This is a genomic window from Deinococcus metallilatus (assembly GCF_004758605.1).
Lineage (GTDB): Bacteria > Deinococcota > Deinococci > Deinococcales > Deinococcaceae > Deinococcus > Deinococcus metallilatus.
Genome location: NZ_CP038512.1, coordinates 2,557,851 through 2,611,609 on the forward strand (window position 1 = coordinate 2,557,851; position 53,759 = coordinate 2,611,609).

Here is a 53,759-nt window from a genome sequence, read left to right on the forward strand (position 1 = left end):
CCCGGCACGTCGATCAGGGTGCCCGCCGTCACGCACTTGCCCATCGAAGGCCGGGCCGCCAGAACGTTCAAACTCCCCTTCTGCAAGCCCGAAATCTGCTCGTCGAGGTCGCGGAAGCCGCTGCTCACGCCGTCGGGGATGCCCTTGTTCTGGTGCAGCAGGGTGATGTACTCGAAGGTGTCGTGGACCACCTCGCCCATCGCCTGGAAGGCCTCGCCCTTCTTCTTCTGCTCGGCCACCTCGAAGATCATCTTCTCGGCGCGGTCGAGCAGGTCTTCCAGCGGCAGTTGCCCGTCGTAGGCGAGCTGCATCGCCCTCCCCGACGCGCTGATGAGCTGGCGCAGCGTGTGCTTTTCCTGCACGATGCGCGCGTAGTGTTCGGCGTAGGCGGCGGTCGGCACCTGATCCGACAGGCCGATCAGGTAGGTTAGACCGCCCACCTCGTCGAGCTGCCCCTGCACGCGCAGATGCTCGCTGAGGGTCACCAGGTCCACGGGTTCGCCGCGTTCCTGAAGGGCGCGCATGCCGCTGAAAATCTTGCGGTGGCCTTCGCGGTAGAACATCTCGGGGGCCAGCGTGTCGCCCAGGCCGGTCAGCGTGTCGTTGTCGAGCAGGATGCTCCCCAGAACGCTGATCTCGGCGTCGTTGCTGTGCGGGGGAACGCGCGGTGTCAGTTCCATGCAGGGCCTTTCGCGCACGCGGCAGGAAAGCGCCGCCCGAACAAGTCGGGGCGCGCCGCGCGTGCAGAGGGTGAAGTGGAGTGGGGGCCAGTGATGAAGACGGGTCGCCCCATTCGCCCAGGGGAAACCGGGCCGAACTGCCGCGCATCATACCACTGCCGCCTGTCAGGAGGCTGACAGGTGACGGGGGGGGTAGCCCCCTGCGGGGGATCAGTCGTCCAGCACGTCCGCGCCCAGTTTTCGCAGGTCGCTGTCAAAGCTCGCCACCGGCAGGGCCAGCGTCCGGCCCAGAGCCGCAAGGTAGGCATCGGCGAAATCCACGCTCTGTTCCTTCAGCAGCCGCAGGGCCTCCGTCACCGCCTGTTCTTCCAGCGCGCCCACCCCCGGTAGGGCCAGCACTTTCAGCAGGCCGCCTGCTATTTCTGCACGGGGCAGCTTGTAAAAGGACTTCAGGGCGTAAAAGCACTCCGCGAGAATGGCGGGCGGAATGATGAGCTGGACTTCCCCACCCGCCGCACGATCAAACAGGGCGGAGGCGCGGGCAGTCAGGTCCGGGTGGTCCTCCAGCACGAAACGCAGAATGACATTGGCATCAATCACGACTCTCAAAGGCCATACTTCCTTGCCACCGCTTCCTCAACGGCGGCGCGTTCTTCAGCGCGAGTGGTGCCGGGCCGGGCCGCGTGTTTGAAAATCCCGCGCACGTCCTCCACCTTCGGCGTACGTTCCACCGACGCCGTAAAGCCGTTTTCCGTGAGGCTCAGAATCAGCCGATCCCCGGCTTGCAGATGCAATGCCTCGCGAATCTCGGCGGGAATCGTGACCTGTCCCTTACTCGTCAGTGTGGCGCGTTTCATCGGGCCTCCTGCCTTACAAGCCAGCACTGCCTTACCTTCAAGGAAGAAGCTGCCACCAGTCTTCTACCAGCAGGTCGGGGACGCGCGTGAACTCGGCAGTGTTGTGCGTGACGAGTGTCAGGTGGCGGGCGAGAGCCACACCCGCGAGTTGAAGGTCAAACGGCCCAATGGGTTTGCCAATGGCAGCGAGGTGGGCACGGAGGCGGGCCGTATGAGCAGCGTCGTGTGCATCGTAGGGCAATACGTGAAGATCACCGAGCAGCGCCGCCCAGACCTCACCGAATTTCTCGCGGGCGGCAGGCTTCCGCTCGAAGCCATACTCGATTTCCATCATCGTGACCGTACTGACGGCCAACCACGCAGGGGGCATCCGCTGAAAGCGCGACATGACCTGCGGATGCCGCTTAAAAAAGTCGCTGACGGTATTCGTATCCAGCAGGTAACGCATCAGAACAGGTCCCGCTCTGGCGCGGGCAGAACATCATTGCGGTCCACCTCGAACGCCTCGGGGTCATACTCGCCGCCCTGCATAAATCGCTGAACATCCCCGCTCCACTCGGTCCGTTCGCCATACGACAGGGGCACGAGCTTGGCCGCCGGTTTGCCGTTACGGGCGATTACCACCACTTCGCCGCCCTCGACAGCATCAACGAGTTTGCTGAACTGGTTCTTGGCGTCGTACAGGTTCACCGTCTGCATGATTCACCTCTTCTGGCCTAGTCTAGCCTAACCAGGAAGGTGAACTGTGAGGCTCCGGCATATTCCCCCAATACCCCCGCCGCCTGCCCATACCGTAAGAGTCCTGTTAGGCATTCCTGAATACCGTGATGCCAGCAAGGACGGGAGATACCCGCACCTGCCAGCGCTATAAGCGGCCCGAGGGACCTTCTCCCGATTCCTTTAACCCGACGGCCACCGAGGAGAGAACATGAAGAACGGAACCCAGGGCTTTACCCTCATCGAGCTGCTGATCGTGATTGCGATTATCGGGATTCTGGCGGCGGTTTTGATTCCGAACCTGCTGAACGCGCGCAAGGCGGCGAACAACAGCGCTGCTCAGAGCATTGCACGGAACGCAGTGACGCAAGCGGAATCTCTCCGCGCCAACAGTCAGCCGCTCTCCGGTACCACTGCGGCGACTGCGGTGAATTGCGCTACTGCTCCTGGTACCGGAGCCACGGCTGCTGGTCTGGGCATGACCCTTCCCCCGTCGGTTACGTCCTGCAAGGTTTACTCTGATGCCAACGCCAGTCACGCTTTGACGCAGAGCAGCAACGGCCAGTACTACTACTTCGATGGCCAAGCCCTGCAAGGTCCTGCGGCCACCGCACCGACCACTTGGTAAACGCCATATAACAACAGGGCGCAGTCTCAATGGCTGCGTCCTTCGCTATGTACAACCCTCGAGTAGCTCACGGGTGAGACATAGGTCATGTTTCCCACGTACTCCCGCTCCCCTTGTCGCAGAGGGTGAACTCTTCCCCAGAGACGACCCCCTTTGCTCCTACCAACACCCGCAGTAAGAATTCTGTGAGTGATTTTTCTCCATTTTATGTGTAGTACTCTGACGAAGCGAGGAGATGAGGTCGGTCTTATGGATCGTCTACCTATCAGGGAAGAGATGCCGGTGTTCCGCTTCCCAGAAAAGCCTCTCTCACTAGCACTATGAGTACCGGTTTTCGTTGTGAGAACCAGCTTCACAAAGGAGTGTTTTATGCGTAAAGTTGCTTCCCTGCTGGCCGCCCTCATCCTCTCTAGCCCTGTCCTTGCCATTAACTCCACCCAAACTGATTATGATCACGCAAGCGCTGACGTGATAGCCAGTGGTAGCATCGGTGATGGCGTGAGCTTTACTATTGACGAGAGCCAGGTTACCCTGCCTGTCGGTCAGATGAAGCCCGGCGCGACTTACACCGTCAACATTCCCGTTCAGAACACGAGTGCCAACAGCATTGACGCCACTGCCACCGCCACCACCACCGACGGTGCTACTTATGTTGCTAACGTTGACGGCACGGGGACCAGCTCGGCAACTATCGGCGCTGGGGCCACCGGGAACCTGATCTTCAGGGTAACCCTCAGCAGCAATGCCAACGTGCCCGCTGGTGCCACTGTGACCATCAAGTTCACAGTGAACGGCACCTTCACTCCTGCTTCCTGAGAGCCGCAGGGGGTCGCGGGACATAATTTCATAACAGGCCCAGCTTGAGCAGGACGAGTATAGCTCGTCCTGCTCTCATAGGAAGTCATGAAAAAAATCTTACTGTTACTCCTTAGCCTTCTCGGAGATGCGAGCGCACAAATCATAGCGCCCGGAGTCAAAATTACCGTAACGCCAGGACAGCCCCTCAAGTACGAAGTTGCTCAGAAGATTCTTGTGCAACCCAATCGCCTGGAAACTCGCCTTCCAAGCGGATACACGGTCGGAACGCTAGTTATTACGCTCTTCAGCGAGGTGAATGCAGAAGTCCTATTGAAATTCAGTGACCCACGCTTGGCGATGCGAGGGAGTACCGACTCTCCCTTGAGTCTTGCCGCCTACAGCCCCCAAAGCGTGACGCTCATAGCCAACGGAGCGCATAGCGGCACCATCACTATCAGCAATACCGAAGGGAAGGTGCTGGCGCAGGTCCCTTATACCGTTGCACCCACTAAAACAGTGAATCAGAGTGTCTCCCTCAACTACTCTCCTACGACAGACTGGGGGAGTGCCACATACAGTATCAGCGGCGTCCCACAGTCCATCCTCGACCCCCGCTGGAATATCAACTTCAACGTGAACGTCAGGCCCAATACTGGAAAAGTGGGCGGCAGTGTTGGCATAAGCATCAACTGGTAATCCTGCTCGGTTGCGATGGATGCCTTGCAGCAGACGGTGCGGATCGGGGCCTGAACCAGCCAAGTCAAATTACCCCCAGCCGCTTCTCTTCCTCGTACACTCTTTCCAGCACGAACTCCTTGAGGAGTGTCTGGTAGGAGGTACCTTTCAGCTCTGCGAGGTGGCACAATCTCCGTTCCAGATCGGTGCCGAGGCGGATGCTGGTGGGGCGGGACTTGCGGGGGCGGGTGGGGAGCAAAAGGTCAGTGTTGGTGTGTTCTCGGCTGAGCAGGTGTTCGGCCAGGGAGTGCGTGCCCCAAAACTCCGCCTCCTCGGCTTCGCTGGTAAAGGCGGGAATCTGGCTCATATCGGTAATGATGGTGAACTCACTCATGGGGGTCATCTCCGGTAAGCGCGGCGCTCGCTCGCATTGGCTTCACGGGCGGTGACGACCCGAAAAAGGTCGCCGCGCCGGGTGAGGATGATGGTCAGGAGACGGCCCCCTCGGTCTTCCCGGTCACGGCCTGACGGCGTTCACCGTTCTGGGCGCGGTAAGCCGGAGTAGCCACGCGGTTGAGTACGGTGGCGGCCTCTTCCGCTTCTTCAGGGTCAACACTAGGCCACGCGACATCGTCAATGCTGACAGCATCCCAGTCGAACCTTACAGCCTACCCTTAACACTTTTGTAGCTATAAACATCTCCAAGTACAGAAGAAGCGGAAGGCTGGAGCGGCCTCCTCTACCCCCTCTCTCCCCGCGCTACCCTCTCCCCATGACCTCCTCCGCCCTCAAAGAATGGGATACCCAGTGTCAGGCGCTCACCTCGGGCGAGACGGCCCTCCTGATCCGCAAGGGCGGCATCATGGAGACGCACGCCGGTTTCGAGGTCGAACACCGCGAATTCCTCCTCTACCCGACCTTCCTGCACCAGAACCCCGCCGAGCTGCGGCCGGACTTTCTGCCGCTGCTGCGCGACGATCCCCAGCCGGGCCGCCTCGTGCTTCCGGCGCTGGCGGAGGTCGTGGCAGTCCATAAGGTCGAGTCGCTGGAACAGGCACTGGCGCTGGAGCCGTACCAGGCGCTGACGGCGGGGGCCATCGAGCGGCGCTTTCACTACCGGGGCCGCCCCTGGGTCCACGCGCTGCTGCTGCGGGTACGCCCACTGCGGGAACCACTGGTGCTGACGGAAACGCCGGAAATGCTCGGCTGCGTGAGCTGGGTGCCGCTGCCGGATGTGGCGCCAGACGCGGGGGCGCCCGTGCTGGATGAGACGGAGCTGGCGCGCCTCCGGGCAGGAGTGGAGGCGGCAGTCAGCCGTTAGCTTTCCCAAGGGCTGACGGCTGACCGCCCAAAAGAAGAAGGAGGCCCGTAAGCCTCCTCCGTCTCGCCGCCGCGCTTACTGCGGGTTGATGGCGTCGAGGTCGTAGTTGTTCAGGATGGTGGTCTGGATGTCGGGCGTGCCGTTGTAGATGTTCCAGCCGTACTTGGTGCCGCTGAAGAACTGGTTGTCGCGCCCAGCGTACACCAGCAATTTGCCGTTGTCGCGGCTGAGGACCACGTCCCCGGTGTTGAAGCGGCCGTCATTGTTGGCGTCGCGGAAGACGATCACGCGATAGGTGCCGTAGGGCACGTTGCGGGGCAGGGCCAGGGTGTAGCCGCCCGACAGGAACTTGTCGATCACCTGGGGTTCGGTCCCCACAGCGGTGTACTGGCCGTTGTTGTAGCCCACCACCGCCAGGCCGAGGTTCTGGTTGGGGCTGAAGCCGCGCAACTGCCCCGACACGGCGGCGCTGCGGGTGCCGAAGATGCTGCACGAGCTGAGGGCGACGGTTCCGAGGGCGGCCACGGCAAGGATCTTTTTCATGGGATACCTCCTTGGTTACTCCATTCACCGTACCCAGGCAAGCGCGACCATCGCTACGGGGCAACCTTTCCCGCTGGACTCATGGTTTGCTCACGGAGGGGCAGTCGGGCCGGGGAAAGCTGACGCGGCCTTTAGGGGTTGGGGGCCAGGCGGGGGAGTGGGCGGCTATAGTGACGGTCATGCACCAACGCCCCTTTACTGCCCTGGCCGCCGTCTACGACGCGATCATGGCGGACGTGGAGTATGACCACTGGGCGGACTTCGTGTTGACCTACGCGCGTGACGGGGGGCTGGAGGTCCGTTCGGCGCTCGATCTGGCTTGCGGCACCGGAGGCTTCACGCTGGAACTGTGGCGGGCGGGCTTGTGGGTGCATGGCGTGGACGGCAGCCCGGAGATGCTGGAGGTGGCGCGCGAGCGCCTGCCCGCCGAGGTCACGTTGAGCGTGGGCGACCTGCGGACCTTCGAGCTGGGCGAGACGTTTGATCTGGTTACCTGCGTGTTCGACAGCCTGAACAACCTGCTGACTTCCGCGGGGCTGGGACTGGCTCTCGGGCGGATGCGCGCGCACCTGCGGCCCGGGGGCCTGCTCGCCTGCGACCTGAACACCCGGCTGGGCGTGCGGGAGCTGTGGGAGGAGAACGCCATCGAGGGGCTGGCCCAGACCGAGGACGGCCGCGAGGTGCATTACCACTGGTCGCACCAGTACGACGCCCAGGCCGACGTGGGCGTGGTGCAGGCCTTCTGCCGGGTGGAGGACGGCGCGGGCGGCTGGGAGGAATTCACCGAGGAACACCGCGAGCGCGGGTATGACCCGGCGGACCTCGAACCGCTGCTGACGGCGGCAGGCTTCGCGCGCTGGGAAATCGTGGAGTACCCCGACTATGCGCCGCCCTCGGCCGACACTCCCCGGGTCTGGGTGTTCGCATGGGCCTGAAGGTGCCCGTGCTGGGCGCGGGGGGCTGGGGCACGGCCCTGGCGGTGACGGCGACCCGGGCGGGCCGGGAGGCGGCGCTCTGGACACGGCGGGCCGACTTCGCCGCGCGGCTGGCTGCAGAGCGCGAGAACCGCGAGTATCTGCCGGGCGTGCCGCTGCCGGAGGAGGTGAGCGTGACGCCCGACCTGGGCCGGGCCGTGGCCGGAGCCAGCTTTGCCTTGATCGTCGTGCCGAGTGTGGGCGTGCCGGACCTGCTGGCCGCGTTGCCCCGCGAGCTGGGCGTGGTGCTGTGTGCCAAGGGCCTCGCGCCGGACGGGGGACGGCTGACCGATCTGGCGCGCGGGCTGGGCTTTGCGCGGGTGGCTGTCCTGAGCGGCCCCAACCACGCGGAGGAGATCGGCCGGGGCCTTCCCGCCGCGACGGTCGTGGCGAGCACGGACCCGGCGCTGGCAGGTGAGGTGCAGGCGGCCCTCCTCTCCCCTTCCCTGCGGGTGTACACCAGCAGCGACGTGGTCGGCGTGGAACTCGGCGGCGTGCTGAAAAACGTGATCGCGCTCGCGGCGGGCCTGGTGGACGGGTTGAACCTGGGCGACAACGCGAAGGCGGCGCTGATGACCCGTGGCCTGCGCGAGATGAGCCGGTATCTGGTTTCGCAGGGCGCGCACGAGGACACGGTGTACGGCCTGAGCGGTCTGGGCGATCTGGTGGCGACCGCGACCAGCCGACACAGCCGCAACCGCGCCGCCGGAGAAGCCATTGCCCGAGGCGACCGTTCCTTTATTGGGCCGCAGCAGGGCGGCAAGGTCGTGGAGGGCTTGCGGACGGCGGGGCTGCTGGACGCCTGGGCCAGCGCCCACGGCCATGACCTTCCCATCGTGCGGGCGGTGGCAAAGGTGGCGAGCGGCGAGTGGACGCCGGACGCAGGCGTCGTCAGTCTGATGGGCCGGGATGCGAAGGCCGAACTGGAGGGCTGAGGTGAGCCTGGCCGAACAGGCCGAAGCCTTCGCGCTGCCGTTTTACGCTGAGGCGCACCGGGCCTACCACAACGCGGCCCACGTGCGCGCCCTGCTCACAGCCCTCGACTCAAGCGGCGTGCTGACGCCCACGCTGGCGCTGGCCGCCTGGGGCCACGACCTGATCTACGATCCCCGGGCGCAGGACAACGAGGAATGCAGCGCGCAAGCGTTCGGGGCGTGGCTGAATTCGCATGGGGCAGACGGGGCGCTGGTTCAGGAAGTCACGGCCCTGATCCTCGCCACCCGCCACACGGCCCCGCCGCAGACCCGGGCGGAAGCCCTGCTGGTGGACGCCGACCTCAGCATCCTGGGCGCGGACGCGCTCACCTTCGCCGCCTACGAAGCCGCCATCCGCCAGGAATACGCCTTCGTCCCCGACGCCGAGTACCGTGAGGGGCGGGCACGGGTGTTGCGGGGCTTTCTGGAACGGGGGCGGATTTACGTGACGCCGGAGTTCGCGGGACTGGAGAAGCAGGCACGGGCAAACCTCGCGGCCGTTCTCGCCCGGTTGGCATAGAAAAAACCGCCCCACGGAGAGGCGGTCTGCTGGCTCTAGGCGTTCAGTCGGCAGCCGTGCCGTGCTGACCCGCCTGGACGTTTTCCTCGTTCTTCTCGCGTTCGAGTTTCGCCTTGATCTTCTTCAGGCGGAAGCTCTCCTCGCGTTCGCGCTGGTCGAGCACCCCGCGAATGAAGCGGATGTCGTCCTGAATGCCGGGGATCACGACCTGCTCCAGCGCGTTCACACGCCGGGAGGTCTTCTTGATCTCCTCACCGATGCGGCGCAGCTTCGTCTCGGTCGCGGCGACCTTCACGATGGCCTCCATCACGCCGCCGAAATCGGTCGCGGCCTGGATGGTGCGCGCCCCGACGTTGATCGGGCTGAAGCTGGCCTGCTGCGTGCGCTCGGGGACGTTGATGCGGGGCACCTTCACGCCGTAGATGCTCTCGATCTGCATATCGACGGCGTAATCGCCCGTCCCCGCCAGACTGAGGCTCTCCACCGCTTCCGGGCTGTCCCACGCTTTCGCGCCGAACAGGCTGGTGTAGGCCCCCTTGCTGACGCCCGCGAGCTGCTCGCGCGCGCTCAAAGCGTCCTTCACCAGCGCGAAGAACTCCCCGATCAGCGCGTCCCGCTTGCGCTTGAGGAGGTCCGCGCCGCCGGTCGCCGTCTTGAGGCTGGCCTTGCTGGCCAAAAGGGCGCTGCGGGTGGGACTGATCTGTCCTGCCATATGTTCACCTCCTTCGTCGGTGAAGCTTTCAGCGGTCAGCTTTCAGCAAGCAGCGGCTGATGCTTCAGCTTACCCTACTGACCACTGATAGCTGACGGCTTTAAATCCTGCTCCCCCGCCACATCTCGTCGATCTTCTCCCCGTAGTACTTGTCGATGCTGTCCTTCGACAGACGGGTGAGCTGGCTCTGCGGCAGCTTGGAGAGGATGCCCCAGGCGACGGTCAGGCTGTCGTCGATGCTGCGGTCCTGGTTGCCCTGGCCGATGAAGTAGTTCTCGAAGTCGTCGGCAAAACGCAGGTACAGCTTGTCCGTCTCGGTCAGCGCGTCCTCACCGGTGATGGCGACGAGCTTGCGCAGGTCCAGGCCGTTGGCGTAGGCGGCGAAGAGCTGGTCGGACACGTTCTTGTGGTCCGCGCGGGTCTTGCCCTTGCCGATGCCGTTGCCCTGGAGACGGGACAGCGAGGGCAGCGGGTTGATCGGCGGGAACACGCCCTTGGCGTTCAGGCCACGGTCCACCACGATCTGCCCTTCGGTGATGTAGCCGGTCAGGTCGGGGATGGGGTGGGTGATGTCGTCGTCGGGCATCGAGAGGATCGGAATCTGGGTGACCGAACCGGGCTTGTCCTGCACCACGCCCGCGCGCTCGTAGAGGGACGCCAGGTCGGTGTACATGTAGCCGGGGAAGCCGCGGCGACCAGGAATCTCCTCGCGCGCGCCGCCGATTTCACGCAGCGCCTCGCAGTAGTTCGTCATGTCGGTCAGGATCACCAGCACGTGGTAGCCGTGCTCGAACGCCAGGTACTCGGCGGTCGTCAGGGCCATGCGCGGCGTCAGCAGACGCTCGACGGCGGGGTCGTCGGCGCGGTTCAGGAACAGCACCGAGCGGGCCAGCGCGCCGGTGCGCTCGAACTCCTGGGTGAAGAACGAGACTTCGCGCTGGGTCAGGCCCATCGCGGCGAACACCACCGCGAAGTCGCCCTCGTGGCCGGGCACCTTCGCCTGACGAGCGATCTGCGCGGCGAGTTCGTTGTGGGGCAGACCCGAGCCGGAAAAGATCGGGAGCTTCTGCCCGCGGATCAGCGACGTGTTCACGTCAATGGTGCTGATGCCGGTCTGGATGAACTCCTCGGGCTTGGCCCGGGCGGCGGGGTTCATCGGCTCGCCGTTGATGCTGAGCCGCTTTTCCGCGACCACCTGCGGCAGCCCGTCGATGGGGCGGCCCAGGCCGTCGAAGCGGCGGCCGATCATTTCCTTGGAGACGCCCAGGCGGGCCACGTCCTCCACCAGGCTCACGCTGGCGGTGGCGAGGTCCAGCCCGCGCGTTTCCTCGAACACCTGGATGACGGCGTTCTGGTCGGACACGCTGATGACCTGCCCGCCGCGCGTCCGGCCGGTGCCGTCCTTGATGTCCACGATGGCCCCGTAGGCGAGGTCCGAGGCCGCGTTCACGAACAGCAGCGGTCCGGAGATGTACGCGACATCGTTGTATTCCTTCTTCAGGAGGCTGGTCACGCTCTTACTCCTTTGAACGTGGTGTCGAGTTCGTTCATCACGCTGTCACTGTAGGCCGCGAAGTCCGCCTCGGGCACGTAGCGCGCTCGGGAAAGCTTCTCGATCACGGGGTTCTGGATGATCTCGTCGATGGTGGCCCCATTTCGGAGCGCCGCTTCGGCCTCGTCGTAGAACTTCAGCATCATCTTCATCAGGCCGTAGTTCTTGGGCATCGAGGCGCTGGCGTCCACCGGGTCGAAGCCGTTCTGCTGGAGGAAGTCCTGGCGCAGCATCCGGCCCGCCTCGATCACCAGACGCTCCTGGTCCTGAAGCGCGTCGGGACCGACGAGCTGCACGACTTCCTGGAGGGAGGCTTCCTGCTGGAGGATGTTGCCGATGCGCTGGCGCAGCTCCGGGAAGTCCTGGCCGACGTTCTCGCGGTACCAGGAGTCCAGGATCGGCGTGAACAGGCTGTAGGAGCCGTTCCAGTTGATCGCCGGGAAGTGACGGCGCCGCGCCAGGCCCGCGTCCAGACGCCAGAAGGCCCCGGTGATGCGCAGGGTCGCCTGCGTGACGGGTTCGGACATGTCGCCGCCCGCCGGGCTGACCGCGCCGATCACGCTGACCGCGCCGTCCTCGCCCGCCAGGGTCTTGACGGCCCCCGCGCGCTCGTAGAACGCCGCCAGCTTGGCGCCCAGGTAGGGCGGGTAGCCTTCTTCGGCGGGCATCTCTTCCAGGCGGGAGGAGATCTCGCGGAGCGCCTCGGCCCAGCGGCTGGTGGAGTCGGCCATCAGCGAGACGCTGTAGCCCTGGTCGCGGAAGTATTCCGCCAGCGTGATGCCGGTGTACACCGAAGCTTCACGCGCCGCCACCGGCATGTTGGAGGTGTTGGCGATCAGGATGGTGCGGTGCATGAGGGGCCCGCCGGTCTTGGGGTCTTCCAGTTCCGGGAACTCCACCAGCACGTCGGTCATCTCGTTGCCGCGCTCGCCGCAGCCCACGTACACCACGATGTCGGCGTTGCCGTACTTCGCCACCGACTGCTGCGTCACGGTCTTGCCCGAGCCGAAGGGGCCGGGAATCGCCGCCGCGCCGCCCATCACCAGCGGGAACAGCACGTCGAGAATCCGCATCCCGGTGAGGAAGGGCAGGCTGGGGTCGAGCTTCTGGGCGACCGGACGCGGCGCGCGCACCGGCCAGTAGTGCGCCAGGCGCAGCTCGCTGCCGTCTTCGAGGCGCGCGATGGTGTCGTCGATGGTGTACTCGCCCGCCGGGGCAACCCAGGTCAGCTTGCCGCTCTTGTCGGGCGGCGTCAGAATCTTGTGGGTGAAGCTGAATTCCGGCACGGTGCCCAGGATGGCGCTGCCCGTGACGGTATCGCCCGCCTGCACCGTGGGGGTAAAGGCCCACTTCTTGGTGCGGTCGAGGCTCGACACCTCGATGCCGCGCGCGATGAAGTCGCCCGAAGCCTCGCGGATCTTGTCGAGGGGGCGCTGAATGCCGTCGTAGATGCCGTTGAGCATCCCCGGCCCCAGCTCCACGCTGAGCGGGAGGCCGGTGGTTTCGACCGGTTCACCCACGGTCAGGCCGCTGGTGTCCTCGTACACCTGCACGAAGGCGGTGTCGCCGTCAAGGCGGATGATCTCGCCCACCAGGCGTTCCTTGCCCACGCGCACGATGTCGTACATCTTCGCGCCGTACATCCCGTCCGCGATCACGGCCGGTCCGGCGATGTTCTGCACGACGCCCTGCTTGTTCTGCGTCATTGTGTCTCCTTCGGAGAGGTCCAAGAGTCTAAAAGTCGAGCGGTCAAACAGTCTAGATGATGCCCAGAACGGCGTTTGTGCCTTAGGCCGTTCGACGGTTTGACCGTTCGACCCTCAAAGCTTGATGTCGAACCCGATGGTGTCCCGCACCAGCTTGCCCATGTACGCCTTGGCGTCCACCGTGTCGGAGGAAAAAGCGTCGGCCAGGCTGGGGATCGGCAGCAGGATCGGGAGGTCACGGCCACGCATCACCCGGGCGACCGAGCCTGCCGGATCGGGGATCAGGCCCTGGTCCACGGCGATCAGGCCGTAGTTGCCCTCGGTGATCAGGCGTTCGAGGGCCTGCTCGGCCGCGCCGGGCGTGGTTTCGACGACTTCGGTGCCCGCGAGGCGGTAGCCGGTCGCGGTTTCGTGGTCGGTGAGCACGACGACCTTATACATCGGCGAGCTCCTTCCTGAGTTCGTCGGCGGGGAGGTTGTAGTACTTCCCGCGGCCGATGAGGCGCAGCTTGGCGATCTCCTGTTCCTTGCGGCGCAGGTAGTCGAGGACGACGCCCGCCCCCAGCGCGTCACTCATGGCGACGTTGCGGGAGGCCTCGTCGAGCAGACGCCGCGCGACGAATTCGGCGCTGGCGAGGTCCGGCGCTTCCAGGATGGCCTGGAGCTGGGGGTCCCCCACCGTGTTGTCGCCGCCCGCGATGCGCAGAAAGTCGCTTTCCGACACTTCCCGGCCGCCGGGGATGAAGTAACGGTTGGTGGCCGCCGTGCCGCGCAGTTGCCGCGCGATCAGCAGGTTCCGCACGTCGATCTCGCGCGTGAAGTAGCGCCGCACGTTCACGCCGCGCACGCTGGCGAGCACCGCGCGGTAGTACCCCTGGTCGAGGGCGACTTCGAGGTCGAGCAGGCTGCCCGCGCCCCCGCTGACGGCGGCGCGCAGCACCCCGCCGATCTTGCCGCCCGCCACCGCGAGCGTCTGCGCCAGTGAGGCCACGTCGGTCGCGCTGGCGGCGGCTTGCAGGACCGGCCAGGGGATGGTCCCGGCGGGCACCAGGCCCGCGAGGATCTCCTCGCTGCTGCGGCCCGCCAGGACGCCGCGCACCAGCGTCTTGATGTTCAGCACGTCGTAGCGCAGCAGCAGGGCTTCCACCTCGCGGGCGGGCTGGCCCACCGCGATGGAGCGCAGGTGCTGCACGCTCCGCAGGTAGTTGTGGCTGAGGGCGGCGTCGAGTTCCGCCAGACCGGCTTCCTGCGCGGTCGCTTCCCCGAGGTCCTCGCGCAGCGGCGTCTCCGACACGCTCCGCAGGTACTCGGCGTAGTTCGCCGCATTCGCGGCGTCCTCGATGACGCGGCCCGGCAGGAGGTCGGCGCGCAGCATCCGCACGCGCCCGTTGATGTAACCGTAAGCGTTGGTCAAGGCGGACTTCCTTTAGCTGTTCAGGAGGCGCGCGACCTCCGCCGTCAGGGCTTCGCGGCCGGATTGCAGGCGGCCGAGCAGCGTGTTCTGCACGCTGGTCTTGCCGCCGCGGCCCACCAGCCGCACACCCGTCTCGACGGCGGGGTTGGGGCGCACCTCCAGGTGCAGACCGAGGTGCGCCAGCGCGGCCTGGGCCGCCGCCACCTCGTCGGGGTGGACTTCCACCACTTCGGCGCTGGGGAGGGCGGCCTGCGCTTCCTGGATCAGGCGCGCGAGAATCTGCGGGTACTGCGGCGAGGCGGGCGCGGCGCGGAGCTGGGCTTCCGCCTCCTGAAAGGCGCGGGTCTGCGTCTGGTCGGCGGCGGCCAGCCGCTGGGCGTTCATTTCGAGGTCAGCGGCGCTGCGGGCGCGGGTCAGGCCCGCCTGGAGTTCCGCGTCGAGGCTGCGCTTCTGGCTTTCGAGCAGGGCGCTGGCACGTTCGCGCGCCGCCGCGAGGATGGCCGCGGCGCGTTCCTGCGCCCCCGCGCGGATGCGCGTGATCTCATCGCGCGTTTCATGTTCGAGGATGTCACCGAGGCTCATCAGGTCGCCTTACCGCAGGAGGAAGAAGCCGACGAAGCCGAAGATCACGAGCGTCTCGGGCAGCACGAACCAGATCAGCATCTGACCGAACTTCTCGGGGCGCTCCGCGACGACGCCCGCCGCGGCCGCACCGATGGGACCCTGCGCCAGGCCGGTGCCGACCGCGCCGAGGCCCAGCGCGAGGCCCGCGCCAATAGCGCGCAGGCCGACGGCCGTGGCGTCAGTCGCGCTGGCGGCGGCGTCCTGGGCGAACGCGACGGAAGCGAGGAGCAGGATGGGCAGGACTTTGAACAGGTTCTTCATAGGTTTCCTCCGGTGGTGCCGTGGTGATGGCTGAGATTTATTTGCGGACGCTCGCACGAGCGAAGGGGACGTAGCGGGGGCCGCTCTCCTGGTAGAACCCGGTGGGGTTCAGGAATTCCAGGTAGTGCAAACGGAGCGGCTGCATGATGTGACCGATCAGGGTCAGGGCCAGGAAGAAGCTGTGGACGAACAGGCCGATCAGGATGCCGAGAATCGGCCCGATGACCGGCAGGACGCCGCCCAGGCTCCAGCCCAGGTCGGTCGCCAGGTTCGCGAGAATCGCGGCGGCGACGCCCACGGCGAACAGACGGGTGAAGCTGATGATGTTCCCGCCCTGCGACAGCAGTTCGATGGGCAGGATCGGCACGTCCCTGATGATGCGGATGTAGCCGACGACGAACACCAGGAAGCCCGCGAGCATCACCAGCACCAGCGGGTTCCCGAAGTTGCCCAGCGCGCCGAAGTCTGCCCCGATCTTGGAGATGTAGGCCAGCAGGATCAGGCCGAGCAGCCCGCCCATGATGGCGACCGCTTCCCAGAAGTGGCCGGTCTGGCCGTGCTTGCGCGCGAGCTGCGCGCGCAGGCCCCAGGCCCAGAACAGGTAGATGATCCCCACCGCCAGGCAGATCAGCATGATCACGCTGGCGAAGCCCGCGTCGGTGCGGGGGAAGAGAATCGGGATCAGGCCGGTCGCGTGCTCGCCGCCCGCGCCGACCTGCACGCCGTAGATGCGCTGGATCAGCCCCGGGTTCAGGTAGAACACGTGCAGTTTCTCCAGCACGTTGCCGAAGAATTCACCGGTGAGGAAGCCCCACAGGATGGTCCACAGGCTCATGGTGCGGATCACGGTGGACACCTGCTGCAAGGTGGCCGGGTCGAGGCGGATACCCAGGAAGCCCAGGTCGAGGTCCTCACCCCGGCGGCCGCGCGCCTGCATCCACAGGGCCGCGAGCAGGAAGATCAGGCCGAAGCCGATGTCAGCGACCACGAAGCCGAAGAACAGTGGGAAGAACGCCGCGATCATCCAGGTCGGGTCGAAGGTGCCGTAACGCGGCGGCTCCGAGACGCCCAGCAGGAACTCGAAGTTGCGGGCGTAGGGGCTGTTGCGCAGCTTCACCGGGATGGTTTCCGCGTGGTGCTCGTCGGCGGGCTGGACCTCGTACACGACCTGGCCCTGCATCCCGTCCATCGCCGAACGGAAGGTGCCCATCGATTCGTCGGGCACGTAGCCCTGGAGGACAAAGCCGTACTTGCCGCGGGCGGTCTGCGCGCGGGCGTCGTCGATGGCGACGCGGTCCGCGAGAGCGTCGCGAATGGCGTACAGCCTGGCGCCGTGCGCGGCCGCGAGGCGGCGCTTCTCGGCCCGCACCTCGTTCAGGGCGGCCGGGTTCGCGCGCGCGATCCGCTCGAACTCCGCCTGCACTTCGCTGACGGGCAGCGCGTCGAAGCGGCCGGGCAGGCGCAGTTCGCCCACCCGGGCGCGCGACAGGGCGGCGCGGGCCTTCTCGCGGTCGGCCCGCAGCACCGCGACGGCGGCGGCGATGGTGTTCTGGTTCACCCGGTCACTGGCGAGGGCGGAGCGGTCCCCCAGGTCCTCGCGCAGCGCCGCTTCCACGGCGCTCAGCTCCTCGGGCGTCTGCACCGTAAAGGTCAGCAGCGCGAGGCGGCGGCTGGTGTCCACCCCACCTGCCAGGCGGGCCAGGACACGCACGACCTCACCGTACGAGGTCTGCGTGTCGAGGTCGGACTGGAGTTCGGTTTCCCGCGCGTTCAGCACGGAGGCGGGCTGCGCGACCTCCTCCACCCGCGCCGTCCACTCCCCTTCGGGGGGCAGGGGGGCGGGCGCGCCGCGCAGGGCGCCGAGTTCACCCAGGGTGCTCTCGACGCGGGCCAGGAGCCGCTCCGAGCTGCGGCGCTCGTCGGCGGCCAGGCCGCCCAGCGGTCCCGTCTCGAAGCCTGCCGCGCTCAGCGGAACGATGTGGAGCACCCCCGCCCGTTGCAGGGCGGCCATGATCTCGCGGCTGTCACGCTGACGGCCCGCGACGATCACCTGGTGCATCGGGCTGATCACGGCAGCACCGCCCGCAGGATGCCCTCGACGGCGGCGCCGAGCTTGCCCACGCTGCGGGCCTGCACGGCGCTCACCTCTTGCTGCGCGTTCGCGCGGGCCTCGCTCCGGATGCGCTCCGTCTGTTCGGCCAGCACCTGCTCGAACTCGCGGCGCATCTGCGTGGCCTGCGCCTGGGCCTCCTGCTGCATACGCGCGGCCTGCGCCTCGGCGGCCTCGATCTCGCGCTGCGCCTCCGCCCGCGCGGCCTCAAGCTGCGCGTCGAGGGCACGTTCGCGGGTCGCGAGTTCACTCAGGATTCGACTAGCGGCGTCCAAATCGCTCCTCCTTTCTCCAGCTCACACGGCTCCAGCTCACAGGTCCTCCGGCGTCCGGCTTCCGTGGTTCACGGCGCTCCACCCACAAGGAATGGAGCGCACAAGGGCATCAGCCCGGTTGTGGAATCACAAGCCTGACGAAGCTTTCTGTCAAGGCCCCGCAAATAGTACCATAAGGCCCGTTCAACATGAGGAGGGACAATAGCCCTCACAAGCACGGGAAAGAGCGTCAGGAGCGTCGCCTTCCGCGTCTTCTCTTTGGCCATGCCCATCCGTCACCTCCGCCGGGGAGGCACCCTCGCCCCGTTTCGGTCCCGTCCCCACGGGCATCATGCCGAGGGAGCAGGTGGTCTGTCGATGACTCCCGAGGTCATGGGCAGCGGACAGGAGGGGAGCTTCTCCCCGGGAGAAGCACGGCCGAGCGGCCAGTCGCCGCCCAGAAATACCGGAGCCCCCAGGCCGGTTTCGTTCTCGCTGTAGCCCTGCTCGCTGTGGGCGCTGAGGTCGATGCCGACGACCTCCTGGCTGGCGGGCACACGCAGGGGGGTGAACAGGCGGACGAGGCTCAGCAGGGCCAGGGACCCCAGGCCGGTGTAGGCGATACTGACCACCACGCCGACGATCTGGATGACGAGCTGTTCCCCCACCGGCTTGCCGCTGCCGGTCGTCCAGGCCAGCACGCCGGTCAGGAGGGCACCGACGATCCCGGCGACGCCATGACAGGCGAACACGTCGAGGGCGTCGTCCGCGCGCAGGCGGCGCTTGGACTGCACGGTCCAGAAGCTGGCGGTCGCGCCCAGCACGCCGACCACCAGGGCGGCCCAGGGACTGACAAAGGCGCAGGCGGGCGTGACGGCGACCAGGCCGACGACCAGCCCCGTGGCGGCCCCGACGGCGGTGGGCTTGCCGCTCCGGCGGCTTTCCCAGGCGAGCCAGGTGAGCAGGGCGGCCGCCGGGGCGACCAGGGTATTCAGAAAGGCGAGGCCCGCCGTCTGCCCGGCCCCCAGCGCGCTGCCCGCATTGAAGCCCAGCCAGCCGAACCACAGCAGGCCCGCCCCCAGCAGCACGAAGGGGACATTGTGCGGCACGTGGGCGGTCCGGGCATACCCCAGGCGTGGCCCGAGCACCAGCGCCGCGACCAGGGCACTGACCCCCGCCGCGATATGGATCACGGTGCCGCCCGCGAAATCCAGCGCCCCAAGCTGATAGAGCCAGCCGTCCGCGCTCCAGACCCAGTGGGCCAGCGGCGCATAGATCAGCAGGCTCCACAGGCCGCCGAAGCAGAGGAACGCCCCGAAGCGCATCCGCTCGACGACCGCGCCGCTGATCAGGGCGAGCGCGATGATCGCGAACATCGCCTGGAACGCCGCGAAGACGGAGGTGGGAATGGTGCCGGTCAGGCCGCCTTGCAGGCCAACCAGCCCCAGGTGGCCCAGGCCGCCCACCAGCGCGTTGCCACCCTCTCCAAAGGCGAGGGTGTACCCGGCGAGCATCCAGAGGACGCCGACCAGCCCCATCGAGACGACGCTCATCATCATGGTGTTCAGCACGCTCTGGGCGCGGGTCAGGCCGCCGTAGAAGAAGGCGAGGCCGGGCGTCATCAGCAGCACCAGGGCCGCCGACACCAGCATCCAGGCCGTGTCGCCCGTGTTCAGCTCCGGGCGGGCCGTCTGGGCGAACGCCGCGCCGCCGAGCAGCCCCAGCAGAGGAAGGATTTTCTTGAGCATGGCAGGCCTCCTCAGACCGGAAAGCCCGGCGTGAGCCTGGTTTCGGTGACGGGCGTGAGGGCGGCGGCATCTTCCTCGCCGGTGCGGATGCGGATCACGCGCTCCAGCGGCTGCACGAAAATCTTGCCGTCCCCGACCTCGCCGGTGCGCGCCCCCTGGCAGATGGCCCGGATGGCGACCTCCACGAACGGCTCACTGACGGCCATCCGGAACTCCACCTTGTCGCGGAACTCGATCATCACGCGGGTGCCCCGGTAGTGTTCGACGATCTCCTGCTCGCCGCCGTGCCCGGACACGCGGCTGAGCGTCAGCCCGCTGATCCCCGCCTGAAACAGCGCCTCCTTGACCTGCTGCACCCGCTCGGGGCGCACGACCGCCGTGATCAGTTTCATGCCGTCTCCTTTTTCGAGGACAACTTGCAGAGAACGGTCCCTGCCTGCCGCAAGAGTAGGCAGATTCGTACGGCATGTCAAAGGAATTTCTGCCAGATGTACATACCTTTGGAGACAAAGTGCATAATAGAGCGGAGATTCACCTCCTGTGAGTGCCGAAAAGTGCAGCCCGGAGCGCCAACGGCGGACATGAGACAAGGCAAAGGAGCCGGGGGAGAAGCTGCTCCAGCCTCTCCCCCGTCGTCAAGGACCGCAGTTCAGCGCAGGTAGGCCACCAGCAGGTCCACGCCCGCCCGCAGGTCCTTCGCGTGGACGGCCTCCACAATGGTGTGGATGTACCGCGTCGGCACGCTGAGGGTGACGCTGGGGACGCCTGCCCGGGTCTTCTGGATGGCCGCTCCGTCCGTCCCCCCCAGCGGCAGGACTTCGAGCTGATACGGGATGCCCTCGCGGTCGGCCAGGTCCACCAGTTCGTCGACCAGCCAGCGGGTCGAGATCATGGAGGAGTCGAAGACCTTGATGCCGATCCCGTCCCCCAGGCGCGTGACGGCCTCGTCCGGCCCCACGCCGGGCGTGTCCACCGCCAGCGTCACGTCCAGGCCGATGCCGAGCGTGGGTTCCACCCCGTAGGCCGCGACGACCGCCCCGCGCAGGCCCACCTCCTCCTGCACGCTGAAGACGGCCACCACGTCATGGCGGGGCGGGGTATCCGCGAGGCGGCGCAGCGCCTCCAGTTGCAGGAACACGCTGGCGCGGTCATCCATCGCCTTGCCGACGATCAGGTGGCCGACCTGGCGGGCCGTCTGATCGAGGGTCACCATGTCACCCACCCGCACGCGGCGCCGGACCTCCTCGGCATCCAGGCCGAGATCGACGAAGAATTCCTTGATCTCGGGCACCTTCTTGCGGTCTTCCGGCGTGGCGATGTGAACGGGCCTGCCCCCCGGCGTCAGCACGCCCGGCAGAGGGCCGCCGCGCGTCTGCACCGTCACGTTGCGCGCGAAGAGGTTGCGGGGGTCGAACCCGCCGAGCGCCTGCACCCGCACAAAGCCCTTGTCGTCGATAAAGCGCACCAGGAAGCCGATCTCGTCCATATGGGCGCTGAGCATGATGCGCTCGCGGCGGTGTTCCCCCCCACTGGCCTCGCCCTGGCCCTTCTTCAGCGCGATCACGTTCCCGAGCGCGTCCACGCGCACCTCGTCGGCCAGGCCTTCCAGTTCGCGCAGCACGAAGTCACGCACCGCGTCCTCGTTGCCGGGAACGCCGTTCAGGTCCGAGAGTTGGCGGAGCAGGTCCAGCCGCAGTTCAGTGGTGGTCACGTGGGCCAGCATACGCCGCACCCGCCGCCCCGGGTTCCGGCTGGGGCGCAGGTTCCGGCTTGGGGCGCAGGTCGGTGCCGTTGAAACGGGCCTGCCCCTCCGCCAGCCCGGCCTGCGCCCAGACCTCCACCGCGTCCGCGCCCAGCCGCACGAGTTCCGCGAGCGTGCCCACCTCCTCCGCGCGCCACCGGCTCAGCACCCAGTCGGCCGGGTCCCAGCCCGCCGGAGGACGCGAGATACCGATCTTCAGGCGGGGGAAGTCCGGCGTCCCCAGCACCCGGATGATGTCGCGCACGCCGTTCTGCCCGCCGTGCCGCCCTCCCAGGCGGAACTTCAGCAGGCCAAAGGGGCTGTCGAGGTCGTCCTGCACGACCAGCAGCGCGTCACCGCCCAGCTTGTAGAAGGCGAGGAGCGGCCCCACCGCCTTGCCCGAGGCGTTCATGAAGGTCTGGGGCTTGACCAGCAGCACCTTCGCGCCGGCCGCCGACCCGACGCGCACCTCGGCCACCTCCGCGTCCTTTTCCTTGCGCCACACGGCCCCCCAGCGGCGGGCGACCTCATCCACGACCAGCCAGCCGACGTTGTGGCGCGTCTGGGCGTACTGGCTGCCCGGGTTGCCCAGGCCCACGACCAGTTTCATCGGCTTCAGGCCTCCAGGCTGTCCAGCGTCTCGCGCCAGCGGGCCTCGGTTTCACGCACGCGGGCATCCCCCTGCGCGCGGGCGTACCCGGCGCGGAAGTTCGCGAAGCGGGTGTCCGAGTCGGCAAACAGCAACCCCAGCGCCTGCCGCACGTCCGAGACGTTCCGTTCGCTCAGCGTGGTGTCCTTGGCGTCCAGCACTTCGTCCAGCGTCGCCATCAGGCCCGAGAGGGGGCGCAGCCACTGGAAGGAGGGATCGTTCATGACCAGCGAGTACAGCGCGAAAGGCCCCCCCACCGGACCGTGCAGGAACTCGTACTCGCCCTTGGCGAAGTCGAGCAGCGCCGAGTGGAAGTGCCGCAGCGCCTGGGCGAGCGCCGTGAGCTTTTGCCGAACCGCCGCGTCTGAAGCCGTCATGGGGAGAGGGTAGCAGGGGAAAGGGCAGGTTTCAGGAGTGAGGGGTTAGGCGTTAGGGGTGAGAAGGTGTGGAGGCTTTCCAGTCCCCGCCCCCTGCCTGTTACCCTGACCCATGACCACCACCGACCTGCCGGAAGCGAACATTCCCGAGTTGGACGGCACCGTGAATCTCACGGACATCGAGGCACTGGGGAGAAGTCGGCTCGACCGCAACGCGCTGGAGTACTACGCGAGCGGCGCGAACGACGAGGTCACTCTGAGCGCCAACCGCGCGGGCTTCCGGGCCATCCGTCTGCGGCCCCGCGTGCTGGTGGACGTGTCGGACGTGGACGCCCGGACGGAGGTGCTGGGCCTGCCGCTGAGCTTCCCGGTGGGTATCGCGCCGAGCGCCTTTCACGGCCTCGCCCATACTGACGCGGAACTGGGCACCGCGCGGGCGGCGGCCTCGGCGGGCAGCCTCATGACCCTCAGCACCTTCAGCAACACGCCGATTGAAGAGGTGGCCCAGGCCGCCGCCGGGCGCTTCTGGTTTCAGCTCTACCTCTACACCGACCGGGAAGTGAGCGCCGAGGTCGTGCGCCGGGCGGAGGTCGCAGGTGCGCGGGCACTGGTGCTGACGGTGGACGCCCCCTTCCTGGGCCGCCGCGAGCCGAACGAACGCCACCGGTTCGCCCTGCCACCCCACCTGAGCGTGCCGAACGCCGGGAGCCGCGAGCAACTGCGCGCGATGGAATCCGAGGCCGGGTCGCAACTCGTGAACTACTTTCAGGGGCTGGTGGACAAGACCTTCACCTGGGCGGACCTCGCCTGGCTGCGTTCCATCACGGCGCTGCCCATCGTGCTGAAGGGGATTCTGACGGCGGAAGATGCCCTGCTGGCCGCCCACCACGGCGCTCATGTCTGGGTCAGCAACCACGGGGGAAGGCAACTCGACACCGCCGTGAGCAGCATCGAGGCGCTGCCCGAAGTGGTGGACGCCGTGCGGGGGCAGGTGGAGGTCTACCTCGACGGCGGCATCACGCGCGGGACGGACGTGCTCAAGGCCGTTGCCCTCGGCGCCCGCTGCGTCTTCCTGGGCCGGGCGGCGCTGTGGGGCCTGGCCGCCGGGGGTGAAGCGGGCGTGCGCCGCACCCTCGACCTTCTCCACGACGAGGTGCGGCTGGCGCTGGCGTTGTGCGGCAAGCAGAACATCGGCCAGGTGGGGCGGGATTTGGTGCGGGTGTGAATGGACCCGAAGTTCAGGCGGCCTCCGGCTCCTTCTTCCTCCCCCTTCTCGTCCGCAGCGCCTTTTCACTCTCCAGCATCCGCTTCAGCGCGGCCTCGGCGCGGGTCAGGCCCTCCAGCTCGGGTTCGGTCCGGTTGGCGCGCGGTTCATAGTCGTCCAGCACCTTGCCTTCCTGATAGCGGTCGAAGATCACCGGGCAGATGTAGCTGCTGCGCGTGACGGCGGGGGTGTTGCCCAGATCGTCGGCCACGAACTTCACGCACTCCACGATGGTCTTGCGGGCCTGGCGGTCCGACTCGGGCGCGCCCGCTTCGGCCAGGAACTCGGCGGCCAGCAGCGTGCCGCCCCAGGTGCGGAAATCCTTGGCGGTGAAGGGGCCGATCACCTCGCGCAGATAGCTGTTCAGGTCATGGGCACGGACGCGGGTACGGACCTCGTCGTCCATGCTCTGAAAGAGCCAGGGGCCGGGCAGTTCCAGCAGCCGCTCGATGTTGGTCGCCAGTGTGCGGTTGCGGACCGTCTTCTCCTGAAGGATGGAGTGCTTGCCCCGGAACTTGAAGGTGATGTCCTGCCCGCTCACCTTCACGTGCCGCTGCCGCAGGGTGGAGAGGCCGTAAGTCTTGTGCTCGCGGGCGTAGGCATCGCTGCCCACCCGGAAATGCGCGACGTGCAGCAGCCGGGACATGACCGCCAGCACCTTGCGGCGAGGCAGGCCCGAGAGGCGCAGGTCAGTGGCGGTCACGGTGCGGAGGGTCGGCAAGGCCCCCGCGAAGCGCGCCAGCCGTTGCCACTTCTTCAGCGCCCCCGCCTGCACGAAGTCGGAGTGATAGCGGTACTGGAGGCGCCCGGCGGCATCCCGTCCGAACGCCTGCAATTCCGCGTCCGGGTCGGGCGAGACGTACACGTCCGTGTAGGCGGGCGGCACCGCCAGCGACGCGATGCGGGCCAGGCCTTCCTCGTCGGTGTACTCCTCGCCGTCGGGCCAGAAGTAACGGAACTCGCCCAGTTTATTGCCCTCGCGGTGCAGGTACTCGTCGTGCAGAAGGTCGGTGCGGCCCGCCATCACGCCACCTCCGGCTCGGCGGGGAGTTGCCAGTCAATCGGCGTCTCGCCCGCCTCCTCCAGCGCCGCGTTGATCCGGCTGAAAGGCCGCGTGCCCAGGAACTTCGCCACGCTGAGCGGGCTGGGATGGGCCGACTCGATGATGACGTGGTGCGGATTCGTGACCAGTTTGGCCTTTTTACGGGCATAGGCGCCCCACAGCACGAACACCACCCGCGTGGGCTTCTCGTTCACGGCGCGGATGATCGCGTCAGTGAACTGTTCCCAGCCCTTCCCCGCGTGGCTGTTCGGTTCGCCCTGACGGACGGTCAGCACGGCATTGAGGAGCAACACGCCCTGCCGCGCCCAGGACACCAGGGAGCCGTGCCTGGGCGGCTTGAAGCCCACGTCCTCCTTCAGCTCCTTGTAGATGTTCTGGAGGCTGGGGGGCACCCGCACGCCGGGCCGCACGCTGAAGCTCAGGCCGTGCGCCTGCCCCGCCCCGTGATAGGGGTCCTGCCCCAGAATCAGCACCTTCACCTCGTCATAGGGCGTGAGGCGCAGGGCACTGAACATGTCCTGCGACGCGGGATACACCGGCCCGGCCTCCCGCTCGCGCATCACGAAGGCCCACAGGTCGCGGAAGTAGGGTTGGCTCGTTTCCCCTTTCAGCACCTCGTCCCACCCGCCGGGGAGGTGGACGGGCGGCGCGGTGCCTGGGTCGGGGGGCGGGTTGAACAGGGGGGCAGGGTCGGTCATGAGGTGGCCTCAGTCTCCCCCGGCCAGCCTGGAGGCACCCCGTCCCCTCAAGGAACGCTCAAGCAAGAGCGGGCCACCCGGTCACAGGCCGCCCGCCAGAAAGGACGGAACGCTTACACGCCCAGCCGCCCCGCCGAAGCCTTCAGAACGGGCGAGCCGTTCGCGCCGTCGAAAGCGTCGATCTCCTCAATGAAGCGGTCGAAGAGGTAGCGGCTGTCGTGCGGACCGGGGCTGGCCTCGGGGTGGTACTGCACCGAGAAGACCGGATACCGGCTGTGCGCCATGCCTTCCAGCGTCCCGTCGTTGAGGTTGACGTGGGTGGCGACAAAGGCCCCGTTCGGGATGGAGTCGATGTCCACCGCGTAGCCGTGGTTCTGCGAGGTGATCTCCACGTTCCCGGTCAGCAGGTTCTTGACCGGCTGGTTGCCGCCCCGGTGTCCGAACTTCATCTTGAAGGTCTGGCCGCCCGCCGCCAGCCCCAGAATCTGGTGCCCCAGGCAGATGCCGAAGGTGGGCAGCAGGCCCATCAGTTCCCAGGCGGTCTTGTGGGCGTACTCCAGGGGGGCGGGGTCGCCGGGGCCGTTCGACAGGAAGAGGCCGTGCGGCTGGAGCGCCATGATCTGCGCCGGGGTCGTGTGCGCCGGGACCACGATGGGTTCGATGCCCACCTCCGAGAGCCGCTCGATGATGGTGTGCTTGATTCCGAAGTCCATCAGCACGACGCGCTTGCCGTGCCGCAGCGTGGGGAAGGCGTAGGGCAGCGGCGTGGTGACCTCGCGGGTCATGTCGTGCCCGTCGATGTCCTGGTGGTCGCGGGCCCGCTGCACGTAGACCTGTTCCTCGGCGGGCGTGAACTCGCCGTAGGGGTCTTCGGGGTGCGTGTAGGACCGGTGGGCGATCACGCCCTTCACCACGCCGCCCGTGCGGAGGCGCCGCACCAGCGCCCGCGTGTCGATGCCCTGGATGCTCACCACGCCGTACTGCTGCATGAAGGCTTCCAGCGACTGCTGCGCGCGGTGGTTGGAGTACTCGCCGGAGAACTCGCGCGAGATGAACCCCCGCACATACGGCTTGTTGCTCTCCATGTCGTAGATCGCCACGCCGTAGTTGCCCACGTGCGGATAGGTGATCGTCACGATCTGCCCGTTGTACGAGGGATCGGTCATGATCTCCTGATAGCCGGTCATGGAGGTGTTGAACACGACCTCCCCCACCGTCTCGCCCCGGTGGCCGAAAGCGTAGCCGCGGTAGACCGTACCGTCTTCCAGCGCCAGGATCGCGCGTTCTTTCCGAATCATAGGAACCTCCATTCGCGCCTCACGGGACGCAGTTCATGGCGGAAGCTTTGGGCGGTCAGCCGTCAGCTTTCAGCCACAGAGCTTAGCAGGGTCAATGCCCGCCGATTGTCCGCGTCACACGGTCGGGCAGGCCACTTCACACCTCGCCCGGACATGCCAGGAGGCTTCACCCCAGCACCTTGAACATCGCGATCTCGTTGCAGTTCTCAAAGAAGGCGCAACGCTGGCACTCGCTCCAGACCTTCGGGTGGAGGTTCGTCTTGTCGATCCGCACGAAGCCGCACTTCTCGAAGAAGCCCTGCTGGTAGGTCCAGGCGAAGAGGGCGGGGAGGTCGATCTCCCGCGCCTCGCGTTCGCAGGCCTCGACAAGCTGTTTGCCCAGCCCGCGCCCCTGCATGTTGGGATGAATGGCGAGGCCCCGCACCTCCGCCAGGTCGGGGGCGAGCATATGCAGCCCGCAAACACCCGCCAACCCCCCCGGTTTCCCCTCGTGCGCCTGCGCGATCACGAGGTGGAAGTCCCGGATGGTTTCGGCCAGCAGCGCCTTGGAGCGCACCAGCATCAGCCCCCGCGCCGCCCAGTAGCCGATCAGCTCATGGACGGCGTCAATGTCGCTGAGTCGGGCCTTGCGGGTGGACAGCGGGGCCTGCGGGTGCAGGTCGGGGACGGCGATGGAGTCCAGCGACAGGAGGGTCATGGGGTACCCCCCTGCGCGATATGCGGGACGCGGGAAGCAGGGTGATCACAAACCGCGCACCGCGGCCTGCGTACCGCCTCCCCCCCTACGCCTGGCTGACCTTCTGGTCCAGGGGCCGCATCCAGGTCGTTCCACCGGGGCGCTCGCTGCGGGCACGGTACGCCTGAATCTGCGGGGCGTCGGGCAGTTCGCCCATCACCACGGCCAGGGGCACCTGCTGAAAGCCGAAATTGGCCCAGTCGCCGCCATTGCTGAACATGTAGATCGCCCGGTCGCCGCGTCCCTGGGCATATTCCACCGCGCTCATCACCAGGCGGCGGCCCAGGCCATGCCCCCGCGCTTCGGGCAGGATCGCCGCCCCGCGCAGCAGGGAGGCCCCCTCGCCATGTTCCAGGCCAATCGCGCCCACCGGATGCCCGCCCCGTTCCAGCACCCAGTAGGTCGTGCCGGGGGCCAGCGCCTCCTCGGTGTCCAGCCCGGCGTCGTGGAAGACGCGGGTGACGGTGTCCTTGTCCTGGGGACCAGCGAGGCGAATCTGAACGTTCGAATCGGTCATGGATGTGCCCTCCGGGTTCGGTCGCACGCAGGCCGCCCACGCGGGGGCCTGGCACGGCTGGATTTTGAGTGCGCGCAGCATAGCGCAACCCGGCCCCGGTGGAAGTCAGAAAGTCTTCAGCCACCGCCCACGCCCTCTCCCGGAACAGTGAGGTTCCGCTTCCAGGCCTGCTCCTCCGCGATCCAGCCCTTCAACACGCCGCTGCGGACCTGCGGAGCTTCGGGCAGCGCGGCGGCGATGGCCTCGGCGCTGGCGGGCACGAAGCCGAAGCGTCCCCAGTAATCCCCCGCCTCCTGGCTGAACAGGTACACGGTCCGGTCACCGCGCAGTGTGGCCTGCGTCAGCGCGCTCTGCACCAGGGCGCGGCCCAGGCCCTGCCCCCGCGCTTCGGGCACCACCGCTGTCGAGCGGATCAGCGAGGCTCCCTCGCCATGCTCCAGGCCGATGCAGCCGCCGGGCACGCCGTCGAGTTCGGCAATCCAGTAGGTGCAGCCCTGCGGCGTCACGCTGGAGGTATGCAGCCCGCAGCGCGTCAGCAGGTCGAGGATGAGGGGAAAATCGGCGGGCGCGGCCTGGCGCAGTTTGACATGCATGGTGTTGAGGGGCACGGGCGTGAGGGTCATCTCGGAGGCCTCCTTCAGGGGGCGGAGTTCAGGCGGGATCAGGTGGGGCGGACGTTGCGGTCCTGCATCGTCGCTCCGCCTCCCGCGCGGCCTCCTTCAGGAAGTGCCGCAGTCCTGCTCCCGCCGAAACGTCCGTGTTCCAGCGCGGGATGACGTGCAGGTGAACGTGCGGGCTGTATTTGTCAGGCCTGGGCTGCCCGCCCGCCGGGTAGACATTCCCGTCCACCGTGTACCCGTCCGGCTGCACCGCCCTCACCTCCGCGAGCAGGGCGTGGGTGGCGGCGGCCTCCTCGGGCGTGAGGTCGAAGACGGTCTGGCAGGGGCGTTCGGTGATGCTGATGCCGGAGTAGAGCGGACCCTCCGCGTACCGCGGTTGCCGCTGGCTGTAGACGCCGAGGTCGTTCTGAATCGTCCAGCCCTCCCCACTGAGGCGGCCCGCCGTATCCGGCACGAGTGGATTCTCGTCCGAATGCGCCAGCCAGCGCGCCCATTCCTCCCGCTTCGGCAAGAGCGCCCCGTCCAGGTCCACCGTCACCTTCACGAGAGCGCCGCCTTGGCCGCTTCAACCTGTTCGCGCACGCGCTCCGGGGCGGTGCCGCCGTAACTCTGGCGGGCTTTCACACTCTCCTCGACGGTGAGGGAGCGGGCGACCCCGGCATTCAGCAGGGGATGGGCCGACCTCAGTTCCTCATCGGTCAGGTCCCAGAGTTGCCGCCCCGTCCGGCTGGCGAGGCCCACCAGTCCACCGACGACCTCGTGCGCCTCGCGGAAGGGGACGCCCGAGCGGGCGAGGAAGTCGGCCAGGTCGGTGGCGGTAGAAAAGCCGCGCGCCGCCGCCGCTTTCGTTGCCCCCGCGTGCCACACCGTCTTCGGCAGCATGTCGGCATACAACCGCAGCACGACGGAGAGAGTGTCGTAGGAGTCGAACACGCCCTCCTTGTCCTCCTGAAGGTCCTTGTTGTAGGCCAGCGGCGTGCCCTTCACGACCGTCAGGAGGCCCATCAGGTTGCCAAAGACGCGCCCAGCCTTGCCACGCGCGAGTTCGGACACGTCAGGGTTTTTCTTCTGCGGCATGATCGAGCTGCCGGTCGTATGAGAATCGGGCAGCGTGAGGAAGCCGAACTCGAAGGTCGAGTAGAGAATCAGTTCTTCCGAGAGGCGCGAGAGGTGCGCGGCCAGGATCGCGCAGGCCGAGAGGAACTCCAGCGCGAAGTCCCGGCTCCCCACCCCGTCGAGGCTGTTGGCGGTGGGCCGCGCGAAGCCGAGGGCGGCGGCGGTGGCGTGACGGTCCAACGGCCAGGGCGTGCCCGCCAGCGCCGAACTCCCCAGCGGCGACTCGTCCATCCGTTCGGCGGCGTCGCGGAAGCGGCCCTCGTCGCGCTCCAGCATCGCGGCGTAGGCCATAAACCAGTGCGAGAGCAGGATGGGCTGCGCGACCTGAAGGTGCGTGTAGCCGGGCAGGATGATGGGTTCGCCGCCGTCGCTGGTCAGATGCTTCCCGGCCTCGCCTACCATGACGGCCCGCAGTGCCCGCGTCTTCTCCGCGAGGTCCAGCGCGGCCTCCTTGGTGAACAGGCGGAAGTCCACCGCCACCTGGTCATTCCGCGAGCGGGCCGTATGCAGCTTGCCCGCCACCGGCCCGATGCGGTCGCGCAGGGCGGCCTCGACGTTCATGTGAACGTCCTCGCGGTCCAGCCGCCACTCGAACTCGCCCGCGCGGATGTCGGCCAGGATGGCGCGGAGGCCCTCCTGAATCTGCCCCACCTCGTCCGGGGTCAGGATGCCCACCTGCCCCAGCATCGCCACGTGCGCGAGTGAGCCGCGAATGTCCTGCTCCGCCAGACGCTGGTCGAAGCCGACCGAGGCGTTGAACAGTTCGACCAGGCCGTCGGTGGCCTCAGCGAAGCGGCCGCCCCAGAGTTTCTTGTCCGATGTGGATTGGGTCATGGTTGCCGGTCCGTTTTCCTTCAGGTGATGCCCGAGAACAGCGTGATAAACAGCTTGACGACGAAGTAGCCCAGAATTGCGCCCCCCACCGCCAGCGCGCCCAGCAGCGTGCCGGTCCCCCGCATGACGTTCCGGCTGGTTTCCTGGCAAGCTTCCCGCGCGGGTTCAACTCCCAGCTTCCGCACATCCTCCACCGAGACGACCACATTGAAGCAGTCGGGAAACTCGACATAAGCCGTGTTGGGTGTGGCCTCGTTCAGAGCGGACACCGGGACCCGCTGAACAGCCAGCATGCCCACCCCGATCTGTGTTCTGGGCCGGTAGGCTCCTGCCGGTCCCTGAAGGGTCGGCGCGCAAGAGGATAGGGAAGCCAGGAGCAGCAGGGCCGACAGGGGCAGGACTTTTCTCTTCATGGTGTTCTCCCGCTCTCTTTTATCAGCACCGTCGGCGGGGGACTGCCCGGGTGGGCGTGGGCGTACACGGCAGCCGGGTCGACCCGGTAACCCAGGCGCTCGTAGAAGGGAAGAACGTCCAGGTTGTACTGGCTGACCGCCAGCAACAGGCGGGCGTAGCCGTCACGGGCGGCCACCTCCTCCACCGCCCGCACCAGTGCGGCGCCGATGCCCTGGCCGCGCACTTCGGGGCGGGTGGCGAGCTTGTTGAGGGTCAGTGTGTCCGGACCGTCGGGCCGCCAGCCCACGCAGCCCACGGCCTCCCCGTCCCGCCAGGCGAGAAAGCCGCCCCCCTGCCCCAGACTCCAGACCACGTCCTCCACGCGCGTGCGGCTCCAACTGCTGCGCGGGTCCATGCCCGCCGCCATCATCACGGCGTGGAAGGCGAGAGCATCGGCGGGGGTGGCGGGACGGATCACTGTGATGGCTCCAGCGTGAGACGCATTTCCGGGTTGCTCGCCTCCACGAAGCCCAGCCGTTCGTAAATCCGGCGGCCCAGCGGCGCCGCGTGCAGGCTCACACTCCGCAGGCCGCGCGCTTCGGCTTCCGCAAGGACCGCCCGCATCAACGCCTCTGCCAGCCCCCGGCGACGATGCTCCGGCGCCACGTACATGTTCATGACATACGCCTTAAGGAGTGCCGGGTCCTTCGCGCTCGGCATCTTCGGCTGGAACATCATCCCGACGCCAGCCACGATCTCGCCACCCGTTTCCACCAGACAGCCGACGTAGCCACCTGACGGAATCGCGCCGCGCAACCAGTCAGTCCAGAGCGCCTGTTGCGCTGCCGCCTCCGGCAGCGTCAGGTCACCCATGTCCACGAACATCTGCCCGCGTTGCCGGGCAACGGTCGCGGCGTCCGCGGTCGCAGCAGGGCGAATCGTGTACCCGGCGGGAAGCTCCATCGTCAGACCGTCTCGACTTCCTGCTTCCCCGCCTTCGCGTCCACCCGCGCCTGCACGCGCATCCGCAGGGCGTTGAGCTTGATAAAGGCCCCGGCGTCGTGCTGGTTGTAGTCGCCGCCCGCCTCGAAGGACACCAGGTCCTTGTCGTACAGGCTGCGCGGCGCCTTGCGGCCCACGACAATACAGTTGCCCTTGTAGAGCTTCAGGCGGGCGGTGCCGGTGACGGCCTGCGCCACGTGGTCGATGTAGACCTGCAAGGCCTCGCGTTCGGGGGCGAACCAGAAGCCGTTGTAGACCAGTTCGGCGTACTTGGGGGCCAGGGCGTCGCGCTGGTGCAGCACCTCGCGGTCGAGGGTCAGGCTCTCGACGGCGCGGCGGGCGTGGTAGAGCAGCGTGCCGCCGGGCGTCTCGTACACGCCGCGCGACTTCATGCCCACGAAGCGGTTTTCGACGAGGTCAATGCGGCCCACCCCGTTCCGCCCGCCGATCTCGTTCGCCTTTATCAGCAGCGCGGCGGGGGTCAGGCGCTCGCCATTGATCGCCACCGGGTCGCCGTTCTCGAACTCCACCTCCACGTATTCGGGCTGGTCGGGCGCCTCCTCGGGGCTGACGGTCAGCTTGAACATGTGGGCGGGCGGCTCGGCCCAGGGGTCTTCGAGGATGCCGCCCTCGTAGGAGATGTGCAGCATGTTCGCGTCGGTGGACCAGGGGTCCTTCTTGGTGGTGGGCACCGGGATGTCGTGCTCGCGGGCAAAGGCTTCGAGGTCCGCGCGGCCCTGGAAGTCCCAGTCGCGCCAGGGGGCAACGGTCACGATGTCGGGCTTGAGCGCATAGGCCGTCATCTCGAAACGCACCTGATCGTTCCCCTTGCCAGTCGCGCCGTGCGAGACGGCCACCGCGCCTTCCTTCTCCGCAATCTCCACCATCTTCTTGGCGATCAGGGGCCGGGCGATGGAGGTGCCCAGCAGGTAGTAGCCCTCGTACAGCGCGGCGGAGCGGAACATCGGGAACACGTAGTCGCGCACGAACTCCTCGCGCAGGTCCAGCGCATAGGCGGCGACAGCACCGGTGTTCAGCGCCTTGACGCGCGCCTCCTCCACCTCGTCGCCCTGCCCGAGGTCGGCGGTAAAGGCCACCACGTCGTAATCCTTCTCGGTCTGGAGCCACTTCAGGATGATGGAGGTATCGAGGCCGCCGCTGTACGCGAGGACGATCTTGTCTTTCTGGCCCTGTTGTTCGTTCGCCATGCTGCATTCTCTCCGGTTTCTGAGGGGAGGCCTGGGGACACACAGACACCCCGGCGTGACGTGCCCGGCCTGTCCGTATGGGGAAGGCCGGGGCGTCAGCGTCGGGGGGTCGGGGTCTGCATATACCTGTATGGTTATACGCCGGTGACGTATAGCTATGCAGAGGGTAACAGGCGGGGCGTGGAGGGTCAAGCCCAGGTCAACGCCCCCGGTCTGCTGCACCGGGGGCGGGGGGACGGGCGGAACCTCAGCGGATCTGGTAGTTCAGGCCGAGACGCACCCCCGCGCCCAGGCCGATCCCCGACCCCCCGTTCGAGATGGCGATGGTCGGACCGACGTTGCCTTCCACAAAGATGCTGACGGGGCCAGCGACGTTGTAGCCCAGGCCGCCCAGGACGTGGGGATACGCCGAAACCCCGGTGTACGACCCGACCGAGGCGCCCACGCCCAGGCCAAAGCCGTAGTAGGGGTTGAGGCCACCAAAATTCTGGCTTCCGGCATTGCGCAGGTAGGCCACCTCGCCGCCCAGACCGACCGAGCCCCCCCGGAACAGGTTGAGGGCGTTCAGGTTCAGGCCGTACCGCACCGCCGAATTCGCCGTCAGGTCCGTCTGGTAATGCAGACCCGCCGTGGTCCCGATATGACCACCCACCGAGTCGGCAGCAGCGGAGGAGACGGCCGTCAGGGCCAGGAGTCCGAGCAGGGTCTTCTTCATGCCCGGATCATAGGCAAAGGCCAGAGCAGAAGGAAGGTGACTTCCTTGACAAATTCTCTCCAGGTCTTTGACCGTTCATTCATGCTCGTCCATCAAACCGGGCGATGTTCCGCCTCCCGGTCAGCCTGGACAAAGCGGCCCAGCCGTTCCAGCGCCTGCTCCAGTTCCGCCTGGGATTTGCAGAAGGCGAGGCGAAACAGGCCCTTCAGGGCTGGCTCCCGCGCGGCGAAGGCCTCACCGGGAATCACGGCCACGCCCGCCCGTTCCACCAATGTCCCCGCCTCCCAGCCGGGGCGGCGGGCCATCAGGAAGTAGGTCCCGCCGGGACGGAAGACCTCCGCGCCCAGGTCGCGCAGGCCGCCTGCCAGCAGGTCCAGCCGCGCGGCGTACCCCTCCCGCAGCCCCTCGTAGAAGCCACTCTGCCGGGCGACGGGCAACGCCGCCGCGACCGCCGCTTGAAACGGCGTGGGCGCACAGAAGGAGGCCACCTGCCGCAGCCCCGTGAGATTCCCCACATAGCCGGGCGGGCAGGCCACCCACCCGACCCGCCAGCCCGTCGCCTCCAGCCGCTTCCCGGCGCTGCCGACGGTGAAGGTCCGCTCGGGCGCGAGCGTCCGCAGGCCCAGGGGCCGCTCCCCGAAGTACAGTTCGTCGTACACCTCGTCGGAGATCAGCCACAGGTCGTGCTGCCGGGCCAGGGCGGCCACGGCCTCCAGCTCCTCCCGCGTGAAGACGCGCCCGGTGGGATTGTGGGGGCTGTTGAGCAGCAGTGCCCGCGTGCGGGGCGTGACGGCGGCGCGCAGTTCGTCCAGGTCCAACGTCCAGCCGCCCTCCGCTGTCAGGCGCAGCGGGACCGTGACGGGTGTCGCCCCCGCCAGCCGCGCCTGGGGCAGATAGATGTCGAACACGGGTTCGAGCATCAGCACCTCGTCGCCGGGGCCGTAGAGGGCCTGGGCGAGGAGGCCCATCGCCTCCGTCGCACCGGTCGTCACCACCACGTCCACGCCGTCCACCCCCAGGTCCGCCCCCAGCGCGTCCCGCAGCGCGGGGAGGCCCGCCGGGGGCGCGTACTGGTCCAGGGTGCCCACCGCCTGCCGCGCCGCCTCCAGCAGAAAGGCGGGGGGCGAGTCGGAGGGGAAGCCCTGCCCCAGGTTGATCGCGCCATGCTGCGCGGCGAGGCGGCTCATGCGGGCAAACACACTCTCCTGGGAGGACCGGGCGCGCGGCAGCAGTTCGGGCATGGAGGCAGTCTGGACGCGAAAGGGGCGCGTTCAGGCGGGGCGGGTTAGGCAGGCCTCCATCCTCAGCCCGTCTCTTCCCCGCCGTCGGGGAGGACCGGAGGTAGTGGGGCCTCTGGCTTATCCTCTCCCCCGTGCCACCCTTCCTGCGCGGCCTCACGCTGGGCCTAACGCTCATCGTCGCCATCGGCCCGCAGAATGCCTTCGTGCTGCGGCAGGGGCTGGCGCGGCAGCACGCCCTGCTGGCGGCGCTGGCCTGCTCGCTCTCGGACACGTTGCTGGTCACGCTGGGGGTGCTGGGCGTCGGGGCCTTCCTCGCGCGGAACCCGGGCCTGACTGTTCTGGGGACGTTGGCCGGGGCGGCCTTTTTGCTGTGGTACGGGTGGCGGTCCTTTCGGGCGGCCAGGAAGCCAGGCACGTTAGACACGGCGGGTCAGAGTCAATCCAGGCCCCGCGCCGTGATCGCCACCGCCGCCGCCTTCAGCTTCCTGAATCCTCACGCCCTGCTCGATACGGTCGTGCTGATCGGCGGGGCCAGCGCGGGCCTGAGCGGGAGTGGACGCCGGGCCTTTCTCGCGGGAACAGTCCTGGCCTCTTGGTTCTGGTTCTTCTCGCTCTCGCTCGCCGGACGGCAGCTCGCACCGCTGATGCGCTCGCCCCGCGCGTGGCAGGTGCTGGACGTGCTGGTGGGGCTGATGATGTGGGCGGTGGCGGGGGGGCTGGTGCTGGGGCTGAGGCAGGGCTGAAGTTGTCCTGCCCGCCAGCCGCTCACGCACTCTGGCGCGTGTGGTCCACATAGCGGGCCGCCCAGATCAGCGCGGCATAAATGTCCTCGCGCTCCAGCTCCGGGTCATCGCGCAGAATCTCCTCCACTTCCACACCCGCGCCGAGTAGGTCCAGCACGTCACTAACCCGAATCCGCCCCCATCCCGCGAATGCACGGGCGTCCGCCACACTGCAAGGGGTTCACGGTGATGCCCTCAGGGAGGGTCATGGGGGAAGTGTACTGTGCGCCGAAATGCCGATGCCCGCCGCTTGCCACTGGTCTATGCTCCCTCCATGCGGACAACAGGAGGCCCAGACCGATACGCGCCTTGAAGGAGAGCGCGTATCATGGCAAAACACAGTTGGGAACGCGCCCGCTGGAAGCGGCGGGAAGCACGGCGGCGGCTGGAGGTCGGGGGATGGTGGACGGGGTGGTTTCCCCTCTTCGCCTCTGAGCAGGACAAAGAGGAATGGCAGCAGCGCGTCAGGTATGTCCAGAAACGCTTGGAGGGTTCTGTTCACGGCTGCATGAGCGAGGCCACACGCGTCAAGCGGCGTGGATGGCGGCGAGCCGGGCGGGAAATCTGCCGCCTGCATGTGCTGGGGGCACATGACGAGGCCGAGGCGCTGGACCCTCAGCCGCGCCGTCTGGGGGTGATGTGGGACATCTGGTAACTGCCTGATCTTCCACTCGTCTGCATAACCTTGCAACCTCCGGTCACGTTCCTCCCCAGCCCACGTGCTAGGCTCAGGACTCGGAATGCCTAAGCGTACCGACCTCCAGACGATCCTTATCCTCGGCAGCGGCCCCATCCAGATCGGGCAGGCGGCCGAGTTCGACTATTCGGGCACGCAGGCCCTCAAGGCGCTGAAAAAGGAGGGGTACCGCGTCGTGCTGGTCAACAGCAACCCGGCGACGATCATGACCGACCCCGACCTCGCCGATGCCACGTACCTTGAGCCGCTGACCCCGGAATTCGTGCGCCGCGTGATCGAGAAAGAACGGCCCGACGCCCTGCTCCCTACCCTGGGCGGCCAGACCGCGCTGAACCTGGCGATGGAACTCAACGCCAACGGCACGCTGCAAGAATTCGGCGTGGAACTGATCGGCGCGAACGCCGAGGCCATCCACAAGGGCGAGGACCGTGAAGCCTTCCAGGCTGCCATGAAGAAGATCGGCGTGGAGACGGCGCGCGGGAAGATGGTGCATTCGATGGAAGAAGCCGTCGAGTACCAGAAGGAAATTGGCCTCCCCATCGTCATCCGCCCCTCCTTCACCCTCGGCGGCACGGGTGGCGGCATCGCGCACACCTACGAGGACTTTCTGAACATCACGGAGGGCGGCCTGCGTGACAGTCCAGTGACCTCCGTGCTGCTCGAAGAATCCATTCTGGGCTGGAAGGAATACGAGCTGGAAGTGATGCGCGACCACGCGGACACGGTGGTCATCATCACCAGCATCGAGAACTTTGACCCGATGGGCGTGCATACCGGGGACTCCATCACGGTGGCCCCCGCGCAGACCCTCAGCGACGTGGAGTACCAGCGCCTGCGCGATCAGAGCCTCGCCATCATCCGCGAGATCGGGGTGGACACGGGCGGCAGCAACATCCAGTTCGCGGTGAACCCGGAAAACGGGCGCGTGATCGTCATCGAGATGAATCCGCGCGTCAGCCGCTCCTCGGCGCTGGCGAGCAAGGCGACCGGCTTTCCCATTGCCAAGATCGCGGCGTTGCTGGCCGTCGGCTACCACCTCGACGAGTTGCCCAACGACATCACGCGCAGCACACCTGCCTCGTTCGAGCCGAGCATCGACTACGTGGTGACGAAGATTCCGCGCTTCGCCTTCGAGAAGTTCCCCGGCACGCCCGATGCACTGGGCACCCAGATGCGCTCCGTGGGCGAGGTGATGGCGATTGGCCGCACCTTCAAGGAAAGTCTGCAAAAGGCGCTGCGGAGCATCGAGGCGGACGTGCGCGGGGCCTTTGCCGAGATGAGCGACGAGGAGTTGCGCGGCCTGCTGTACGGCAACCCCCGCCGCATCGAGGCCGTCATCGAGCTGCTGCGCCGGGGCGAGGGCGTGCCAACCCTCCACGACGCGACGAAGATCGACCGCTGGTTCCTGTCGCAGGTGCAGGAGATCGTGGACGCGGAGAAGGAACTCCTCGAACTCGGCCCCATCGCGGAGTGGAAATATGAAATCTGGCGCGAGGTCAAGCGCCTGGGCTTCAGCGACGCGCGCATCGGGGAGATCGTGGGCCTGCCGGAACTGGAAGTGCGTGCCCTCCGCAAGGCGGCGAAGGCCACGCCCGTCTACAAGACGGTGGACACCTGCGCCGCCGAGTTCGAGGCCTACACGCCTTACCACTACTCGACCTACGAGTGGGAGGACGAGGTGACGCCCACCGACAAGCCCAAAGCCGTGATCCTGGGCAGCGGCCCCAACCGCATCGGGCAGGGGGTGGAGTTCGACTACGCCACCGTTCACGCCGTGTGGGCGCTGCAAGAGGCCGGGTACGAGACGATCATGGTCAACTCGAACCCCGAGACGGTCAGCACCGACTACGACACCGCCGACCGCCTGTACTTCGAGCCGCTGACCTTTGAGGACGTGATGAACATCGTCGAACACGAGCAACCCGTGGGGGTCATCGTGCAGCTCGGCGGGCAGACGCCGCTGAAGCTGGCGAAGCGGCTGGCGGACGCGGGGGCACCGATCATCGGCACCTCGCCCGAGACGATCCACCAGGCGGAAGACCGCGCCTCCTTCAACGCGCTGTGCGAACGACTGGGCCTGCCCCAGCCGAAGGGCAAGGTGGCGGAGACGCCCGAGCAGGCCATGCAGCTCGCCGCCGAACTCGGCTTCCCGCTGATGGCCCGACCCTCCTACGTGCTGGGGGGCCGCGCCATGCGGACGGTGCGGAGCATGGAGGAACTGACCACCTATCTGGACGAGGTGTACGCCGCCGTCGAGGGGCAGCCCAGCATCCTGCTCGACCAGTTCCTGGAGGGGGCGCTGGAACTGGACGTGGACACCCTCTGCGACGGCGAAACGGCTGTGGTGGCGGGCATCATGGAACACGTGGAGGCCGCCGGGGTCCACAGTGGCGACAGCGCCTGCGTGCTGCCCCCGGTGACCCTTGCGCCCGACCTGCTCGCCCGCGTGAAGGCCGACACCGAACGCCTCGCGCTGGAACTGGGCGTGAAGGGCCTGATGAACGTGCAGTGGGCGGTGAAGGACGGAACCGCGTACATCCTCGAAGCGAACCCGCGTGCCAGCCGCACGGTGCCCTTTGTCTCCAAGGCCGTGAACCACCCGCTCGCCAAGAGTGCCGCGCGCATCGCCGTGGGGCAGACCTTGGGGCAGATCGGCTTCACCGAGACGCCCACGCCGGGCATGTACTCGGTGAAGGAGGTCCACCTCCCCTTCCTGAAGTTCAAGGGCGTCTCCCCCATCCTCGGCCCGGAGATGAAAAGCACGGGCGAGAGCATGGGCATCGACACCGACCCGTACCTCGCCTTCTACCGCGCGGAGCTGGGGGCCAAGAGCAACCTGCCACTGTCGGGCACGGCGCTGCTTCTCGGTGAAGGGCTGGACGACGTAGCCGCCACGCTGGAGGGCGCGGGCCTGAAGGTGATCCGCGAGCAGGAAGGTGACACACTGCCCGACCTCCTGATCGACGTGACTGGCTCGCCCCTTCTCCGCACGGCGCTGGAACGTGGCGTGCCGATTGTCAGCACCCGCGAAGGGGCGGAGTGGACGGCCAGGGCGATAGCAGCGGCGAAGGGGAGGGAGTTAGGGGTAAGAAGTTTGCAGGAGTGGGTGGAGAGCTAAAGTTTCGGGGCTTAATCAGCCCAGGGACACGAGTCATACTCGAGCAACCCATGCTCTTGAAATCACCTCCCCTTTTTTGCTGATCGTCGGGCTTGCCGATTGGGCTGGTTCGAGGCCGAGTTGGACCGGGCTACAATTTTTGCAATCTGCTTCGCTGATTCTGGATTTGCTTGCATTGCCGCCAATAGTTCCATTTGGTCTACTTCACCTCCAGCACCAGCCCTTGATGCAACGGCAAATAATTCGGGATTTTGCATGAATGCTGTAATTATCTCAAGCTCTTCCGATGTCTCCTCGGAGAAATCAAGAAATTTATGCTTTTTATACTTTGCAATCTCAAGAAAATGGTTATCAGGCTTATCCTGATTCTTCTCTACGAAAGCCATATATTCGCGCAGCTTCACCGAGAGATTTCTCAGGCCAGCCGTCGTGTCTTCATACTCAATGAATCTCAAATGCGAAATATCAAAAGGTACCATAGGGCCACTTCTATCCCTGATAATTATCGTGCCGATCCTGCTTGCGTGCCGCAATCCGAGTTCATAGAACACATTTGGATTCGGATACGTAACATCAGCTATTACAAAATCAGACGACATGATCCTTTCTACAATGTCTGAGCTAATCGACCCTGGCACCGCAACGTCATCAGCACGGATTACATCTATCCCAGGATAAGCCTTGAGAATAGCTTCTTTAATCAAGTTATCGTATCTAGACCTCAAATCAGCAGAAGTTACAATGCTCCCCGCGTGCACCTGCTCACCGATAGCCATAATGATAAAGCAAGTTTTTGGAGCTGTCGTCATAGGTAGATATCACCTTAAGTCCTAGATCTCACATTGCCTTATACGGATTCCGCTAAATTCCACAACAATTGGAAAAGCGCCGCTTGTTGCTCCATACCGCGGAACCCGTATTCTCTCCTACTCGCTCCGCTCGGATTTTCAGGTTTACAAGTAAACCTTTCAATCGGAGTCCATATTACATCTCCTCGCCCCAGCACAGGCCGCAGCTACAGACGGTGGGGTTGGGCGGGGTGGGGCGGCAGGGGCGGAGAGGTCAGAGAGCCAGATGCTCCCGCACCCTGGAGCCGAGTTCGAGTGACGCAACAAGGGCGAACTGCCTCAGCAATCCGCCCTCGCGCCCCTGCTGGCGCTCAACTGCCAGAGGTGGTCGTGTTCGTGCCGCCTGAGTGCGTCAACAGGACGACGGTCAGGCCGAGCATTTCCCAGACACGGACCTGGATGCGCTCACCATTTCGCTCGAAGGTCGAACCTATCCCCTGCATCGAGCTGGTCATGTTGTCGGTTTTTCCAGCCGTTCCAGTCATTCCAGCCGTGCCGGTCGTCCCCGTCCCGGCGGTACTCGTGTCCGTGGTTCCGCTGGTTCCTGCGGTGCCCGTTGTGCTGGTGGCCCCGGTCGTCCCAGTGGTTGCCGCCGTGCCTGTGGTTCCCGTTGTCGTATCGGTCGTTCCTGTGGTCCCGGCAGTTCCTGTCGTTCCAGAAGTGCCCGTCGTCCCAGTTCCAGCGGTACTCGTGTCCGTAGTTCCACTGGTTCCCGTCGTGCCTGTTCCAGTGGTGCCAGAGGTGCCGGTCGTTCCCGTCGTCCCGGTCGTTCCAGTCGTACCCGCTGTCCCAGAGGTCCCCGTCGTCCCGGTTCCCGCTGCGCTCGTGTCCGTGGTTCCGCCGGTTCCCGTCGTGCCTGTTCCAGTGGTGTTAGATGTGCCGGTCGTTCCTGCCGTACCGGTGGTCCCAGCCGTCCCCGTCCCGGCTGCACTCGTATCCGTCGTCCCGCCGGTCGTCGCGGTGCCCGAAGTATCGGTCGTTCCCGTCGTCCCGGTGGTTCCTGCCGTACCGGTCGTGCCGGTCGCCGCCGTGCTGGTATCGGTGGTCCCGCTGGTGCCCGCAGCGCCAGTGGTCGCGGTGCCCGCGGTTCCAGACGTGTCCGTGGCCGGGGCGGTGGCAGCCGCGCCGCTGGCCTCTGTCGACGGGGTGACGGCGGTGAATCCCGCGGCGGTGAGGGCCTGGGTGTACCTGGCGAGGGCATCCGGAACTGGGCCGCGGTAGATGATGGCGACCCCGCTAAAGGTTTTGACGCTTCTCAGGGGCGTGGCCCCCTCCAGATAGGGAAGCGTCAGGTCGCCGGAGGGCAGCGTGAGGGTCGTCTGCGCGGGGAGGGACTGGGCGGCGGAACCCGGAGTGGCCGTTGTGGCCGGTGTGCTCGTCTGGGCGGTTGCCATCCCCAGGCTGAGAAGCAGTGTGGTGGTCAGCAGTGCGCGGCGTGCAAGAGTCGTCATGCTCTAACCTCCCGGTCAGCGGTTTAGGGTGCCAATTGAGGGGTGCGGCGCCTTCACCCTCTCCAGGGGAGAGCGTAGGAGGTCTGGATGTGTAGGTCCCGTTACTCTGACTAGCATCCCTTGTTGCCGGACTCACCGCCTGTGGCCGCAGGCGGATCAGCCAACCGGAAGTACCTTCACTCTCCCCTCTCCAACCACGCCAGCGCGGCCTCCACGATCTCCTCCGGGACGGTGTGCGGCCCGGCAAACTCCAGGTATTCCACGTCGTACCCGGCCCGCCGGAGCTGGGGCACGATCACGCGGCTACAGCGGTCGATGGGCAGAACGCGGTCATATTCGCCGTGGGAGATGAAGATGCGGGGGGCGCCGACCTGCCGCGCAGGCGCCATGAACCCCGGCGAGAACGCCATCAGGTGCGTGAACAGGTCGCCGTTGCCCAGCCCCAGCGAGAGCGCGTAGGAGGCGCCGTCCGAGAACCCTTCCAGCACGACGCGCGTAGGATCAACGGGATACCGCTCGAAGACGAAGGCGAGGGCCTGATCGATAAAGGCCACGTCCGGGCCGTACCCCCCCCGGATGACGTCCCAGGTGGAGGACCGGGCTTCAGGGGCCAGCAGCAACAGGCCGTGGGTGTCGGCGTGGCTAAGGAGTGGCGCCAGCCCGTGCTGCGCGTTGCAGCCCGCGCCGTGCAGCATGACGATGAGGGGCATGGGCCGGATGGGACGGGTGTCTGGCACGTATAGCAGGCCATCCCGCTTCTTGCCGAACTCCAGGGACCGCAAGCCACGCTGAGCGGGCACCTGCTCCGGCTGGCCCCGCACTCGGCCGGGCCGCGCTGCCAGGCGGCCGGGGTCCTCCCCCCCCTGCCCTGGCCTGCTGGTCATGTTGCCGTCCCCCCGGTTGCGCCGCTCATTCAGGCATTGTGGGGCGTGTGCCGCGCGAATGCCGGTGACATCGGTGAAGGGCTGTTGAGCGATGGGACCGCGTTCCAGGCAGGTGAAGCGAGCTTGACGGCCCGCACACCTGCCCCGTCCGGCGGGCGCCTACCCTCGGGGCATGACGGACAACCGCAACGACAAACCCAACGAGGCCGAGCAGATGCAGGAAGGCTACATCGAGCAGCAGGAACGCTGGCAGGAGACGGGTATCACCGGCGCGGGCGGGGCGGGGCAGACGGGCACCCCCGGCAACCAGGAAGCGGGCGCGGCCATTCCCGACGAGGGCGACCAGGTGGCTCCGCCCCCGATTCCCGACGATCAGCACACGCCGGGGCGCTGAGCGCGGGCAGGCTCACTTCTCCAGCAACTCCCCTATGTTCTCGACCGTGCGCCAGTTGCGGACGGTCGCTGCCTGCTTCAGGGGCGTCAGGTTCAGCTTGCTCTGGCCCAGGCCGCCGGGGGTGTGGAGGTAGAGTTCGCGCCCCAGGCATACCCAGGTGTCCTCGCCGGAAGCACGGGCGCTCAGGGCGTCCAGCCGCTCAGCGGTGGGGACCTGATGCAGGAACGCCACATGAACTTTCGTCCCGTCCGCCGCGGCCTGCGCCGGGTAGGGGTTGCGGGGGGCCAGGGCGGACCATTCCGCCGCGCTCCGCAGCATCACGTCCACCGGAAAGCCGAACTCCAGCCGCAGAGCCTCCTCAATGGCCGCCTGGTCCACCTTCTCGGCCTGAAAGACGACGTTGCCGCTCTGAATGTATGTCTGGACCCCCCGGAAGCCCAGGCGCTCGAAGGTGGCCTTCAGGTCCTTCATCGGCACCTTGCGGTTGCCGCCGACATTGATGCCCCGCAACAGCGCGACGTGTTTCATGCCTGCATGGTGAGCGGCCAGATCAGGCCTGCTTTCCGAACAGCCCCAGGTATTCCCCGTAGCCCTGCGCGGCCAGGTCGTCCACCGGCACGAAGCGCAGCGCCGCCGAATTGATGCAGTAGCGCAGGCCGCCCGCCTCGGCGGGGCCGTCAGGGAAGACGTGGCCCAGGTGGGAGTCTGCCAGGCCCGAGCGCACCTCGGTGCGGGGGTAGCCGATCTTGTGGTCGGTGTTCTCGGTCAGGTTCACGCTGGGAATCGGGCGGGTGAAGCTGGGCCAGCCGCAGCCCGCGTCGTACTTGTCGAGCGAACTGAAGAGGGGTTCGCCGGACACCACGTCCACGTAGATGCCTTCTGCGTCGTGGTCCCAGTATTCCCCCGTGAAGGCGCGTTCGGTGCCCTCGCGCTGGGTCACGTGGTACTGCATCGGCGTAAGGGCCTGGCGCAGTTCCTCGTCGCTGGGCTTCTGGAAGGTGGCCTGGCGGTCGGGCTTGGTCATGGGAACCTCCGGTCAGGAGAGTGGACGGGCGGGTGGTGGGCCGGACAGCCTTCAAGATACGCTCAAGGCCGTTTCGTAACACTGCCCCCGGCCACCTCTGCGGGGGCGTGCCAGACTCGCCGCATGACTCTCTTTTCCCCCTCGGCTCCGGGCAAACTGCGCGTGGACATCTGGTCGGACATCGCCTGCCCGTGGTGTTACATCGGCAAGCGGCGGCTGGAACAGGCCCTCCAGGGCTTCCCCCAGCGCGATCAGGTGGAGGTGGTGTGGCATTCCTTCGAGCTGGACCCCTCGGCCCCGGTGCAGGGTCCGCTGTCCCTGCGCGACGGTCTGGCCCGCAAGTACCGGCGCACGCCCGAGCAGGCGCAGGAGATGCTGGACAGCATGACGCACACCGCCGCCGGGGAGGGGCTGGACTACCACTTCGAGCGCGCACAGCCGACAAATACCTTCCTGGCCCATCAACTGCTTCACCTCGCCGCAGAAAAGGGCCTGGGAGACGCGATGAAAGAACGCCTGCTGCGGGCCTACCTCTCCGAAGGCGAATTCCTGGGCGACCGGGAAACGCTGGTGCGCCTGGCCTCGGAAGTGGGCCTGGACGCGGCCGAGGTGCGCGCGGCACTGGAGAGCGGGAAGTACGCCCAGGCCGTGCGGCAGGACGAGGCGCAGGCGCAGGCCCTGGGCATCAGCGGCGTGCCCTTCTTCGTGCTGGGCGGCAAGTACGGCGTGAGCGGCGCCCAGTCACCGGACGTGCTGCGCGGGGCGCTGGAGCAGGTCTGGAAGGAAACGCATCCCGCGCCCCTGACCCTGCTGGGCCAGGACACCCCGGCCGAGGGCTGCGAGGACGGGCAGTGCGCGCTGCCCCAGCGGGACGCGGCGGACACGCGCGGCTGAAGGCGTCAGCGCCCGCCCAGCAGCCGCCGGACGAGCAGTTGCGCCAGGGCGAACAGGACCGCGAAGCCCAGCACGGGCAGCGGGTCCCGCACGCCGAACAGCGCCACGCCCGCCAGCAGCGCGACCAGCGCACTCACGGCCAAGCGCCCCTGTCCCGCGCGGCCACGTTGAAGCCACAACAGCAGCCCCAGTCCCACCAGACCCGCGCCGACCACCCCCAGGTCGAGCGGGTCATGCCGTTCCTGCCAGGCCACGACCAGCAGGGCCGCGGCCAGCAGCAGCGGCAGCACCAGGGCGGCGGGCTTCACTTAGTGGTCCCACACGTCGCAGCGGTGCTCCTGGCGGAAATCGGTGAGCTCGTGGATATTGCCGGGCTGGAAGGTCAGGACGTTGTTCTGGGCGGGCACGAAGGGCCGCCAGACGGGCAGGCCCGGCCCGTTGGGATTGCCGGTGCGCGCGAAGTTGGTCCAGTAGGTCCGCAGCGTGCGGGCGAGGTCGGCCTGGGCGGGGGTGAACTGGGCCGGGTCCGCGAAGTCCGTCAGCGGCGTGCCGAACACGCTGATGAGTTCGGCGGCGTGGAAGGCCCCGTAGCGGGGGACACTGGTGGTGGGCTTCAGCTCGCTGGGCGCCGCCTGGTCGCGGAACTCGTAGGCATAGACCGGCACCACGCGGGCGAGGTCGCGGGTGATGTCGTTCACCGGGCAGGCGAACAGCCCGTCGGTGACGACGGCGGCGGCGGTCAGGCCCACCGTCGGGTAATCGCGGGTGAGGTAGTTGGCCAGGACGCGCGGCGCGTTCCACCGTTCCAGCAGCGCCACCAGCCCCCAGTACTGCCACAGGGGCAGGTCCCTTCCGGCCCCGGCGATGGGCGCCACAAAGAGCGTGCCCTCATCGAGGTTGCTGCCGATCATGACGGGCACCCGGTTCACCTCCCCGCTCTGGAACACCTCATGGGGGGAACGCGGGAGTACCGCGTCGCCGTAGACGGGGGGCAGCGCGACGCTCCCGGGAGCACGGCGGCCGGGCACGGGCGTGGTCAGCAGGCGCTCGACCGGGACGCCCCGCAGGCAGGCGCCGCTCCCGTCGGGGCACCCCAGGTCGCGGGCATAGGCGGCCCCCGTGTTCAGCGCGTCGGGGAGGGCCGCGATGTTGATGCTGGGCGTGCAGGGGCCGCTCTGGAGAACCGCCTTGTCGAAGAGGCCCGCCGCGCCGGGCGAGGCGAGCTGCGCGCACAAGCTCATCCCACCGGCCGACTCCCCGAAGACAGTGACGTTCGCGGGGTCCCCCCCGAAGGCGGCGGCATTCGCCCGCACCCAGCGCAGCGCCGCCTGCTGATCGAGGAGGCCGTAGTTGCCGTCGGTGCGGCCTTCGAGCAGCCCCGGCGCGGCGAGGAAGCCCAGCGGTCCCAGGCGGTAGTTCACGGTGACGACCACCACCCCGCGCTCGCGCGCCAGCACCCGCCCGTCGTAGTCGCTGCCCGCCCCGCTGCGGAAGGAGCCGCCGTGAATCCAGACCATCACCGGGGCGCGCGCCGCATTCGCCGGTGCATAGACATTCAGGTAGAGGCAGTCCTCCGCCCCGCGCAGGCCGCCGCCCGCCAGGGGAGGCCGGGGCTGCACGCACACGTTGCCGGGCCGCGAGGCGTCGCGCTCGCCCACCCAGATGGGGGCCGGTTCCGGGGCCTTCCAGCGTCTTTCCCCGACCGGCGGCGCGGCATAGGGAATGCCCTGCCACACACGCACGCCGCCCGCCTCGCGGCCCACCAGCAGGCCGGAGGTGACCTGGGCACGGACGGGCAGACCGGGCGCGGCGGCGGGGGCGGCCTGGGTGGTGGGCGGCAGGGCAGGGGCCGGGGCGGTGGTGTCCTGGGCCGAGGCGACCGTGAACAGCGCGGCGGTCAGCAGGCTGAGCGTGCGGGTCATGGCCCCAGCGTAGGGGACACGGCGGCGCGTTTCATGGGGCCAGCTTCAGAACAGGTTGGGGGTCAGGCGGGGTTGGGCGTCAGGCCGGGCTGCGCGGCGGGGCCTTCGTCCCCCTCCGGGGTGGAGGCGGGGCCGTCCAGCGTGCCCCCCGCCAGGACCGTCTGCACGTCCTCGCCGGTCAGCGACTCGCGGGCCATCAGCGCGTCGGTCAGGCGGTGCAGGACATGCGCGTGCTCGGTCAGCAGGGCCGCCGCCCGCTCGTACTGCCCGTTCAGGATGCGGGCGAGTTCGGCGTCGATGCGCTCGGCGGTGTGGTCGCTGTAGACGCCCTGCTGCGGGCCGTAGCCCAGGTACCCGGCGCTCTCCTGCGCCAGCGCGAGCTGCCCCACCTCACTCATGCCCCACTCGGTCACCATCCGGCGGGCGAGGTTGGTCGCCTGCTGGAAGTCGTTCGCGGCCCCGGTCGTGACCTGTCCGGTGGCGACCTCCTCGGCGGCGTGCCCGGCCAGCGCCACACAGATGCGGTCGAGCAGCGCGGCGCGCGTGAGGTGCATGCGGTCCTCGGGCGTGTAGAGCGCCGAGCCCAGCGACCGCCCACGCGGCACGATGGTCAGCTTGTGGGCCTTGTCCGCATGGGGGAGCAACTGCGCGGCGAGGGCATGACCGACCTCGTGGTAGGCGGTGACCTTGCGGTCCGCTTCCCGGACCACCAGTGAGCGCCGTTCCGGTCCCATCAACACCCGGTCCCGCGCCTCCTCCACATCCCGCATCACGATCCGTGACCGTCCCGCCCGCGCCGCCCCCAGCGCCGCCTCATTCAACAGATTCTCCAGGTCCGCCCCCACCATCCCCGCCGTCCTCCGGGCGATCACCGCGAGGTCCACACTGGGATCGAGCGGTTTCTTGCGGGCATGAATGCGCAGGATCATCTCACGCCCCCGCACGTCGGGGGCGTCCACCACCACCTGACGGTCAAACCTTCCCGGACGCAGCAAAGCGGCGTCCAGCACATCGGGGCGGTTGGTGGCGGCCAGGATGATGACTTCCTGGCCGCTGGAGAAGCCGTCCATCTCGACCAGCAGTTGGTTGAGGGTCTGTTCGCGTTCGTCGTTGCCGCCTTGCAGGTTGACGCCACGCTTGCGGCCGACGGCGTCGATCTCGTCGATGAAGACGATGCAGGGCGCGCTTTTGCGCGCCTGCTCGAACAGGTCGCGCACCCGGGCGGCGCCCACCCCGACGAACATCTCGACGAAGTCACTGCCCGAGATGGAGAAGTAGGGGACTTTGGCTTCACCCGCGACGGCTTTGGCGAGCAGGGTTTTGCCGGAGCCGGGGGGGCCGACGAGGAGGACGCCGTGGGGGATGCGGGCGCCGAGCTGGTGGTAACGCTCGGGGTGGCGCAGGAAGTCGACGACTTCCTGCAAATCCTGCTTGGCCTCGTCACACCCGGCGACGTCCTGAAAGGTCAACTTGACCTGGCCCTCCGCGATCACCGCCGCCTTCGACTTCCCGAAGCTGCTGGCGGCATCGGTCCCCCCCCCGCCCCGGTTGCGGAACAGCAGCAGCAGCAGGCCGACGATCAGCAGCATGGTCAGCAGCCCGCTGAACAGCGTCAGCAGGCTCAGGCGGGCGGTGGGCGCGTAGGTGACGCTCACCCCGGCCGCCTGGAGCCGGTTCAGGGTGATGGCGGGGTCGGCGGCCAGCGTGCGGGTGTGGTAGGAGCTGCCGCTCTTCAGCGTGCCGGTGAGCAGCGCCGTGTTGTTCTGGAACTGCACGGTGGCGGTCTGGACCTGTCCGGCCCGCAGCGCGTCCGTGAAGTCGGTGAGGGACAGGTCACCCGTATGCCCGCGCGGACTGGCGGCATTGATCAGGAGCAGCAGCAACACCACGGCGGCGGCCAGGCCCCAGCCCCACATGGCGCGTTTCATCCCGCTCCACCCCCGGTGTTCCCCCCGCTTGTCGTCATGGCTCAGTTTATGTCGCCCGGCGTGCAGAACTCTGGAACCCGGGTAGCGATGTGGCCGGGCAAAAGCCCCGTTCTTGACCCAATCTTAAACTTGAGTCCTCTGCACTCAATTCTGTTGACTGTTAGAAACTGTGGGCTTATACTCTGGTCAGTTTCAGAACTGCTCCCCCACCGGGCGCAGCATCCCCCTCGCTCAAGGAGTCAAACATGCCGAAAGCCGTCGGAATCGACCTCGGAACCACCAACAGCGTGATCGCCGCCATGGAAGGTGGGCGCCCGGAAGTTATCGTCAACGCGGAAGGCGCGCGCACCACGCCCTCGGTCGTCGCCTACAAGGGTGACGAGCGTCTGGTGGGCCAGATTGCCCGCCGTCAGGCCGCGCTGAACCCGCTGGCCACCCTCTTCGATGTCAAACGCTTCATCGGTCGCCGCTGGGACGAGGTGAAAGAAGAGGCGGCCCGCGCCCCCTTCAAGGTCAAGGAAGGCCCCGGCGGGTCCGTCCGCATTGAGGTGAACGGCAAGGACCTCGCCCCCGAGCAGGTCAGCGCCGAGGTGCTCCGGAAGCTGGTGAACGACGCCAGCGCGAAACTCGGCCAGAAGATCACCGACGCCGTGATCACCGTCCCCGCCTACTTCGACAACTCGCAGCGCGAGGCCACCAAGCAGGCGGGCGAGATCGCGGGCCTGAACGTGCTGCGCGTGATCAACGAACCCACCGCCGCCGCGCTGGCCTACGGCCTGGAGCGCAAGGGCAACGAGACGGTGCTGGTCTTCGACCTGGGGGGCGGCACCTTCGACGTGACGATCCTCGAACTGGGTGAAGGCGTCTTTGAGGTGAAGTCCACCGCCGGTGACACCCACCTGGGCGGCGCGGACTTCGACCAGCGGATCGTGAACTGGCTGGCCGAGGAGTTCCAGAAGGAACACCACTTCGACCTCCGCAAGGACCCGCAGGCCCTCCAGCGTCTGATCGAGGCCGCCGAACGCGCCAAGATCGAGCTGAGCAACGCCACCGAGACGACCATCAGCCTCCCCTTCATCACCTTCGACCCGGAGACGCGCACCCCGCTGCACCTGGAGCGCACCCTGACCCGCGCCAAGTTCGAGGAACTGACCGCCGATCTGCTGCGCCGTGTGCGTCAGCCCATCGAGCAGGCGATGGCCGACGCGAAGGTGAGCGCCAAGGACATCGACGAGGTGATCCTGGTCGGCGGCTCCACCCGCATGCCCGCGGTCAAGCGCATCGTGAAGGAGATCACCGGCAAGGAGCCGAACGAGTCGGTCAACCCCGACGAGGCCGTGGCGCTGGGCGCCGCCGTGCAGGCGGGCATCATCGAGGGCGACACCAACCTGGGCGACATCGTGCTGGTGGACGTGACGCCGCTGACGCTGGGCGTGGAGGTCAAGGGCGGCATGGTCGCGCCGATGATCACCCGCAACACCACCATCCCCGCCAAGAAGACCGAGATCTACACCACCGCCGAGAACAACCAGCCGGGCGTGGAGATCGTGGTGCTGCAAGGCGAGCGTCCGATGGCCGCCGACAACAAGAGCCTGGGCCGCTTCAAGCTCGAAGGCATCCCGCCGATGCCCGCCGGTCGCCCGCAGATCGAGGTGACCTTCGACATCGACGCCAACGGCATCCTGCACGTGACCGCCAAGGAAAAGACCAGCGGCAAGGAAGCCAGCATCCGCATCGAGAACACCACCACCCTCGACAAGGGCGACGTGGACCGCATGGTGCGCGAGGCCGAGCAGAACGCCGAGGCCGACCGCCAGCGCCGCGAGAAGGTCGAGAAGCGCAACAACCTGGATAGCCTCCGTGTGCAGGCCCTGGGCCAGATCGAGGAAAACGCGAATGCGCCCCAGGACGCCAAGGACAGCCTGCGCGCCGCCGCCGAGCGGGCCGAGGAAGCCATCCGCAGCGACAACGACCAGCAGATCGCGGACGCCCAGCAGCGGCTGGAAGAGGCCCTCCGCACCTTCATGCCCGCCGCGCAGCAGGGCGGACAGGGCCAGGCGGATCAGGGCGGCCAGCCCCAGGCGAACCGCCAGGAAGACGACGTGATCGACGCGGATTTCAAGCCCGCCGAGTAAGCGCCGCCCAGACCTGAAAACACCAGTGGGGAGAGGGAAGGCCAGCCGAGCCCCCTCTCCCCTATCTTCAATCCATGTTTAGAAGACGAGGCAATCCCATGACCCACGACGATCAGAAGAAGAATCAGAACGAGCAGGCGACCCAGGACACCCACGAGGCCCGCGAGGGACAGAGCAACCAGGCCAATGCCGAACAGACCGAAGAGGATGACGAGGACATCGACCTGGGCAACTTCCCCGGCCTGGATGAGAACATGTTCGGCCAGGTGCAGGAGATGATGGCGAAGCTGGAGCGCGTGGGCGAACTGGAGCAGGAAAACGCCGACCTGAAGGTCAAACTCGGCCGTCTCGCCGCCGACTTCGAGAACTACCGCCGCCGCACCCAGGAGGACGTGGACGCCGCCGAGGGGCAGGGCGTTGCCAAGGCCGCCGAGCGGCTGATGCCGGTCTATGACGACCTCGACCGTGCCCTCAGCATGGGCAGCGGCGATCCCGCCAAGCTGATTCCCGGCGTGGAGGCCGTGCAGAGCAGGGTGCTGAGCATCTTCTCCGGCCTGGGCCTGGAAGCCACCGGCAAGGAGGGCGAACACTTCGACCCCCGCTGGCACGAGGCGATTCAGGTGGTCCCGGGGGAAGAGGACGACGTGATCGTGCAGGTCTACCAGCTCGGCTTCCGCATGGGCGACCGGCTGGTGCGGCCCGCACGAGTGGTGGTCAGCAAGAAGGGGTAAGGCGTGAGGGGTTAGGAGTTAGGGCCGGGTCTTTTCCTCATCCCTAACTCCTAACCCCTCATACTGCCCCAAAGGAGCAACATGGCCTACAAAGATTATTACGACGTATTGGGCGTCCAGCGCAGTGCCTCCGACGCCGACATCAAGAGCGCGTACCGCAAGCTCGCCAAGCAGTACCACCCGGACAAGAACCCGGGGGACGAGTCGGCCGCCGACAAGTTCAAGGAGATCGGTGAGGCCTACGCGGTGCTGTCCGACCCCGAAAAGCGCCAGCTGTACGACCAGTACGGGCACGCGGGACAGGTGCCGCCCGGGGCGTATCCCGGTGGTGCGGGCGGCGGTTTCCAGGGCGAGGACTTCTCGGGCTTCGACCCCTCACAATTCAGCGACTTCTTCCAGGGCCTGTTCGGCATGGGCGGGCGCCGGGGCGGGGCGAGCGGATTTGCCGGGGCGGGGGGCAGTCAGGTCAGTCTCGAAGACCTGCTGTCCGGCCTGGGCGGCACGCAGGGGCGGAGATTCGTGCAGAACGTGGAGGGCGAACTCCAGGTCACCTTGCAGGAAGCCTTTCAGGGCTCCGACGAGGTGATCAACGTGGACGGCAAACGCCTGACCCTGCGCGTTCCGGCGGGCACCCGCGACGGCGCCCGCCTGCGCCTGGCCGGGCAGGGACCGGGCGGCGGCGACGTGCTGCTCACGATCCGCGTGCTGGAAGACCCGCGCTTCGACCTCGACGGGGACGACCTGATCACCTCGGTGGACGTGCCCGCCCCGGTTGCCGCGCTGGGGGGCAGCGTGACGGTGCAGACGCTTGGCGGCAGCGGCAACCTGACCATCCCGGCGGGGAGCAGCGGGGGCCGCCGGATGCGCCTGCGCGGGCAGGGCTGGCCGCGCAAGGACGGCACGCGCGGCGACCTCTACGTCCGGCTGAACCTCACCGTGCCCAAGACCCTCAGCGACGCGGAAAAGGACCTGTACCGCAAGCTGCGTGACCTGCAGAAGTGACGCCGGACCCCCTCAGCGAAAGGCCCGCCTGGAGAAGCTCCGGCGGGCCTTTCCTCCTGACCTTTACTGGTCGGTGGGCACGCTGATGCCCTCCAGGGCCTCCTGATCCATCCCGCCGACCGTGCGGTTCGCCAGGTCGCCCAGGCTGACCATCCCGACCAGGCGGCCGTTCTCGGTCACGGGGATGCGGTGGAGCTGGCGGTCGGCCATCTCGCGGGCAGCGTCCTCGATGCTGGCGTTCGCGTCCATCGTGAACACGTCGCCGGTCGTGTAGTCGGTAACAGGCGTCCCGAAGTCGTGCCCGTAGGCGACCGCCCGGATCACGATGTCCCGGTCGGTGATGATGCCGGTGGGCCGGTCATTCTCCACGACCAGCACCGAACCGATGTCCTGCTCCAGCATCAGCGTGGCGACTTCCTTCAGCGTCGCCATCGGGTCCACGGTCACGGGGTCGGGGGTCATGATGTCTCTGAGCGTCGGCATGAACGTACCGTACCCGCCCCGGCTTCAGCCTCCATAGGAACCGGGTAAAGACAGGCAAAGGGAGAGGGGAAGGCACCCTCCCGGCCCTTCCCCTCTCCCCTAACTGCTAACGCCTAACCCCTCACTTCATCAGCCAGTCGAAGCTCGTCTTGACCAGCATGTTGCGGCTGTTGGGCGTCAGGCCCTCCAGACCGAAGCCCATGTTCACGGTGCGGTACTTGCCCGCGTCGTTGATCACGATGGCTCCGGCGTTCTCACCCGTGTTCTGGGCGGTCACGCGGGGGCGCTGCGCGGGCTGCTGGCCGCTGAAAATCTGGTTCAGAAGGCCGCCGATCACATTCGCGGCGAGGCGCTCGACCAGGCCGCGCGGGTCCTCGACCTTCTGCTGGGCGCGGGTGCGGTTGCGGTCCACCCGGATGCTCTGGGCGGTGATGGTCCCCGCGTTGGCGTTCGCGCTGCCCCAGGAGGCGACCACCTGCGAGCCGTTCAGGTCCGCGATCACGTCGGGGTAATACTGGTTCCCGGCGCTGCCCTGGGCGTTCAGGGTGAAGGCGGTGTTGCCGAAGGCTCCGCTGGTCACGAACTTCGGCGTCCCGCTGCTGTCGGCCACGAAGCGGGTCTTGAGGGTGCTGCGGTAGAAGTCGCTTTCCCCGATGTCGTAGCCGATGTCCTGCCCGGTCACCAGCAGGCGGCCACCGCCCGCGAGGTACTGCCGCAGCGTGTTCTGGTCCGCCGCCGTGATGGTGTTCTGGTACTGCTCCCCGGTCGCCCAGACCACGATGTCGGCCTTCTGCATCTCGCTGAGGGGAACGGCGCCCATGCTCTGCACGTTCCAGACAAAGGCGCCCCCGGAAGCGGCGTTGGCCTTGATCGCGTCGCGCAGCGCGCCCGTCACGTCAGCGCCCTGGCCCATGTCGTCATCGACC

62 protein-coding genes (2 of these 62 cut by a window edge) are annotated in these 53,759 nt (G+C 67.3%); 16 read left to right on the forward strand and 46 right to left on the reverse strand.

The window, feature by feature from the left end:
* The 5 genes from dnaB to E5F05_RS18445 all read right to left on the reverse strand — a co-directional run.
* Positions 1–680, reverse strand: partial view of a replicative DNA helicase gene (gene dnaB / locus E5F05_RS18425; RefSeq protein ID WP_129120095.1) — the 5' portion only. The gene continues 1,912 nt to the left of window position 1, outside the view; the window shows 680 of its 2,592 coding nt (coding positions 1–680); the start codon lies at positions 678–680; its stop codon lies off the left edge, out of view.
* Between the two features lie 210 nt (positions 681–890).
* On the reverse strand, positions 891–1,280 hold the full coding sequence (locus E5F05_RS18430) for a type II toxin-antitoxin system VapC family toxin (protein ID WP_164973551.1): 390 nt from the start codon (positions 1,278–1,280) through the stop codon (positions 891–893).
* 5 nt (positions 1,281–1,285) lie between these two features.
* Positions 1,286–1,537: an AbrB/MazE/SpoVT family DNA-binding domain-containing protein gene (locus tag E5F05_RS18435; protein ID WP_129120097.1), complete on the reverse strand. Its 252-nt coding sequence runs from the start codon at positions 1,535–1,537 to the stop codon at positions 1,286–1,288.
* A 37-nt stretch (positions 1,538–1,574) separates the two neighbouring features.
* Complete coding sequence (locus tag E5F05_RS18440; RefSeq protein WP_129120098.1) at positions 1,575–1,985, reverse strand: PIN domain-containing protein; 411 nt, start codon at positions 1,983–1,985, stop codon at positions 1,575–1,577.
* Entirely contained in the window at positions 1,985–2,236 is a 252-nt protein-coding gene (locus E5F05_RS18445; protein WP_129120099.1) for a type II toxin-antitoxin system Phd/YefM family antitoxin, read from the reverse strand. The genes E5F05_RS18440 and E5F05_RS18445 overlap by 1 nt, the downstream gene beginning before the upstream one ends.
* Before the next feature lie 229 nt (positions 2,237–2,465).
* Between E5F05_RS18445 and E5F05_RS18450 the strand changes: the two genes are divergently transcribed.
* The 3 genes from E5F05_RS18450 (at position 2,466) to E5F05_RS18460 (ending at position 4,376) form a co-directional block, all read left to right on the forward strand.
* A complete protein-coding gene (locus E5F05_RS18450; RefSeq protein WP_129120100.1) occupies positions 2,466–2,882 on the forward strand; it encodes a type II secretion system protein in 417 nt (138 codons plus the stop codon).
* Positions 2,883–3,251: 369 nt separating this feature from the next.
* Positions 3,252–3,698 carry a hypothetical protein gene (locus tag E5F05_RS18455; RefSeq protein ID WP_129120101.1) on the forward strand — a complete coding sequence of 149 codons (447 nt, stop codon included), beginning with the start codon at positions 3,252–3,254 and terminating at the stop codon, positions 3,696–3,698.
* Between the two features lie 87 nt (positions 3,699–3,785).
* Positions 3,786–4,376, forward strand: a complete 591-nt coding sequence (locus tag E5F05_RS18460; protein ID WP_129120102.1) for a hypothetical protein — start codon at positions 3,786–3,788, stop codon at positions 4,374–4,376.
* Between the two features lie 64 nt (positions 4,377–4,440).
* Here E5F05_RS18460 and E5F05_RS18465 read toward each other — a convergent pair whose 3' ends face one another.
* On the reverse strand, positions 4,441–4,749 hold the full coding sequence (locus E5F05_RS18465; protein ID WP_129120103.1) for a CopG family antitoxin: 309 nt from the start codon (positions 4,747–4,749) through the stop codon (positions 4,441–4,443).
* Positions 4,750–5,127: 378 nt separating this feature from the next.
* Between E5F05_RS18465 and E5F05_RS18470 the strand changes: the two genes are divergently transcribed.
* On the forward strand, positions 5,128–5,676 hold the full coding sequence (locus E5F05_RS18470; protein ID WP_129120104.1) for a DUF1802 family protein: 549 nt from the start codon (positions 5,128–5,130) through the stop codon (positions 5,674–5,676).
* Positions 5,677–5,751: 75 nt separating this feature from the next.
* Here the strand turns inward: E5F05_RS18470 and E5F05_RS18475 are convergent, their stop codons facing one another.
* Positions 5,752–6,219 carry a hypothetical protein gene (locus tag E5F05_RS18475; RefSeq protein ID WP_129120105.1) on the reverse strand — a complete coding sequence of 156 codons (468 nt, stop codon included), beginning with the start codon at positions 6,217–6,219 and terminating at the stop codon, positions 5,752–5,754.
* 179 nt (positions 6,220–6,398) lie between these two features.
* Between E5F05_RS18475 and E5F05_RS18480 the strand changes: the two genes are divergently transcribed.
* Genes E5F05_RS18480 through E5F05_RS18490 form a run of 3 tightly spaced genes read left to right on the forward strand, consistent with a single transcriptional unit; the run spans position 6,399 to position 8,687 of the window.
* Positions 6,399–7,154, forward strand: a complete 756-nt coding sequence (locus tag E5F05_RS18480) for a class I SAM-dependent DNA methyltransferase (protein ID WP_129120106.1) — start codon at positions 6,399–6,401, stop codon at positions 7,152–7,154.
* Positions 7,145–8,128, forward strand: coding sequence for an NAD(P)H-dependent glycerol-3-phosphate dehydrogenase (locus tag E5F05_RS18485; protein ID WP_129120107.1), 984 nt, complete (start codon positions 7,145–7,147; stop codon positions 8,126–8,128). The genes E5F05_RS18480 and E5F05_RS18485 overlap by 10 nt, the downstream gene beginning before the upstream one ends.
* 1 nt (position 8,129) lies before the next feature.
* A complete protein-coding gene (locus E5F05_RS18490; RefSeq protein ID WP_241687225.1) occupies positions 8,130–8,687 on the forward strand; it encodes an HD domain-containing protein in 558 nt (185 codons plus the stop codon).
* A 43-nt stretch (positions 8,688–8,730) separates the two neighbouring features.
* Here E5F05_RS18490 and E5F05_RS18495 read toward each other — a convergent pair whose 3' ends face one another.
* The 14 genes from E5F05_RS18495 to E5F05_RS18560 all read right to left on the reverse strand — a co-directional run bounded on the left by E5F05_RS18495 (position 8,731) and on the right by E5F05_RS18560 (position 21,835).
* The gene (locus E5F05_RS18495) at positions 8,731–9,399 is read right to left on the reverse strand and encodes a V-type ATP synthase subunit D (RefSeq protein WP_129120109.1); all 669 of its coding nucleotides are present in this window, start codon (positions 9,397–9,399) and stop codon (positions 8,731–8,733) included.
* 100 nt (positions 9,400–9,499) lie between these two features.
* Positions 9,500–10,912, reverse strand: coding sequence for a V-type ATP synthase subunit B (locus tag E5F05_RS18500; RefSeq protein ID WP_129120110.1), 1,413 nt, complete (start codon positions 10,910–10,912; stop codon positions 9,500–9,502).
* Complete coding sequence (locus tag E5F05_RS18505; RefSeq protein ID WP_129120111.1) at positions 10,909–12,657, reverse strand: V-type ATP synthase subunit A; 1,749 nt, start codon at positions 12,655–12,657, stop codon at positions 10,909–10,911. Before E5F05_RS18505 ends, E5F05_RS18500 begins: the two co-directional genes overlap by 4 nt.
* A gap of 114 nt (positions 12,658–12,771) precedes the next feature.
* On the reverse strand, positions 12,772–13,098 hold the full coding sequence (locus tag E5F05_RS18510) for a V-type ATP synthase subunit F (protein WP_129120112.1): 327 nt from the start codon (positions 13,096–13,098) through the stop codon (positions 12,772–12,774).
* Positions 13,091–14,071 carry a V-type ATPase subunit gene (locus tag E5F05_RS18515; protein ID WP_129120113.1) on the reverse strand — a complete coding sequence of 327 codons (981 nt, stop codon included), beginning with the start codon at positions 14,069–14,071 and terminating at the stop codon, positions 13,091–13,093. Before E5F05_RS18515 ends, E5F05_RS18510 begins: the two co-directional genes overlap by 8 nt.
* A gap of 12 nt (positions 14,072–14,083) precedes the next feature.
* On the reverse strand, positions 14,084–14,653 hold the full coding sequence (locus tag E5F05_RS18520) for a V-type ATP synthase subunit E (protein ID WP_129120114.1): 570 nt from the start codon (positions 14,651–14,653) through the stop codon (positions 14,084–14,086).
* Positions 14,654–14,662: 9 nt separating this feature from the next.
* Positions 14,663–14,956 (reverse strand): V-type ATP synthase subunit K, encoded by a 294-nt coding sequence (locus E5F05_RS18525; RefSeq protein ID WP_129120115.1) that lies wholly within the window; start codon positions 14,954–14,956, stop codon positions 14,663–14,665.
* Positions 14,957–14,993: 37 nt separating this feature from the next.
* Complete coding sequence (locus E5F05_RS18530) at positions 14,994–17,027, reverse strand: V-type ATP synthase subunit I (protein ID WP_129120116.1); 2,034 nt, start codon at positions 17,025–17,027, stop codon at positions 14,994–14,996.
* A complete protein-coding gene (locus tag E5F05_RS18535; RefSeq protein ID WP_129120117.1) occupies positions 17,024–17,341 on the reverse strand; it encodes a V-type ATPase subunit subunit G family protein in 318 nt (105 codons plus the stop codon). The genes E5F05_RS18530 and E5F05_RS18535 overlap by 4 nt, the downstream gene beginning before the upstream one ends.
* 329 nt (positions 17,342–17,670) lie before the next feature.
* Entirely contained in the window at positions 17,671–19,068 is a 1,398-nt protein-coding gene (locus tag E5F05_RS18540) for an ammonium transporter (protein ID WP_129120118.1), read from the reverse strand.
* An 11-nt stretch (positions 19,069–19,079) separates the two neighbouring features.
* Positions 19,080–19,460, reverse strand: a complete 381-nt coding sequence (locus tag E5F05_RS18545; protein WP_164973552.1) for a P-II family nitrogen regulator — start codon at positions 19,458–19,460, stop codon at positions 19,080–19,082.
* Between the two features lie 257 nt (positions 19,461–19,717).
* A complete protein-coding gene (locus tag E5F05_RS18550; RefSeq protein ID WP_241687226.1) occupies positions 19,718–20,779 on the reverse strand; it encodes a M42 family metallopeptidase in 1,062 nt (353 codons plus the stop codon).
* The gene (pth, locus tag E5F05_RS18555) at positions 20,766–21,419 is read right to left on the reverse strand and encodes an aminoacyl-tRNA hydrolase (protein ID WP_129120120.1); all 654 of its coding nucleotides are present in this window, start codon (positions 21,417–21,419) and stop codon (positions 20,766–20,768) included. The genes E5F05_RS18550 and pth overlap by 14 nt, the downstream gene beginning before the upstream one ends.
* A gap of 5 nt (positions 21,420–21,424) precedes the next feature.
* The gene (locus E5F05_RS18560; protein WP_129120121.1) at positions 21,425–21,835 is read right to left on the reverse strand and encodes a hypothetical protein; all 411 of its coding nucleotides are present in this window, start codon (positions 21,833–21,835) and stop codon (positions 21,425–21,427) included.
* Positions 21,836–21,947: 112 nt separating this feature from the next.
* On the opposite strand from E5F05_RS18560, the gene E5F05_RS18565 reads away from it, so the two are divergent.
* A complete protein-coding gene (locus tag E5F05_RS18565) occupies positions 21,948–23,060 on the forward strand; it encodes an alpha-hydroxy acid oxidase (protein ID WP_129120122.1) in 1,113 nt (370 codons plus the stop codon).
* 13 nt (positions 23,061–23,073) lie between these two features.
* On the opposite strand, the gene E5F05_RS18570 is transcribed toward E5F05_RS18565, so the two are convergent.
* The 14 genes from E5F05_RS18570 to E5F05_RS18635 form a co-directional block, all read right to left on the reverse strand.
* The gene (locus tag E5F05_RS18570; protein WP_129120123.1) at positions 23,074–24,123 is read right to left on the reverse strand and encodes a DNA topoisomerase IB; all 1,050 of its coding nucleotides are present in this window, start codon (positions 24,121–24,123) and stop codon (positions 23,074–23,076) included.
* Entirely contained in the window at positions 24,123–24,860 is a 738-nt protein-coding gene (locus E5F05_RS18575; RefSeq protein WP_129120124.1) for a uracil-DNA glycosylase, read from the reverse strand. The genes E5F05_RS18570 and E5F05_RS18575 overlap by 1 nt, the downstream gene beginning before the upstream one ends.
* A 113-nt stretch (positions 24,861–24,973) precedes the next feature.
* Positions 24,974–26,158, reverse strand: coding sequence for a glutamine-hydrolyzing carbamoyl-phosphate synthase small subunit (gene carA, locus E5F05_RS18580; RefSeq protein WP_129120125.1), 1,185 nt, complete (start codon positions 26,156–26,158; stop codon positions 24,974–24,976).
* A 166-nt stretch (positions 26,159–26,324) separates the two neighbouring features.
* Positions 26,325–26,855 carry an N-acetyltransferase gene (locus E5F05_RS18585; protein ID WP_129120126.1) on the reverse strand — a complete coding sequence of 177 codons (531 nt, stop codon included), beginning with the start codon at positions 26,853–26,855 and terminating at the stop codon, positions 26,325–26,327.
* Between the two features lie 85 nt (positions 26,856–26,940).
* Positions 26,941–27,411 (reverse strand): GNAT family N-acetyltransferase, encoded by a 471-nt coding sequence (locus E5F05_RS18590; RefSeq protein WP_129120127.1) that lies wholly within the window; start codon positions 27,409–27,411, stop codon positions 26,941–26,943.
* A 116-nt stretch (positions 27,412–27,527) separates the two neighbouring features.
* The gene (locus E5F05_RS18595; protein WP_129120128.1) at positions 27,528–28,034 is read right to left on the reverse strand and encodes a GNAT family N-acetyltransferase; all 507 of its coding nucleotides are present in this window, start codon (positions 28,032–28,034) and stop codon (positions 27,528–27,530) included.
* Between the two features lie 28 nt (positions 28,035–28,062).
* Positions 28,063–28,575 carry an HIT family protein gene (locus tag E5F05_RS18600; protein ID WP_129120129.1) on the reverse strand — a complete coding sequence of 171 codons (513 nt, stop codon included), beginning with the start codon at positions 28,573–28,575 and terminating at the stop codon, positions 28,063–28,065.
* Entirely contained in the window at positions 28,572–29,981 is a 1,410-nt protein-coding gene (gene argH / locus E5F05_RS18605; RefSeq protein WP_129120130.1) for an argininosuccinate lyase, read from the reverse strand. The genes E5F05_RS18600 and argH overlap by 4 nt, the downstream gene beginning before the upstream one ends.
* A 20-nt stretch (positions 29,982–30,001) precedes the next feature.
* Entirely contained in the window at positions 30,002–30,394 is a 393-nt protein-coding gene (locus E5F05_RS18610; protein ID WP_129120131.1) for a hypothetical protein, read from the reverse strand.
* A complete protein-coding gene (locus tag E5F05_RS18615; RefSeq protein WP_241687227.1) occupies positions 30,391–30,852 on the reverse strand; it encodes a GNAT family N-acetyltransferase in 462 nt (153 codons plus the stop codon). Before E5F05_RS18615 ends, E5F05_RS18610 begins: the two co-directional genes overlap by 4 nt.
* Positions 30,849–31,337, reverse strand: coding sequence for a GNAT family N-acetyltransferase (locus E5F05_RS18620; RefSeq protein ID WP_129120132.1), 489 nt, complete (start codon positions 31,335–31,337; stop codon positions 30,849–30,851). Before E5F05_RS18620 ends, E5F05_RS18615 begins: the two co-directional genes overlap by 4 nt.
* 2 nt (positions 31,338–31,339) lie before the next feature.
* A complete protein-coding gene (locus E5F05_RS18625; protein ID WP_129120133.1) occupies positions 31,340–32,584 on the reverse strand; it encodes an argininosuccinate synthase in 1,245 nt (414 codons plus the stop codon).
* A gap of 247 nt (positions 32,585–32,831) precedes the next feature.
* The gene (locus E5F05_RS18630; protein ID WP_129120134.1) at positions 32,832–33,299 is read right to left on the reverse strand and encodes a hypothetical protein; all 468 of its coding nucleotides are present in this window, start codon (positions 33,297–33,299) and stop codon (positions 32,832–32,834) included.
* A gap of 92 nt (positions 33,300–33,391) precedes the next feature.
* On the reverse strand, positions 33,392–34,540 hold the full coding sequence (locus E5F05_RS18635; RefSeq protein ID WP_129120135.1) for a pyridoxal phosphate-dependent aminotransferase: 1,149 nt from the start codon (positions 34,538–34,540) through the stop codon (positions 33,392–33,394).
* 131 nt (positions 34,541–34,671) lie between these two features.
* Here E5F05_RS18635 and E5F05_RS18640 point away from each other — a divergent pair, with 131 nt between their 5' ends.
* Positions 34,672–35,283 (forward strand): LysE/ArgO family amino acid transporter, encoded by a 612-nt coding sequence (locus E5F05_RS18640; protein ID WP_129120136.1) that lies wholly within the window; start codon positions 34,672–34,674, stop codon positions 35,281–35,283.
* Between the two features lie 22 nt (positions 35,284–35,305).
* On the opposite strand, the gene E5F05_RS21475 is transcribed toward E5F05_RS18640, so the two are convergent.
* On the reverse strand, positions 35,306–35,440 hold the full coding sequence (locus tag E5F05_RS21475) for a DUF433 domain-containing protein (RefSeq protein WP_206733035.1): 135 nt from the start codon (positions 35,438–35,440) through the stop codon (positions 35,306–35,308).
* 210 nt (positions 35,441–35,650) lie between these two features.
* On the opposite strand from E5F05_RS21475, the gene E5F05_RS18650 reads away from it, so the two are divergent.
* The gene (locus E5F05_RS18650; RefSeq protein WP_129120137.1) at positions 35,651–35,977 is read left to right on the forward strand and encodes a hypothetical protein; all 327 of its coding nucleotides are present in this window, start codon (positions 35,651–35,653) and stop codon (positions 35,975–35,977) included.
* Positions 35,978–36,062: 85 nt separating this feature from the next.
* A complete protein-coding gene (gene carB, locus E5F05_RS18655) occupies positions 36,063–39,137 on the forward strand; it encodes a carbamoyl-phosphate synthase large subunit (RefSeq protein ID WP_129120138.1) in 3,075 nt (1,024 codons plus the stop codon).
* A 62-nt stretch (positions 39,138–39,199) separates the two neighbouring features.
* Here the strand turns inward: carB and E5F05_RS18660 are convergent, their stop codons facing one another.
* From E5F05_RS18660 to E5F05_RS18670, 3 genes are all read right to left on the reverse strand, one after another.
* Positions 39,200–39,946 carry a hypothetical protein gene (locus E5F05_RS18660; RefSeq protein WP_129120139.1) on the reverse strand — a complete coding sequence of 249 codons (747 nt, stop codon included), beginning with the start codon at positions 39,944–39,946 and terminating at the stop codon, positions 39,200–39,202.
* A 350-nt stretch (positions 39,947–40,296) separates the two neighbouring features.
* Positions 40,297–40,440, reverse strand: coding sequence for a hypothetical protein (locus E5F05_RS21780; protein ID WP_244944500.1), 144 nt, complete (start codon positions 40,438–40,440; stop codon positions 40,297–40,299).
* Positions 40,441–41,612: 1,172 nt separating this feature from the next.
* The gene (locus tag E5F05_RS18670) at positions 41,613–42,320 is read right to left on the reverse strand and encodes an alpha/beta hydrolase (protein ID WP_129120141.1); all 708 of its coding nucleotides are present in this window, start codon (positions 42,318–42,320) and stop codon (positions 41,613–41,615) included.
* Between the two features lie 172 nt (positions 42,321–42,492).
* Between E5F05_RS18670 and E5F05_RS18675 the strand changes: the two genes are divergently transcribed.
* Positions 42,493–42,714, forward strand: coding sequence for a hypothetical protein (locus E5F05_RS18675; protein ID WP_129120142.1), 222 nt, complete (start codon positions 42,493–42,495; stop codon positions 42,712–42,714).
* 12 nt (positions 42,715–42,726) lie between these two features.
* On the opposite strand, the gene E5F05_RS18680 is transcribed toward E5F05_RS18675, so the two are convergent.
* Positions 42,727–43,242, reverse strand: a complete 516-nt coding sequence (locus E5F05_RS18680; protein ID WP_129120143.1) for a DUF1697 domain-containing protein — start codon at positions 43,240–43,242, stop codon at positions 42,727–42,729.
* A gap of 22 nt (positions 43,243–43,264) precedes the next feature.
* A complete protein-coding gene (gene msrB, locus E5F05_RS18685; protein ID WP_129120144.1) occupies positions 43,265–43,738 on the reverse strand; it encodes a peptide-methionine (R)-S-oxide reductase MsrB in 474 nt (157 codons plus the stop codon).
* A gap of 123 nt (positions 43,739–43,861) precedes the next feature.
* Here msrB and E5F05_RS18690 point away from each other — a divergent pair, with 123 nt between their 5' ends.
* Positions 43,862–44,632 carry a DsbA family oxidoreductase gene (locus E5F05_RS18690; protein WP_129120145.1) on the forward strand — a complete coding sequence of 257 codons (771 nt, stop codon included), beginning with the start codon at positions 43,862–43,864 and terminating at the stop codon, positions 44,630–44,632.
* 5 nt (positions 44,633–44,637) lie between these two features.
* Here the strand turns inward: E5F05_RS18690 and E5F05_RS18695 are convergent, their stop codons facing one another.
* The 3 genes from E5F05_RS18695 to ftsH form a co-directional block, all read right to left on the reverse strand.
* Positions 44,638–44,940 carry a hypothetical protein gene (locus tag E5F05_RS18695; protein WP_129120146.1) on the reverse strand — a complete coding sequence of 101 codons (303 nt, stop codon included), beginning with the start codon at positions 44,938–44,940 and terminating at the stop codon, positions 44,638–44,640.
* Positions 44,941–46,554, reverse strand: a complete 1,614-nt coding sequence (locus E5F05_RS18700) for a carboxylesterase/lipase family protein (RefSeq protein WP_129120147.1) — start codon at positions 46,552–46,554, stop codon at positions 44,941–44,943.
* 62 nt (positions 46,555–46,616) lie between these two features.
* Entirely contained in the window at positions 46,617–48,482 is a 1,866-nt protein-coding gene (gene ftsH, locus E5F05_RS18705) for an ATP-dependent zinc metalloprotease FtsH (protein WP_184117664.1), read from the reverse strand.
* Positions 48,483–48,727: 245 nt separating this feature from the next.
* Here ftsH and dnaK point away from each other — a divergent pair, with 245 nt between their 5' ends.
* The 3 genes from dnaK (at position 48,728) to E5F05_RS18720 (ending at position 52,350) form a co-directional block, all read left to right on the forward strand.
* Positions 48,728–50,617 (forward strand): molecular chaperone DnaK, encoded by a 1,890-nt coding sequence (gene dnaK, locus E5F05_RS18710; protein ID WP_129120155.1) that lies wholly within the window; start codon positions 48,728–48,730, stop codon positions 50,615–50,617.
* A gap of 98 nt (positions 50,618–50,715) precedes the next feature.
* Positions 50,716–51,348, forward strand: coding sequence for a nucleotide exchange factor GrpE (locus E5F05_RS18715; protein WP_129120237.1), 633 nt, complete (start codon positions 50,716–50,718; stop codon positions 51,346–51,348).
* Positions 51,349–51,429: 81 nt separating this feature from the next.
* Positions 51,430–52,350 carry a DnaJ C-terminal domain-containing protein gene (locus E5F05_RS18720; protein ID WP_129120156.1) on the forward strand — a complete coding sequence of 307 codons (921 nt, stop codon included), beginning with the start codon at positions 51,430–51,432 and terminating at the stop codon, positions 52,348–52,350.
* A 63-nt stretch (positions 52,351–52,413) separates the two neighbouring features.
* On the opposite strand, the gene E5F05_RS18725 is transcribed toward E5F05_RS18720, so the two are convergent.
* Both E5F05_RS18725 and E5F05_RS18730 read right to left on the reverse strand, forming a co-directional pair.
* A complete protein-coding gene (locus E5F05_RS18725; RefSeq protein ID WP_129120157.1) occupies positions 52,414–52,833 on the reverse strand; it encodes a CBS domain-containing protein in 420 nt (139 codons plus the stop codon).
* Positions 52,834–52,954: 121 nt separating this feature from the next.
* A protein-coding gene (locus E5F05_RS18730) for a S8 family peptidase (protein WP_129120158.1) crosses the window boundary here: on the reverse strand, positions 52,955–53,759 show its 3' portion. It continues 1,742 nt past the right edge of the window; only the last 805 of its 2,547 coding nucleotides appear in the window; the start codon falls outside the window, past its right edge; its stop codon occupies positions 52,955–52,957.

What these genes read in the sequence shown, in the direction of transcription:
- E5F05_RS18435 (WP_129120097.1), bottom strand. Translation starts at nt 1,537, where the DNA reads ATGAAACGCGCCACACTGACGAGTAAGGGACAGGTCACGATTCCCGCC.
- E5F05_RS18440 (WP_129120098.1), bottom strand. Translation starts at nt 1,985, where the DNA reads ATGCGTTACCTGCTGGATACGAATACCGTCAGCGACTTTTTTAAGCGG.
- E5F05_RS18445 (WP_129120099.1), bottom strand. Translation starts at nt 2,236, where the DNA reads ATGCAGACGGTGAACCTGTACGACGCCAAGAACCAGTTCAGCAAACTC.
- E5F05_RS18450 (WP_129120100.1), top strand. Translation starts at nt 2,466, where the DNA reads ATGAAGAACGGAACCCAGGGCTTTACCCTCATCGAGCTGCTGATCGTG.
- E5F05_RS18455 (WP_129120101.1), top strand. Translation starts at nt 3,252, where the DNA reads ATGCGTAAAGTTGCTTCCCTGCTGGCCGCCCTCATCCTCTCTAGCCCT.
- E5F05_RS18460 (WP_129120102.1), top strand. Translation starts at nt 3,786, where the DNA reads ATGAAAAAAATCTTACTGTTACTCCTTAGCCTTCTCGGAGATGCGAGC.
- E5F05_RS18465 (WP_129120103.1), bottom strand. Translation starts at nt 4,749, where the DNA reads ATGAGTGAGTTCACCATCATTACCGATATGAGCCAGATTCCCGCCTTT.
- E5F05_RS18470 (WP_129120104.1), top strand. Translation starts at nt 5,128, where the DNA reads ATGACCTCCTCCGCCCTCAAAGAATGGGATACCCAGTGTCAGGCGCTC.
- E5F05_RS18475 (WP_129120105.1), bottom strand. Translation starts at nt 6,219, where the DNA reads ATGAAAAAGATCCTTGCCGTGGCCGCCCTCGGAACCGTCGCCCTCAGC.
- E5F05_RS18480 (WP_129120106.1), top strand. Translation starts at nt 6,399, where the DNA reads ATGCACCAACGCCCCTTTACTGCCCTGGCCGCCGTCTACGACGCGATC.
- E5F05_RS18485 (WP_129120107.1), top strand. Translation starts at nt 7,145, where the DNA reads ATGGGCCTGAAGGTGCCCGTGCTGGGCGCGGGGGGCTGGGGCACGGCC.
- E5F05_RS18495 (WP_129120109.1), bottom strand. Translation starts at nt 9,399, where the DNA reads ATGGCAGGACAGATCAGTCCCACCCGCAGCGCCCTTTTGGCCAGCAAG.
- E5F05_RS18505 (WP_129120111.1), bottom strand. Translation starts at nt 12,657, where the DNA reads ATGACGCAGAACAAGCAGGGCGTCGTGCAGAACATCGCCGGACCGGCC.
- E5F05_RS18510 (WP_129120112.1), bottom strand. Translation starts at nt 13,098, where the DNA reads ATGTATAAGGTCGTCGTGCTCACCGACCACGAAACCGCGACCGGCTAC.
- E5F05_RS18520 (WP_129120114.1), bottom strand. Translation starts at nt 14,653, where the DNA reads ATGAGCCTCGGTGACATCCTCGAACATGAAACGCGCGATGAGATCACG.
- E5F05_RS18525 (WP_129120115.1), bottom strand. Translation starts at nt 14,956, where the DNA reads ATGAAGAACCTGTTCAAAGTCCTGCCCATCCTGCTCCTCGCTTCCGTC.
- E5F05_RS18540 (WP_129120118.1), bottom strand. Translation starts at nt 19,068, where the DNA reads ATGCTCAAGAAAATCCTTCCTCTGCTGGGGCTGCTCGGCGGCGCGGCG.
- E5F05_RS18545 (WP_164973552.1), bottom strand. Translation starts at nt 19,460, where the DNA reads ATGAAACTGATCACGGCGGTCGTGCGCCCCGAGCGGGTGCAGCAGGTC.
- pth (WP_129120120.1), bottom strand. Translation starts at nt 21,419, where the DNA reads ATGAAACTGGTCGTGGGCCTGGGCAACCCGGGCAGCCAGTACGCCCAG.
- E5F05_RS18560 (WP_129120121.1), bottom strand. Translation starts at nt 21,835, where the DNA reads ATGACGGCTTCAGACGCGGCGGTTCGGCAAAAGCTCACGGCGCTCGCC.
- E5F05_RS18565 (WP_129120122.1), top strand. Translation starts at nt 21,948, where the DNA reads ATGACCACCACCGACCTGCCGGAAGCGAACATTCCCGAGTTGGACGGC.
- E5F05_RS18570 (WP_129120123.1), bottom strand. Translation starts at nt 24,123, where the DNA reads ATGGCGGGCCGCACCGACCTTCTGCACGACGAGTACCTGCACCGCGAG.
- E5F05_RS18575 (WP_129120124.1), bottom strand. Translation starts at nt 24,860, where the DNA reads ATGACCGACCCTGCCCCCCTGTTCAACCCGCCCCCCGACCCAGGCACC.
- carA (WP_129120125.1), bottom strand. Translation starts at nt 26,158, where the DNA reads ATGATTCGGAAAGAACGCGCGATCCTGGCGCTGGAAGACGGTACGGTC.
- E5F05_RS18585 (WP_129120126.1), bottom strand. Translation starts at nt 26,855, where the DNA reads ATGACCCTCCTGTCGCTGGACTCCATCGCCGTCCCCGACCTGCACCCG.
- E5F05_RS18590 (WP_129120127.1), bottom strand. Translation starts at nt 27,411, where the DNA reads ATGACCGATTCGAACGTTCAGATTCGCCTCGCTGGTCCCCAGGACAAG.
- E5F05_RS18595 (WP_129120128.1), bottom strand. Translation starts at nt 28,034, where the DNA reads ATGACCCTCACGCCCGTGCCCCTCAACACCATGCATGTCAAACTGCGC.
- argH (WP_129120130.1), bottom strand. Translation starts at nt 29,981, where the DNA reads ATGACCCAATCCACATCGGACAAGAAACTCTGGGGCGGCCGCTTCGCT.
- E5F05_RS18610 (WP_129120131.1), bottom strand. Translation starts at nt 30,394, where the DNA reads ATGAAGAGAAAAGTCCTGCCCCTGTCGGCCCTGCTGCTCCTGGCTTCC.
- E5F05_RS18620 (WP_129120132.1), bottom strand. Translation starts at nt 31,337, where the DNA reads ATGGAGCTTCCCGCCGGGTACACGATTCGCCCTGCTGCGACCGCGGAC.
- E5F05_RS18625 (WP_129120133.1), bottom strand. Translation starts at nt 32,584, where the DNA reads ATGGCGAACGAACAACAGGGCCAGAAAGACAAGATCGTCCTCGCGTAC.
- E5F05_RS18630 (WP_129120134.1), bottom strand. Translation starts at nt 33,299, where the DNA reads ATGAAGAAGACCCTGCTCGGACTCCTGGCCCTGACGGCCGTCTCCTCC.
- E5F05_RS18635 (WP_129120135.1), bottom strand. Translation starts at nt 34,540, where the DNA reads ATGCCCGAACTGCTGCCGCGCGCCCGGTCCTCCCAGGAGAGTGTGTTT.
- E5F05_RS18650 (WP_129120137.1), top strand. Translation starts at nt 35,651, where the DNA reads ATGGCAAAACACAGTTGGGAACGCGCCCGCTGGAAGCGGCGGGAAGCA.
- carB (WP_129120138.1), top strand. Translation starts at nt 36,063, where the DNA reads ATGCCTAAGCGTACCGACCTCCAGACGATCCTTATCCTCGGCAGCGGC.
- E5F05_RS18660 (WP_129120139.1), bottom strand. Translation starts at nt 39,946, where the DNA reads ATGACGACAGCTCCAAAAACTTGCTTTATCATTATGGCTATCGGTGAG.
- E5F05_RS21780 (WP_244944500.1), bottom strand. Translation starts at nt 40,440, where the DNA reads ATGACCAGCTCGATGCAGGGGATAGGTTCGACCTTCGAGCGAAATGGT.
- E5F05_RS18670 (WP_129120141.1), bottom strand. Translation starts at nt 42,320, where the DNA reads ATGACCAGCAGGCCAGGGCAGGGGGGGGAGGACCCCGGCCGCCTGGCA.
- E5F05_RS18675 (WP_129120142.1), top strand. Translation starts at nt 42,493, where the DNA reads ATGACGGACAACCGCAACGACAAACCCAACGAGGCCGAGCAGATGCAG.
- E5F05_RS18680 (WP_129120143.1), bottom strand. Translation starts at nt 43,242, where the DNA reads ATGAAACACGTCGCGCTGTTGCGGGGCATCAATGTCGGCGGCAACCGC.
- msrB (WP_129120144.1), bottom strand. Translation starts at nt 43,738, where the DNA reads ATGACCAAGCCCGACCGCCAGGCCACCTTCCAGAAGCCCAGCGACGAG.
- E5F05_RS18690 (WP_129120145.1), top strand. Translation starts at nt 43,862, where the DNA reads ATGACTCTCTTTTCCCCCTCGGCTCCGGGCAAACTGCGCGTGGACATC.
- E5F05_RS18700 (WP_129120147.1), bottom strand. Translation starts at nt 46,554, where the DNA reads ATGACCCGCACGCTCAGCCTGCTGACCGCCGCGCTGTTCACGGTCGCC.
- ftsH (WP_184117664.1), bottom strand. Translation starts at nt 48,482, where the DNA reads ATGAAACGCGCCATGTGGGGCTGGGGCCTGGCCGCCGCCGTGGTGTTG.
- dnaK (WP_129120155.1), top strand. Translation starts at nt 48,728, where the DNA reads ATGCCGAAAGCCGTCGGAATCGACCTCGGAACCACCAACAGCGTGATC.
- E5F05_RS18715 (WP_129120237.1), top strand. Translation starts at nt 50,716, where the DNA reads ATGACCCACGACGATCAGAAGAAGAATCAGAACGAGCAGGCGACCCAG.
- E5F05_RS18720 (WP_129120156.1), top strand. Translation starts at nt 51,430, where the DNA reads ATGGCCTACAAAGATTATTACGACGTATTGGGCGTCCAGCGCAGTGCC.
- E5F05_RS18725 (WP_129120157.1), bottom strand. Translation starts at nt 52,833, where the DNA reads ATGCCGACGCTCAGAGACATCATGACCCCCGACCCCGTGACCGTGGAC.